Origin of the sequence: Paenibacillus sp. CFBP 13594 (assembly GCF_014842675.1) — a bacterium.
GTDB lineage: Bacteria > Bacillota > Bacilli > Paenibacillales > Paenibacillaceae > Paenibacillus > Paenibacillus amylolyticus_B.
In genome coordinates this window covers 1-57671 of the sequence record NZ_JACYVQ010000013.1, presented here as the reverse complement: position 1 = coordinate 57671, position 57671 = coordinate 1, and the positions used below count along the sequence as shown (strand labels likewise).

The window sequence follows — 57671 nt, the reverse complement described above, 5'->3', positions numbered from 1 at the left end:
AACCAACTTGGGGACTATACCTCACCACAGCCGAGAGAACAGATCGTCACGGTACTGGATGGCATTACGCGCAAGCTTGGCGTGGATTCGGGTCAGGTGCTGTACGCACCTGGCTGCCGGATTAAAGGCGATTCCAGAGAAGGTTTTGCGCAAGCGCTCGCCTGTGCGGAACAGGCGGATGTCATCGTGATGGTGATGGGTGGTTCCAGCGCCCGCGATTTTGGTGAAGGCACGATCGACTTGCGGACAGGAGCGTCTGTGGTAACCGATGACCCATGGAATGATATGGAGTGCGGCGAAGGCATTGACCGGGCTTCCCTGAATCTCATGGGTGTTCAATTGGAGCTGGTGCAGGAGGTTCATAAGCTGGGTAAACCCGTTATCGTGGTGTATATTAACGGCCGCCCCATTGCTGAACCTTGGATTGATGAGCATGTCCATGCCATTGTGGAAGCGTGGTACCCCGGGCAGGAAGGTGGTAACGCCATCGCAGATATTCTGTTTGGCGATGTGAATCCATCTGGCCGCCTTACCGTCTCCATTCCCAAGCATGTTGGGCAACTTCCGGTCTACTATCATGCCAAGCGCACGCGTGGCAAGCGGTATCTGGAGATGGACCTTGCACCGCAGTATCCGTTCGGCTATGGACTGAGCTACACCGAATTCACATATGAGAATGTTAGGGTAGTACCGGAAGTGATCGGGACAGAAGATGAAGCACAGGTGATGGTTGAAGTCACGAATACTGGAGCGGTTGCGGGAAGTGAAGTTGTGCAATTGTACATCACGGATGTATCGGCTTCGGTCACTCGGGCTGAAATGTCACTGAAAGGTTTTCGTAAAATCCATCTGGAGCCAGGACAGACTCATACCGTTACATTCCCTGTGCAAAAAGAACACCTCGTACTGATCGACGCCCGTCTCCAGTCTGTCGTAGAACCGGGTGAATTCAGACTCATGGTTGGCCGCAATTCTGCTGACTGGACCGCTTGCAGTCTGCACATTCAGAAGTTGGGGGTGGAGGTATGATTCGGATTCAACGATTCATTGAGGATATGAACCGGTCGCAGTGGCTGGATACGATCGAGCTTCCAGAATGGCATATGCAGAAGGCCCGGTACATTCGGCCAGGGGAATACGAGTATGAGCAGGGATATGAACATAAAGATGAGTGTCCAGACAAGGCTATGCAGAGCTTGAATCCGCTGAACAGCGTACACGGAACGACGTATTTTCTGAGTAAACGTGTGGAGATTCCGGACAGTTGGCAGGATCAAGCCATTGGGTTGATTTTTGAGACTGGAGGAGAAGGGCTGCTGAAGGTGAATGGCTTGCCTTATCACGGACTGGATCGGAATCACGGATTCGTACCGCTTCCGAGAAGTCGAGTAGGGAATACGCCGCAGTTGGAGATTGAACTCTACGACCCGATCCCGGAGCCGCATGATCCACTCAATCGACAAGCTGTGATTCAGCCGCCTATTCAGGGCATCCGTACAGCATTGGTTCATATCAATCAGCCCTTGCAGAGCCTGATGTATAGCGTGACGGTACTCGCCGAGTCGCTCCGGGCATATAACGAGAAGGAGCCCAAGCGGATGGCACTTGTTCAGGCCATTCACCAGGTGATGGATGAGATGTACAATAATCCGGACCGCTGGACTGATGCAGCATGGATACAGAATTTTGAACATGGACTGGTACAGTCGGTACAGCAGGAAGACCCGGAGGAATATCGAAGTGGCTTCATGCATCTGGTTGGACAATCCCACATTGATATTGCCTGGCTGTGGCCTGTGCGAGAGACGGTTCGCAAGTCCAGTCGCACGTTCTCGACCATGTGTACCTTGATGGACACGTATCCGGATTTTGTGTATTCCCAGAGCCAGCCGCAGCTGTATGCCTTCGTGAAAGAGCATTACCCGGAGCTGTACGAGCGAATTAAAGCACGCATTGCTGAAGGCCGCTGGGAGTTGGTCGGAGGCATGTGGGTGGAGCCGGATCTGAACATTCCGAGTGGCGAGTCGTTGGTCCGGCAGATTCTGTATGGACAGAACTTCTACCAGGCGGAGTTTGGCAGACGCTCCAACATTGAGTGGCTGCCCGATACTTTTGGCTACTGTGCTTCCTTGCCGCAGATGCTGAAGCTTGCGAATATTCCTTATTTTATGACCACCAAGCTGAATTGGAATGACACCAACGCGTTTCCTTATGACCTCTTCGACTGGGTAGGCATTGATGGAACTTCAGTGCTTGCCTATCTGAATCATGGGGTGAATGAGCATACGCGGCCCAAAGATGTGGATGAACATTGGCAATCGTACAAACAGAAGGATGTGCATCCCGAGCAGATGTTGCTCTACGGACATGGCGATGGTGGCGGCGGTGTGACGAATGAGATGGTGGAGTTTGCAGAGCGATCCCACTTGATGGTCGGGCAGCCAATCAGCAAATTCAGCACGGCAGGCGCTTTTTTTGAAGACATATCGTCCAATAATCCAACGTTGCCAAAGTGGCACGGGGACTTGTACCTGGAGTTACACCGGGGAACCTATACGACCCATGCGAGGAACAAACGTAGCAATCGAAAGGCAGAGGTATTGTACCGGGAAGCGGAGATTTGGGGGCAATTTGCCAAAGCTTGCGCTGTACACACGAAGAATGACCTGGATGAAGGCTGGAAGCTGATCATGCTCAACCAATTCCATGACATTATTCCGGGAACATCGATTCCTGAAGTATACGTAACGTCCACCGAGGAGTACACGAAGGTATTTACATTAGGTACATCCGCACTGCGAGAAACGCTGGATATCCTTGCGGAGAACATTGCAACCGATGAAGCTGATGGTCTTCCCTACATTATATTTAACAGCCTCGGCTGGGAACGTGGAGAAAACATCACCATCACAGGGGGTGCTCACCTCGCTGAGTTGGCTGCATTTGATCGTCAAGGAAACCGTCTGGCCTGTGATCTGGAGCAAAAGGAAGACAAGTATACGCTGCTCGTGCATGTTCCATCGATTCCTGCTTTTGGGTATACAACCATATGGCTGCGTGAGGCATCGGATGTTATCCTTCCAGTAAGGGAAGAAGAAACTTTCCCTTCCACATGGGAAACCGAATTTTACACGCTTGAGTTCAACGACTTGGGAGAGATCACCAAGTGGTATGACAAAACGGTAGGACGCGACTGGCTGAAGCCCGGTGATCGGGCGAATGAGTGGCAGTTTTTCCATGACAAACCGACGTACTGGGATGCCTGGGATATCGATCCACGGTTTGAATCGCAGCGGGCAGGTGTGGTGCAGTTGATCTCCAGAGAGGTTGTGCAGCGCGGAGCTACGCGAGATGTGCTGCGTTATGTGTGGAAGCTGAATCAATCGGAGATCAGCCAGGATATCATTTTGCATCACCACCAGCGGCGTGTTGATTTCCATACGAAAGTGAACTGGAATGAGAGTCATAAGCTGCTCAAGGTGGCATTTCCGGTGGATCTGGTGGCAGCCAAAGCAGCCTATGAAATCCCGTTTGGAGCGTTGGAGCGTCCAACCCATAACAACACCAGTTGGGAGCAGGCGCAGTTCGAGGTCTGCGGTCATCGCTGGGCGAATATCTCAGAGGGTAACAGTGGTGTGAGTTTGCTGAATGATTGCAAGTACGGATACGACATCAAGGATCGGACGATCCGCCTGTCCCTGCTTCGCGCCCCGAAATGGCCGGATGAACATGCCGATCAGGGAGAACATGAATTCACATATTCGTTCCTGCCACATCAGGGGGATTGGCGACAAGCTGCTGTCGTTCGCCGCGCAATGGAGCTTAATCATCCGGTGGAAGTTGTTGTAGCGAGCCCGTCTTCGGGTCACTTGCCATCTGAACATGCTTGGGTTCAGTTCCATAGTGAGCATGTCATTCTGGATGCAATCAAACCCGCAGAAGATGGATCGGGAACGGTGCTGCGTTTCTATGAGTCATCAGGAGGTAGAGAAACGGTACAGGTCGAATGGGTTAAAAGAGAAATTAAGGCGTCTGTCATTAATCTGCTGGAGGATGAGATCCATCCGTTGGCTTGTCCGAACGGCACATTCGAACTGACATTCAAACCGTATGAAATTAAGTCAGTGAAACTTGTTCCAGTGAATCCAAATACGTAATCTTCAGGAGGTATGACATGAAATTAACGAATAAGATCGGTGTCATCGTGGATAGCTTTGGCGTAGGTGTACGGGAAGGGCTGAACAAGGCCAAAGACGTAGGTGCAGAAGGTGTACAGATATACGCCGTCAAGGGAGAGATGGACCCTGAAAATTTGTCACCTGCGGCGCGCAAGGAACTGAAGAGTTACATCGATTCGCTGGGTCTCGAAATTTCAGCACTGGTTGGTGACCTCGGCGGACATGGTTTTCAGGTCAAGGAAGATAATCTGTGGAAAGTGGAGAAATCGAAGCGGATCGTGGATCTGGCCCTCGATCTGGGTACCAACATCGTCACAACACATATCGGCATTGTTCCACATGACCCTTCATCAGAGGTTTATGCCACGCTGCATGCTTCTTGTGAGGAACTGGGCCAATACGCCAAAAGTGTTGGCGCATACTTTGCCATTGAGACAGGGCCGGAAACGGCAGCTGACTTAAAAGGATTCCTGGATACACTGTCGACCAACGGGGTATCGGTGAATTTTGACCCGGCAAATATGGTGATGGTGACTGGAGATGATCCGGCGCAGGGCGTTCGTCTGCTTAAGGATTACATCGTACATACCCATGTGAAAGATGGTGTGCGGTTGAAGGAAGTCGATCCACGAGACGTATACGGAGCGGTCGGTTATGCGCCTATGGATCACGAAAAAATTGCCGAGATGGTCTCGTCCGGAACGTTCTTTCGTGAGGTGCCACTGGGCGAGGGTGGCGTTGATTTTGACGGATACTTTGCAGCGCTTCAGGAGATTGGTTACACCGGTTATCTGACGATTGAGCGCGAGGTAGGCCATCAGCCGGAGCAGGACATTCGTAAGGCGGTTCGATTCATCCAACAATATCGATAGGGAGCTGAGCAGATGAAAGTGGGCCTGAGCACGTACAGTTTGTTGAACGATTTGAATTCCGGTGAGATGACGGTGCTGGATGTGATCGACTGGATTGCGGCGAACGGTGGAGAGCATATGGAGATGGTACCTTACGGTTATACCGTGGAGGATAATCACGATCTGGCGGATGCGATTCGGGAACGGGCAGCGTCTGCAGGTATTGAACTGTCCAACTATTCGATGCCAGCCAATTTCGTGCAGGAGACGGAAGAGGCGTTTGAAGAAGAGATGGCCCGGGTCAAAAGGCATGTGGATGTGGTACACCGGATGGGTGTGAAACATATGCGTCATGACGTCACGGCGTTTACCCTGCCAAAGGAGAAGATGACCATCGCCTGGTTCGAGGACCATCTGCCGCTGATGGTGCGGGGAAGCCAGATCATTGCGGACTATGCTGCGCAGTTTGGTATCACCACAACCATTGAGAATCACGGCTTCAGCGTGCAGGCGAGTGACCGGGTGCAGCGTGTGCTGCATGCTGTGGACCGTCCGAACTTCAAAACAACACTCGATATTGGCAACTTCATGTGTGTGGATGAGAATCCGATCATCGGTGTCATGAAAAATCTGCCGTACGCTTCTCTGGTCCACTTCAAAGATTTTTACTTCCGTCCTTATGATGAGCATCCGGGTGAGGGTGAGTGGTTCACGACAGCCTATGGCAACTTCCTGCGTGGGGCCATCGTTGGACAAGGGGACATTCCGATTCGTAAAATTGTTAAGTTGATCAAAGACTCCGGCTATGATGGCAACATTACGGTGGAGTTCGAGGGTATGGAGGAATGCAAATCCGCATCCAAAATCGCCATGGACAACCTGCGACGCTTCTGGGAAGAGGCGTAACGAAGCATAAAGAGGGAATGGATCAAGGGCCACTTTTCGAAGTGGCTCTTATTGTTGATCATCAGGATTCTGGACTGCCCATCGATCCAGGGTCATTTCGATGTAACGCATGGTTTCCGTTGTCATACCATATACACGAGCTGACTGATCATCCTCTGGGGTGATATAATCCCAATATTTTTCTGCCAATTCTGCATTCCCTTGAAAAGTCCTTTCAGCATAATCAGAGATTCGGATGGCCAGTAATCGTGAGGCTTCGGAATCCGGAGGTTCCATCTTGCATGTATGAATATCTTTAAGAATATCGGCCCATTCCATGGATAGTGAATTGTTCTGATTATTCAGAGGTAACGATTCCATTTCTTCAGGTGTAAAAACATCTTGACGGAACCTGCTCGGAGGCTGATCCAGTTCACGGATGAAACCCAACATCTCATCCAGACTGATTGTACCGGAGGCTCTGATGGCATATATGGTTGAAAAAAGAAGATGCTCGACCTTGCTTAATCTCTCCTGCTGTTCCTTGACGACGGCCAGTTGTTGTTCCAACGTATTATTCCATAAAGTGAGGGTACTCTCTGGTTCGGAGCGAGCAGCATCCTGATCGAGGAATTCTCCAATCTCATTCAATTTAAAATGCATGCTCTTCAGAATGGTAATCTGCTGAAGCCGTAAAATATCCTTTTCACCATATAAACGATACTGATTGATCTCGTTACGGGCCGGTCGCAGTAAACCCAGCTTCTCATAATAATGCAGTGTTCGGATGGATACTCCGGTATGTTTGGATAGTTGTCCAACGGTATACAACAGGCAGAGCCCTCCCTCATGATTTATGTATTCTCCACCAGCGCCATGCATTGAGCACCGCCAGAATGATTCCACCGACGAAGATTATCATCATATACAAAATAAATATTTCGGCCAACCCATTATCTTGCGCAGTATAACTTAACAATGCCGGTCTATCACCTGGCACAACAACGAATCGGGCTACTTCCAGGTAAGCGATATGAAATCCGATGGATGCCCATAAAGATCCGGTCAAACTGCGCAGAAGCTGTAACGTAACACCATAGGTCAAGAGCAGGATCATATAATCCAAGGTTATCCGGTTTCCGGCATCCATACCGACGATCTCTTGCAATAGGCTGACACTCATCGGAACCAGCAGAAAGAGTATGATTTGAGTTACATAAGCGAAAAACACAGGAAGTCGGAGTCTGAAGCGTAATCCATCATAGACCATGCCTCGCATGGATAGTTCCTCTGGCAAAGCTTCATACAAGAAAGCAATACAACTATTAAGTATGACAACAAGCAAGAACTCGGCTGAAAAGTGCCACTCCGTAATCGTAATCCAGTTGTTCATACTAGCTATCGCTAACCCAATGAAGGCCAGAGAAGTGGCAAATAATGCGCCAGAGAGCAAGTGAATTATGCTTTTTCCTGTCAGAGGAAGAAGAACGGACTTCATATGGAAGTGTCTTCGAATGACGAATAGTACGGGCAAGACGATACTAATCATGACAACAGCTTGGGTGAGATGAACCATCCATTCAGTAGCACCAATAGTGCTGACAAACTCCCCTGCGAGTGTAGCAAAAAACAGACCCAATGTCATCATCAACCAACTCAATCCGATAATGGCTATTCCACTTCTGCGTCGTTTCTTGGTTACATGTTCAGGTGACATACTCATGCTAATCCCCTCCTGAAGCCAGTATAAACCCTCGAGTTAACGTCAGGGTCAAGCAGGGAATATGCCTATCAGAATATGGTTCTGCGCAAGGATTAAGTTACGAGCAGCACAAGTGTGGTATACTGGATATATTCAGCCTGATAATAACTGGCTATGGATAGGAGATGTCACTGATCTATGCAGGTATTCGAGGACTGGAATCAGAAAGTAAAGAGGACGTTTAATGCTACGAACCCCGAGGTAGTGTTGACGGTATCGGAAGCTGGAAGTTTGCTTGGTTTGACCAAAGACCAGATGAAACTGTACGTGGACAAGAACAAACTAACGAAGGTCCCGATCATGAGAAGTGTTCACCGATACCTCTTATTGAAAAGTGAAATAGATAACATCGTTCAAGCTCGATAACTTCATAGGATTGAACACAACCATTTTACCGATAGGATTCGGGAGAGTGGTCTTTTTTTTATCGGAAAGGGGACGGAATGTGCTGAATAAAGTGTCAAATTGGTTCTATCAGCGGGTGAATTGGAAATGGGTTGCAGCTGCAGTTGTTGTATTTGCTTGTTTTATTGTATTGATTCTGCCCTGGCAGGCGGCAAAGTCGGAGGAGGCCACAGGTGGTGGGCAGTCCCCGGATTCCTCTTTTTTGTACACTGCGGATGATCTTTATCAGATGGCTGAGCAGTATGGAGAAGCAGGGCGGAGCGCCTATATCTATGCACGGTTCACATTTGACCTCATATGGCCGTTGGCCTATCTGTTGTTATTGGTCGTTCTGTTATCAGTACTTTATCGCGTGCTTCCGGTGAAGAGTCGCTGGCGCTGGGTGAATCTGATTCCAGTCTTAGGTTGGGCTATGGATATGCTTGAAAATATAGGTGCGTCTCTGATCATGTATCGTTATCCCGAACGTACGACTGTGCTTGCTGAACTCACTCCGGTATTTACCTTGTTGAAATGGTGTCTGATCTATGCCAGTTTTGCAGCACTGGTTCCGGGTGTTCTGATCACGGTTCTCTGCTATATACGCAGGCGCAAGAAGTAATGGAGAGACGGATGGATTAAAAATATATTGGTAACCCTAATGGTGTAACGATCCAAAGAGTAAGTGAGGAAATATACGCTTGTCAAAGGACAACCTGTTCATATATACTCATGTCGCAAGTGGCGTGAATCGTATAATTACATGAGCCCAAGGAGATGAAGAACGCATGTCGATCAGCTTGAATGTGTATCTGATAACAGACGGTAATGGACGTGAAGCGGTAGATTTTTATCAAAAGGCATTTGGAGCGGAAGTGCTCGCACTTCAAACGTTTGGTGACGGTCCATCTGACCCGAATCATCCCATCCCGCCAGAAGCGAAAGACCGTATTATGCATGCTTCTTTGCAGATTGGCAGCTCGGTATTAATGTTATCCGACACATTTCCAGGCATGCCGTACACCATAGGTAATCATGTTAGTATTACTGTGAACACGGATACTGTGGATGAAGCCAAAGCTATTTTCAGCCAACTGGAAGATGGCGGCGTAGTGGAAATGGCGATACAAGAGACGTTCTGGAGTCCAGCCTACGGCACGGTTGTTGACAAATTCGGCGTACATTTTCAGGTCAGTGCTAAACCGGGACAAGCTTAAGAGCGTACTCTTCGCTAATATAGCCTACAAACGGCAAAACCTCCGCGATCTGCTTTGAGCAGTTCTGGAGGTTTTTTTGTTTTTCCCTATACGGCGTGGGATTACCCTTCCTTCTGAATCTTGGAAGGGTTGTTGATTTTATAAGGAACCGGGTTACGTGTCAGCTTCTTCTTGATGATTTTGGCTTCAAACGTGATAACGTCTCCCACTTCCAGTTCTTGTTTCTTAACGGTGGCACTGTGGCTCGACCAGGCTTCCCCAACGTCAATGACGTCTGGCTCCGTGATGGTAACTGCTTCATAGATGATGACTTCATCGTCATTGTCAGAGAAGTGATTCGGCACAGTGGTGAATTCTTTGACAACGGCACTCATCTTCACTTTGCCTTCGGGCAGATCAATCTTAACGCTCTTGGCTTTGCTCGCTGTTTTGGCTTTAGGTTTGGCTTCACTGGCTGCCCCAGACTGAGGTCCAACATACGCTTCTACTAGTCCATCCGGATCACCCTTCAGCCCAGAGGAGAATTCATCTGTGTCCGTGTCGTCCGAATCATCCAGATCCGCCGGAATTTCATCCGGATTAACCAGGGCATCTGGAGTTGACGTAACATCAGCAGAGACTGGTGCGACTGTATCCGAAGTTGTCGATTCTGTGCTTCGATCTGACCCGGCATTACTTATGCTTCTGGCGCTGTAACTGGACGCTTGCATTTCCTTCAGATACGACGGGTGAATGCAATGCTTTTGTCCATTATCCAGTTGAATTACGGCTGCCATGTGATCGACATATCCAATGATGGTACACGGCATGTTTAATCCGTTTCCTTTATAATAGAACGTTTTGAGTTTGGTCGCTTTACCGGAAAGCAGGCCCCACTCCTGACATTTCTCAATCAGCTCATCTTCGTTATCCAGCGCAATAAAATCCTGTGGTTCAATCATAAATGCGTATGTCATATGGAATCTCCGCCCTTCCAATCCATTCTTCATGTTCATCGTTTCCAAATTACAACCAGTGTATCACAAATGAGCATTTTGCATAAATCGAAACGCTGAAATCCGTACTCGGAGATGAAGATTATCAACGCCTGCTCACAGAGGCCTATGCTATAATTTGATCAGAATGTAAGGTGAGAAGTTATAGCCTTGATATACATATTTCGTGAAGGGAAGATCTGTATGGATAAAAAGGTGAATCATCAAGCCGTATGGCTTGCCATAGGAACGGCTATGGGAGTCAGCATTGGTACGGCTACACAGCAGCTTGGACTCGGGATTGCTTTTGGCTTGGCGCTTGGCATTGTGATTGGTTCGGTGGTTAGCAAACGTGCGGGGTCAGACTCGGAACATATGCTCAGCGAACATGTCCGGGAATTGCACAAACCAGGTGACTGGGAAGAGGCAATCCAGCGTTCGCAGGATCATCCGGTGCTTATCCTGAAACACAGCACAACTTGTCCGACCAGTGCGAGAGCGTACAGAGAGTTTATGGCGTTTGTAGGCACCAATGTGTCAGATCCCAAACATCCCATGGATTACCGCATCGTCAAAGTGATTGAAAATCGCTCTTTGTCCCGCCATATTGCGGAAGAGACAGAGGTTCACCACGAGTCACCACAGGTAATTCTGCTCGATCAGGGGCAAGTTGTGAAACATACATCTCATGGCAAAATCACGAAAAAGAGATTATTGCAGTGGGCGCAGAATCCGTTTGGATAAATAGATACCCTTCATAGACCCGTCCTTTTCAGCCCATAGCTGAGGAGAGCGGGTCTTTTTTACGCTTTTTTTACACCTGTGAAGGCATTTCTTTACCCCTTTTTTACAGCGTTTCATATTACGATTTTACATGTAGCAGGTGCAGAGAACGGTAGAGAGAGGGAGGAAGGGCGCATGGTGAATGATGCCACGATGATTGGATTGGTTGTGCTGCTGTTTGCGGTGTTTTGGGGATTTGTGAAATTCTGCGAAAAGGCTTGAGGGTAGAGAGGGGGAGCGGAATGATTGCCATCGGCATGATTGTACTCGCACTGGTGATTTATCTCGGTTATGTGCTGGTGAAGCCAGAGAAATTCTGATGCTGACACTGTACGTAAAGCGGAACAAGGGAACGTTGAATAGGGAGGAAATGCGGATATGGGTATCGGTGTAGTGCAAGTAGCAGTGACGCTGCTGATCATCCTGCTGCTGGTGAAACCGGTGGGAAAATATATAGTGAACGTCTTCGATGGACAGCGAACGGGGCTGGATCGGGTTTTTGGCGGGCCGGAGCGACTGCTCTATCGCGTGATGGGGGTACGGGAGAATGAGTCCATGGGGTGGAAAAAGTACCTCACGGCCGTTCTCCTCTCCAACTTTGTAATGTTGGTATTAATGTTTCTGGTGCTGCGACTGCAAAAATATTTACCGCTCAATCCGGATGGGATTGACAATATGCCAGCGGCGCAAGCATTTAATACGGCCGTTTCGTTCATGACCAATACGAACTGGCAGTCTTATACGGGCGAGAACGCCCTGTCGTACCTGTCACAGATGCTGGCCGTGACATTCCCGATGTTCACGTCGGCAGCAACGGGATTCGCGGTAGCCATTGCGTTCATTCGCGGACTGGTAGGACGCCGGGATGAACTGGGGAACTTTTACGTCGACCTTGTACGGTCGATTACACGTATTTTTTTACCGCTGAGCTTCATCGTGGCCTTGTTCCTCGTGTTCCAGGGGGTTCCACAGACGCTCGCTGGAGCGGTTAACGCAACCACGCTGGAAGGTGCGCAGCAGACCATATCACGTGGACTGGTCGCCTCACTGGAGTCAATCAAACATATTGGCACCAACGGTGGTGGCTGGTTTGGAACCAATGCTGCACATCCATTCGAGAATCCGACGGCCCTGAGCAATCTGGTGCATATCGTCTGCATGATGCTGCTGCCAACGGCACTGGTATACGCCTTCGGCTTGATGGTCAATAACCGGAAGCAGGGTTGGGCATTGTTCGCGGCGATGAGTTTTCTTTTCATTGTGATGTTGACCACGGTATTTGTCTCCGAATATCGCGGTGTACCTGCGCTGGATGCAGCAGGTCTTCAAGGCAATATGGAAGGGAAAGAGGTCAGGTTCGGCATACCCGAGTCTGCTTTATTCACAGCAGTCACGACGGCAGCCACAACAGGTTCAGTCAACAATATGCACGAGTCGCTCACTCCACTTGGAGGCATGGTATCACTGGCCCAGATGATGCTCAACAACGTGTTTGGCGGCAAAGGGGTAGGGCTGATCAACGGACTGTTGTATGTGATTCTGGCTGTGTTTATCTGTGGATTGATGGTGGGACGTACACCTGAGTTCCTGGGCAAAAAAATCGAGGGCAAAGAAGTGAAGCTCGCATCCATCGCCTTGCTCATTCATCCTTTGATTATTCTTGCGCCAACGGCACTCGCACTTATGCGGCCTGAAGCTGTTGCGTCCATCTCGAACGGGGGCATGCATGGCCTGACCGAAGTTCTCTATGCTTTTGCCTCGGGTGCAGCCAATAATGGATCGGCCTTTGCCGGACTGAATGCCAATACAGACTTTTACAACATCACGATTGGTATCGTTATGCTGCTCGGAAGGTACGTTTCCATGATCGCCATGCTGGCTATCGCGGGTTCACTTGCTACGAAACGGGTTGTACCTGTAACCACAGGCACATTGCGGACACACACGCCTCTCTTTGCTGGCATTCTGGTCATGATGATTGTTGTTGTCGGCGCACTCACATTTTTCCCTTCACTTGCCCTTGGACCGATCGCAGAACACTTGGCAATGATTCAATGAGGGATACGACAGGGACTCTACAGAGAAATTGGTGTATCGACGTAACGTATGGAGGTGGCAGTGCACGATGAATGCAGTCGAACGAAAGAAGGAGCAGACGATGCAACACATGGATACAGAAATGTTTAGAACGAAGGGCAATGAGCCGGATAACAATCACGGTCATATTCAACGTGATCCCGGATCGAAACGGTCGTTAAGCAAGGATATGATACTTCAGGCTTCACTGGATGCGTTCAAGAAGCTTAATCCAGTGGTCATGATCAAAAATCCGGTTATGTTTATTGTCGAGGTGGGTACATTCATTACGCTCTTGTTATGCATTAATCCCGATCTGTTCACCGCATCCGAGGCTGGGCGCGGGTACAATATCGCCGTATTTTTCATTTTGCTGTTCACGCTGCTGTTCGCTAACTTCGCGGAGGCACTTGCAGAAGGAAGAGGTAAGGCGCAGGCGGATACGTTACGCAAGACGAAGTCGGACACCATGGCCAATCTGGTACAGAAGGATGGAACCATCCGACACGTGTCTTCGACCCAATTGAAAAAAGGCGATATGGTCCGTGTGGAATCTGGTGAACTAATCCCGACGGACGGTGAGATTATAGAAGGCTTGGCCTCCATTGATGAATCGGCCATTACGGGAGAATCTGCCCCGGTTATCAAGGAAGCGGGAGGCGATTTTTCATCGGTTACCGGAGGTACCCGCGTCGTGTCTGATTACATCGTCATGCGTGTACAGACCGATCCGGGCGAGTCATTCCTTGATCGGATGATCTCTCTGGTTGAGGGCGCACAGCGCCAGAAAACACCCAATGAAATCGCGCTGACAACCCTGCTCGCCGTATTAACGCTGATCTTCCTGATCGTCATACTCACGATGGTTCCGATGGCGAATTACCTGGGTATTCGACTGGATCTAGCGACCCTGATCGCACTGCTCGTCTGCCTGATCCCAACCACCATTGGTGGATTACTGTCTGCCATTGGTATTGCCGGGATGGACCGTGTTACGCAGTTCAATGTGCTCGCCATGTCAGGTAAAGCGGTGGAAGCAGCCGGGGATATCGACACGTTGATTCTGGACAAAACAGGAACGATCACATACGGAAACCGCATGGCATCTGAGTTTATTCCCGTTCAGGGTATTACTTCGTCAGAGATGACGCAAGCTGCTTTACAGGCTTCTGTGCGAGATGAGACCCCGGAAGGACGTTCTGTTGTAGAACTGGCAGGCAGACAAGGCCAGAGCTGGCCGGAGACGGAATATGCACATGCGGAAAATGTGGAATTCACGGCAGAGACCCGGATGTCCGGTCTCAATCTGAGTAGCGGAATGAAGATCCGCAAAGGTGCGGTGGATGCGATCAAAAGATATATCACTTCCGAAGGAGGCCGTATACCGGAAGATCTGGATGAGATCGCAAATCGAATTGCAAAGGCCGGAGGTACGCCGCTTGCTGTAGCCATCGATGAACGCATTTACGGTGTGATCTATCTGAAAGACACTGTGAAGCCAGGGCTGAAAGAGAAGTTTGCTGAGATGCGCGCTATGGGCATCAAGACCATTATGTGTACAGGCGACAATCCGTTAACCGCAGCGACTATCGCGCTGGAAGCGGGCGTGGATGATTTTATTGCCGAAGCGAAGCCCGAGGATAAGATTGCGGCGATCAAAAAAGAGCAGCAGGAGGGCAAACTCGTCGCCATGACGGGCGACGGTACCAACGATGCTCCTGCTCTGGCCCAGGCTGATGTGGGCCTGGCAATGAATTCGGGCACCATGGCGGCCAAGGAAGCGGCCAATATGATTGACTTGGATTCCGATCCGACCAAGCTATTGTCGGTCGTCTCCATTGGCAAGCAGCTGCTGATTACACGCGGTGCGCTTACAACCTTTTCGATATCCAATGATATCGCGAAATATTTTGCCATCATCCCAGCCATGTTTATTCTCGCCATGCCGCAGCTTCAGGCGCTAAATATTATGAATCTGGCTTCACCGCAGTCTGCGATCCTGTCGGCGCTCATCTTCAACGCCATTATTATTCCGCTACTCATTCCTATCGCAATGAAAGGGGTCAAGTATCGGGCGATGTCAGCCGAACGACTGCTTGGTCGCAATGTGTTCATCTATGGCGTAGGTGGTGTGATTGTACCTTTTATCGGCATTAAGCTCATTGATATGGTTCTGTCAGGGATTCTATGAGAAAACGATGTGATCTCGAAATCTTGAACTAAAGCGTGATAGACTGCAACGTTTATCAAAATTGTCCTTTTATCCTAATGAACTCAGGAAGTGATCTGTATGAACATGTTCTTACCCGCTGTACGGCTGTCCGTCGTGCTTATGCTGATCTGCGGTCTAATCTACCCGCTTGTAACGACTGGCGTAGCCCAACTTCTCTTCCCTGCGCAGGCGAATGGCAGTCTGATTAACCAAAATGAGAAAATTATTGGCTCGTCACTGCTGGCGCAGGAAATCCAATCGCCGGGGCTGTTCCAGCCCCGGGCATCAAATGCCGGTTATGACCCAACGGCTTCAGCCGGTTCGAATCGTGCCGTAGCTTCGGATGAGTATATCAGTGAGATGAAGGAAAAGATTGCTCAGCTTAGGCAGGAAAACCCGGGATTGCAGCAGATCCCTGCTGATCTCGTGACGGGTTCAGGATCTGGACTTGACCCGGATCTCTCTCCCGAAGCCGCTGAGGCGCAGATCCCGCGCATCAGCGAAGCTACGGGACTTAGTGAACAGCAGCTTGTGCAACTTGTAAATGAGCATACGGAAGGTCGTCAAATGGGTATATTCGGGGAACCGCGTGTGAATGTAACGGCTCTGAATGTGGCGCTGACAACGGAACTGAATTAACGAATTAACATATTAGCCTGCTCACGACATATCGCGAGGGGCTTTCTCCATTTTTTCATTATATTTTTTATTTTTTAGAGGAAAGGGGGGAGAGGGACGGATGGAAGACAGTTTCAAACGCAAGTCTCCAGAAGAGATGCTGAAGATGATTACGAAGCTACAGCAGGGTACGCTCAAAATCTACATCGGCCCCGTCAGCGGATCGGGCAAAACGTATCACATGTTACGAGAAGGGAATACGTTGCGCGAGCAGGGCATTGATGTAGTCATCTGCGCCGTCTCCACAATGCGCAGACCGGAAACGGTGGAACAGCTTGGCGCACTCGAACGGATTCCAAGCATTCACTGGTTACGCCAGAGTGATGATGTAGAGATGAAGGATCTGAACTTGGATGCACTGCTGGAGCGTAATCCGGAGGTTGTGCTGGTGGATGGTTTGGCACATCGCAACAGAGATGGCGCTCGATATGCTACCAGGCTGGAGGACATTCAGTTCTTGCTCCGAAACAACATCAGTGTCATGACAACGGTGAATGTGTATGAGCTGGAAGGTTATACCGAGCTGGCACGACAACTTACAGGGATCGTAGCAGAACATACGGTACCCGCGGATACACTGGAACTTGCGGATGAAGTCAAGCTGATTGACGTCACGCCGGAAACGATACTGAGCCGTCTTGCAGAAGGTCATCTGAAGGGGCATGAGGGAGTAGCTGTATTTCGTCAAGGCAATCTGGGTATTCTGCGCGAACTGGCCCTGAGATTGGTTGCAGAAGGGGTCAATGAATCTCTGCGCGAGCATCGAGAGGAGATGGGAATTACCGTCACAACAGGCATCCTGGAACGGATTCTGGTGTCCACGCAATATCATTGGAACGGCTCGATCTATATCCGGCGCGGACAACAGATTGCCAAACGGCTGAATGGTGATCTGTCCGCGGTGGTTTTTCGGAATATGAAGCAGCCATTAACCAAGGAGGCAACCGTATTTCGGCGCAATATGATCAAACTGTTGGAGAAGTTTGGCGGCCATATGGAGGAACTGTCAATATTACACCGTCGTAACATCCCGTCTATGCTGGCGCGTTACGCCATGGAGCACCAGATTACCCGGATTGTGATGGGACACTCCCGGCGTACGCGCTGGCAGGAACTGTGGCAAGGGTCCGTTGTTAACTCACTGCTACGCAGATTACGTGGTGTGGATCTGTTTCTGGTTGCTGATCGAGCGGCCCGGGAGGGTGAACGTGTGGTCCCGGCCAAAGTAAACGAAGTGGAGTCACTGACATATCGCAGACTAAGTGAGCAGGAAATGAAGGAACAGATTGGCCAGATTCAGCGCGGCACATTCAAAATATATATTGGAGCCGCACCAGGTGTAGGCAAAACCTACATGATGCTGCGGGAAGGCAATGATTTGCTCCGTAAGGGCATCGATGTGCAAATCGGTTTGCTGGAGACACATGGACGGGCAGAAACCGTGGAGCAGATGGGTCATTTATCTGTAATCCCCCGCGTGCAGCGATTCTATCAGGAGACTCGACTGGAAGAGATGGACACGGAGGGGATTCTGCGTCTTTGCCCGGAAGTGGTGCTTGTGGATGAACTGGCGCATACGAATGTGCCCGGAAGTGTCCGGCAAAAGCGTTATGAAGATGTCCTTATCCTGCTGAATGCAGGCATCTCGGTCATTACCACAATGAATGTACAGCATCTCGAAAGTCTGAATGATGCCGTTGAACATATTACCGGTGTTCGTGTCCGCGAGACCGTACCCGATCGGATCATTCAGATGGCGGATGAGGTGCAGCTGATTGATGTGGCGCCCCAGGCCTTGCGGCAGCGCATGAGGGAGGGTAAAATCTATGCAACTGCCAAGGTCGAGCAAGCTCTTGCAAATTTCTTCAAAATCGGTAATCTGATTGCCTTGCGTGAACTTGCCCTGCGCGAACTGGCGGACGACGTGGATGAACGGCTTGAAGCACAGCAGGCCAAAATCACACTTCGAGGACCTTGGCGCAGACAGGAAGCGGTCTTTGTATGTGTAAGCAGTGATCGTCATGCCGAGCGGCTTATCCGGCGTGGATTCCGCATGGCTTTTCGTCTAAAAGCCATCTGGCATGTACATCATATCCACATCGGCGAGTCCATGAGTGACGAAGTGAAGTGCCATCTGGAAGCGTTGGAACAGCTGACGATTCGGCTTGGTGGTCAATTTCATATTCATCACAGTCCAAGGCTGCGCGATGTACCTGAGATTTTGGCAAGAAAGGCATCGGAGGCGAGAGCAACCCAATTGGTGGTCGGGCAGGCAAGGCGGGTGTGGTGGCTGAATGGCTACCGCGGCTCAGGTTCGGTGGTCAACCGACTTGTACGCTTGTCGCGGCATCTGGATGTATTGATCGTTGCAGATTACGATGAGGAACGGAGCGGGATGTGAATAAGATGTTGTCTGAACGAATAAAAAGAGAAACACGGGCATCCCATGGAAAACGGGTTCCGGCATATGTATGGGTGACCCTCGGGGTGACACTGCTAACTTTGCTGCTTCATGTTATCGGCATGAGTGGTGATCTGGTTAATGTAGCGCTTGTATACCTGTTTCCCGTTCTGGTGAGTGCTGTGTATTGGGGAATGGGGCCGGCTGTATATGCCGCGAGTTTTAGTGTTATTATGTTTGACTTCTTTTTTGTACCGCCATATCTGAGCTTTACGGTTGAGGATTTGAGATATCTCATCTCCTTTGTCGTGTATCTTGCTGTGGCGATCCTGACAGCAAGTCTTGCAGGTCGGTTGCGACAACAACTGGAGATGGTAAAAGCACGCGAAGCCACAACTAACTCCCTGTACGCATTGAGTCGTCAGATGACAGCCATTACGGATCTGAATACGTTGCTGGTTAACATTGCAACCCAGGTTTCGCTCACCCTGGGTAAGCCCGCGGCTATGTATCTTCCGGATGGTCAGGGGGATCTACTGGTTACTAGCTCATCTTCACCCGCATCTGAAGCAGAAAAGGGTGGCTGGGGAGATGGAGAGTCGGAGATTGCCATTGCCAAATGGGTATATCATCACGGACAGATCGCTGGTAAAGGATCATCTACTCTGCGGGAATCTCCCGGACTTTACGTGCCGCTACGCACAGAGGAGCAGATTCATGGCGTGCTCGCTGTGAGCATGGACGCTGATGAGGTTCATGAGCAGCAAGAACAGCTTCGTCTGTTGGAGGCATGCGGAGGACTGGCCGCAGGTGCCATTGCCCGAGTGAAACTGGCTGAAGAGGCCCGATTGGCGCAGATCACTGCCGAATCGGAGCGCATACGCACAGCGCTGCTGGACTCTGTCTCCCATGAATTGCGTACGCCCCTAACCGCCATTATCGGCTCGGCTACGGGATTGTTGGAGAATGATATTCTTTTTACACCCGAGGATCGGAGAGAATTAACAGTCAACATTCGGGATGGAGCCTTGCGCATGAATCGTCTCGTCACGAATCTGCTGGGTATGGTTCGGCTGGAGAGCGGCATGTTGCAACTGAATCGGAAATGGTGTGACGTGGGGGACATGATCAGCGTTGTACTGACACAGGTTCGGGAATTCAGTCCGCATCGTAACATTCAAGTTGAACTGCCTGATGATCCGGCCTTCATTAACGGAGATGAAGTATTGCTGGAGCAGGTACTGGTCAATATCGTCAGCAACGCCATCAAATATTCGCCTGATGAGAGCCAGATTGTCATCACTGTGACGAGTAATAAGAGTCCAAGTCAATTAACGATCTGGGTAGCGGATCAAGGTGTCGGTATACCGGAAGCGGAAAGAATACGTATATTTGATAAGTTCTATCGCTCAGAGTCTACTCAGCATGTCACAGGAACAGGGCTTGGTCTGGCGATCTGCAAAGGCATTGTGGAAGTCCACGGAGGTACCATTGTGGCAGAGCCGAATCTGGGCGGAGGAACGAGAATGCGCATAGAACTCCCCATGGAGGCTCACGAATCGCGGTTTCCCTATTCAGAACAAGGAGAGGTTGAAGAATAACATGAACGCACCACTAGGGGCTCGTATACTGGTGATCGATGATGAACCGCAGATTCGCAAATTGCTCAAGGTCACTCTTCAGGCACATCAATTCGAACTCCACGAGTGTGGGGAGGGCGAAGAGGGTGTTATTCAAGCCAGTATTGTACATCCGGATCTGATCATCCTTGATCTTGGTTTGCCAGGCATGTCTGGCATGGAGGTACTTCACCGGATTCGAGAATGGTCACAAGTGCCGATTATTGTGCTGACAGCGAAGGATCAGGAGGGAGACAAAATTGCCGCGTTGGATGGTGGTGCAGATGATTATGTGACCAAACCATTCGGTATGGGTGAGTTGGTCGCCCGTATTCGGGTTGCGTTACGTCATGTAGCCAAAACGACGGATGAGCCGATACTGCGCTTCGGATCACTCACGATTGATCTGGCCCAAAGGCAAGTCGAACTGGAGGGTACTTTGGTCAAATTAACCCCGACGGAATATGAGATGCTGAAGGTGCTTGCCTCCAATGCAGGGAAAATCATCACCCAGCGCCAGCTATTGCAGCAAGTATGGGGAGGGCATCATCATGAGTCTGATAGCCATTATCTTCGGGTATATGTGGGACATCTGCGTAAAAAATTAAATGAAGATCCAACGAATCCGCGATATATTCAGACGGAGCCTGGCATTGGTTATCGCTTTTTGCTCCCTGCCGAATAAGGTTTAAGGGAGCAAGACATTTCTTAACTATGATGTGATTCACCATTCAGCGGGTGAGCACTATGGAACGAACAAAGCACCGTCCCCTTTAACAGCAAAGGAAACGGTGCTTTTGTATTATGACGTGTATTTTGGCAACCAGTCGCCGTGAGCCTCAATCAACTCATCACACATCGCTACGATGTCATCGATAGACAGCTCGGCAGCCGTGTGTGGATCAAGCATTGCCGCGTGATAGATATGTTCTTTTTTGCCCGTGATTGCCGCTTCAATTGTCAGCAGTTGCGTGTTGATGTTTGTCCGGTTCAATGCCGCGAGTTGTGGAGGCAGATCCCCAATGTACGTAGGGCTGATCCCTGATCCATCGACCATACAAGGTACCTCGACACATGCCTCACGCGGCAGGTTCGTAATCAGTCCGTTGTTCATGACGTTGCCGCCAATCTTGTAAGGGGTATTCGTCTCCATCGCTTCAATAATATGCGATGCGTATTCACGGCTGCGGGTATGTTCAATATTTTCGCTGGCAAACAACTTGGTACGCATTTCTTTCCAGCCTTCAATCTGGTTCACACAGCGGCGTGGATACTCATCCAGTGGAATATTGAAGCGTTCAATCAGCTCCGGGTAATTCCGTTTGATGAAGTAAGGATGGTACTCGGCATTGTGCTCGGAGGATTCCGTTACATAATAGCCAAAACGCTGCATCAGCTCAAAACGAACCATGTCGTCATGCTGTTCCTTCTGTTTTTCCTTCGCCAGACGTTTAATCTCGGGGTACAGATCCTGCCCGTCTTTTGTAACTTCGAGCAGCCACGCCATGTGGTTGATCCCTGCAATCTTAGCCACGACACCTGTCTGATCGATCCCCAGTGCATCAAACAGATGTGGTACACATACCTGTACACTATGACACAATCCTACGGTTTTGATCCCACCATGTACGTTCATGACGTTGGTAAGCACAGCCATCGGGTTGGTGTAGTTCAGGAACCACGCATCCGGACATACTTCCTGCATATCTCGGGCGAAATCCAGCATAACAGGAATCGTACGCAGATTACGGAAAATTCCGCCGATGCCGAGTGTATCTGCAATGGTTTGACGCAATCCATATTTCTTCGGAATCTCGAAGTCTGTAATGGTACATGGATCATATCCACCGACTTGGATAGCGTTAATGACATATTTGGCCCCGCGCAGTGCTTCTTTTCGGTCATGATATACGTTCACGACGCAACGACTTCCGAGTGAACGTGCCAGACTGGTCAGCAAACGCTCGGAATCGTTCAAACGTTCAGCATCGATATCAAACAATGCCAGCTCAAAATCCTGCAGTGCTTCGGTCATCATGACATCACCCAATACGTTTTTGACAAAGACGGTGCTTCCCGCACCGAGAAACGTAATTTTGTTCATCTTAAGTTCAGCCTCCCTGAAAAATGTTGTACCCCAACTATAGGCCGATTCGGCACATATAACTATGGCTCAACCCCTCTCAAACATGGCATAATCCCATTTTTGTTTCCGTTTTCAACTAATAATGTTGTGCTTTAGCTGTTATAATTTAATTAGACATACAGATGGTGAACCTCGGAAGGAAACAAGGAGGGAGGGCATAAAATGAGAAAAATAGAGATGAATGTGGTTCCCGCAGGCTGGACACAGATGGAGCTGATGTTGTTGTTTTTTGGGTGGGAGGCATGTGACCCTGCGCATTATTGGGGACCGGGTGTACGTGATTCTTACATTGTGCACTACATCCATGAAGGACGGGGCACTGTGTACATGGGGGATCAGGAATACAAGCTTAGCGAGGGACAGGGTTTTATCATTTTCCCGGACACGCTTATTCATTATGAGGCAGATCCGCAGGAGCCCTGGACGTATTCGTGGTTTGGTTTTAAAGGCGTACAAGCCAAAGCATTCATGCAACGTGCCCAATTGAGCCCGGAGCGACCGGTGTATGATGCCCAGGATACAAATACGATGGGACAATTGTATACGGAGTTGGTCCAGGCTTCTACGCGTCCGGGAGGCGATGTGATGAATCAGAGTCTCTTGTACCGCTTGATGGCAGAACTAATCTCTTCTTCACCTGTGGAGGAAGAAATAGGGCAGCTCCTTTCGAACAAAGAAACGTACATCCGGCAGGCGGTGCAGTTTATGGAGAACAGGTACAGTCAGCGAACTTCCATTCTGGATATTGCCCAAGCTGTGGGGCTGGATCGCACGTATCTATCAGGATTGTTCAAAGAGCGATATGGCATGTCGCTACAGTCCTTTTTTCTGGAGTACCGTATGAATAGGGCAGCCGAACTTCTTCAGAATCCAGGGCTGTCGGTCAGTGAAGTGGCCCATTCTGTTGGTTATACGGACCCATTATTATTTTCCAAGATGTTTAAGCGTGTGACGGGCGTATCTCCGAAGGGGTCGAGAATTCGCGATTAGACGTACTTAGTGTTTCAAATTTGAAAGAAAATTTTTGATCATTAAACGTTGTCCCGCTATTCTGATACAGAAGTGTAATTGAATATGTGGAACTTGGTGCTTTGCCCGTCAGGGTGGAAAATTAATAGGGAAGTCCGGTGTAATACCGGCGCGGTCCCGCCACTGTAACAGAGGAGTCAGGTAGTGATAATCCACTGAAGCCGGGAAGGAGATGCAAGTGACGATGAGTCTGGAGCTAGGAGACCTGCCAGGTTTAACTAACACAGTAGTACCCTAAGGGAGATAGGAAGGTGTTTAGAGAGCATGATTTTTTCTACCCGTCTCCTGGAGAAAGTCTGTCAGGATAATACAATGTGCGGGTCTTCGTTATAGTCTAAGTAAGGTTATAAAAAGAGAATGATGCAAGAAGGGTTACCCCAGAAGTCCATAGATGACTTTCAGGATAACCCTTTTGTTGTTTAACAGGTATGTTGTGTGTAAGTTGGAACGTGATACAGCAATAGCTTCTGAATGCTTCATCTTATGTCGTTCAGTGCACCTATATCAATTCAGTACACCATAGTTTTGTGAAGGCTGCATAGTATTTTATCTGCCCTCATGTCTATTTCATCATATATTTATTGATTGCTTCATTGGGTGTTATCGCTATACAGACAGTTAGTCTTATTTTGGAGAGATACTCCGCATATAGACTCTTCTGTCCACATGTAGTTGGTTACATCTGCTTAGCCAGTCGTGCTGACATGAGAGATTCAAACTAGTGTGGTACTTGCGATTGGAAGTCGTTCCGGCTAGACTGATCAGCATGATAAAAGACAATGTCGCCATCCTTCAGCGGCCAGGTTCTGCCGTGACTGTCTGTTGGCGTTTTGTTGAAACCCTCCATCTGCCATTGATTCATCAGTGGTGCATGAATGTATTGCAGATGGGGCGCCTCTGTATTTCCATTCCGCAGGCTCTCCATGTTGAAGTTAACTACGATATAACCATTCTTTAGAAAAATCTTCGATTTCTCATCCAGCTGATTTTGTTGGGCAAGGGGTTCGAGATCCGTCCCTTTTGGTACGGCATATACATCGGCTGGCAAGCTGTACTCCCCGTACCAACGCTGGATTGCTGCATTGGCCCGGTCCACGTTGACCCCGGAAGGAATCTCCGTTTTGGGCCCGATGAGTGTCCGAATCGGAGCGGACAGGATCATCCAGTCATAACGACCTATCCATGTTTTTTGATGAGATGTCTGATCGACTAGTCGAACCATATGTTCTGCCAACGTACGCTGGCTGCGTTCTTCCGCTGTCAGTTCATAAGTATACTGATAACGCGCGGTATCGCCTAACTCTGTGCCGGGTACATTCCGAAGCCGCGAGTTCAGGACAACAAATCGTTTCTCCAGATCCTGTGCCGATCCGATGCGGATTAGGCGTTCCTGGCCTCGATGGTAGTACAGATCTACTTCTTTCCGGGAAGACCCGTCTTTACTCACAAAAGCAAAATTGGGTGTAATTCGAATACCATCCTGATTGCCAAACATATTGCCCTTGGTCTTCAGATCAAACTTGAAATGGTACCCTGTCTTCACAAGTGCGTTAGCAAATCCCTGTACCGGGTGGCTTCCCGGTCGAATGGGCAATACAAATGGAGCCAGGTTACCCCGAGGATCACCATCGATGCTATTGATTCCAGCCCAGTAGCTAAGGCCCGTTGGTTCGGGACTGCCCAGCCGCTTGCGAAATACATTTTCCCAGTTGTAATCAGAGATATCAGTGACGTGAAAATCATATAACCTTCCGATGACATCTACCGGTACGGTGTCTGCTGCAACATGATGTGCCAAATTGGTATTAGCATCCTTTTGCTCGGTAAAGTTTGCAGGTGCATTCTCTGCAATATTGCGGAATGTAATATGGTATTTTCCCTCGTCTACCCATACAGGAAGGTAGAATGTGGTATCCAGTTGATTGACCGGAATATCGACCCATGTCTTGGCAGGGATAAACTGACTCCGGTCTGCGTTGTAGACATCAAACGGGAATTGCACCTGTTTGATTCGAAAATATTTGGCATAGTCCCGATTCCCATATCCAGGATAACTTGCTGCGTCCAAGTGCTGTCCCGATGTGGGAATTCTCACAATGAACGGACGTTCCAGAATGAGTGCAGCGCTTGTTGGGTCCGGCACGGTTTTCTGATTATGCGGCTGATCATCCGATACCCAGGCGTAGTTGACGACAGGGGTATGTACGGTGACGGTGTTGATGCCGTTAATCGGTAATATTTTATTGGCGCCGCCATCCACGTTGCCTGGTAGCAAATCATAATAGATCTCACCAGAGCTTGTCGTGTTTGCTTTATTCAGCAGGGAATTGCTGATTATATTACCCGGTTTGTACAGCACATCGCGACTGATCGTCGTTGGATTAGGGATGTTGGATGGTGTTGGGCCATCTTTGGTTGCTTCTACATCATTCATAATGGTTGTGTTGTTGAATTTCACTAGATCATTATTCACTCTACTTTGAGGTGTGTTGGATTCAGCCATCCCTTTTAACCGTGATGTATCATCAGGCACACTGGGAGGTTGGTTCAAACCACCTGTTAATTTGGGTGGAGTATATGAGATTGAAGTGGTTTGCCCTGGTCGTACATGGCTTTCTACGGATTCATCATGTTTAGACTCCAGTGTTGGTGGTGTGTATCCTGATGGATTCATCGTAACGGTCTCACCGGGCAAAGCGTAATTGTTCATGGTTGCTTTAGCGATCTTATATACTTCCAGGTTATTAATTTTCCAGTAGGAGTAGTCTCTTGTGATTTGGAAGTTGTATGGCTTGGGTACCGTGTCGTTCGCAGGTACAGGTGTCCCTGATGTACAGCCATCATCATCACATTCCTCTGGTCCAGGTACTGTCCACTCTCTGTCGTACGAGATTGTGACATTACAGTTGTATGTAACTTTACCGCTCATTTTCGCCCAGGCTTGTTTAAACAGGTAATTGTCAGCAAAGGTATTTGTGTAGAGTGACTCGGAAGTAGGGATCCCTTTTAACACATTGAATGTCTCATTATCTCTGTTATCTGACTTAATAACACCGTTGGCATTTGGATCGAGATCACTCATGTTCATGATGGTTCCAGCAGAAGGTGGTCCAACCGTTGGCGTGCAACCTCCACCGCCTCCGTTACCGTCCTCACCACCAGGACCCGGATTTTCTTCAACGCCAATGTTTGTTGTGGTAGTTAGCTCAAAATCATCCTTTTCCCACAGTACTTTGATGGTTGTGGTTCCTCTGCTGACGGCTTGGACCACTCCAGAGTTACTCACGGTTGCGACACCAGGATTGGATGATTCCCATGTTGTTGTACCACCGCTACCGGTGTTTACATTGGTTTCTGCACCAAAGTTTCCATCACCATTTTTCGTTTTGACCGTTGCGTTTAATTGTTTGGACTGGTTCAAGCTAAGTTGCCCGCCAGCGGTTAGGTTAATCTCTTTGGTTATTTCGGCAACGGCCCGCCAATATATATCGGTATTAAATACATAGTCGGCGGAATATTTAGGTGGATTATAGGGTCTGTGACCTAATAGTTCAATAGCACCTCCGATTTGAGTTGTGAATTTTACCGTATCACCGTCAAATGATTCCACACTAACCAAGATTGGTTTGCCTGGTAAGTAATATTGTGTGTTATCCATATACATGGGCTTTAACGAGATTGAAGTTAATTCACTTCTAGTATATCTCTGACCTGAACGATCAAAGTACTCAGAGGGTTTGTAGCTTGGTGCATCTAGTGTAAGATTTACGCAAACTAATGATGAGTTTGGTTTGTTGGTATCGGGATTATTGCTTAATGTTTGGCCGTTGCATTCTCCATCTACACTCCATCTTAAATTATCTAGCTGGTAAACATAAACACCGATATTAGACATTCCACTACCCTCAACGGGTATTACTTTTTTCTGAGACTTTGAAGGGGATGAAGGCACTAAATGAGAGGCTTCTAAAACTGGCTTAGTTCCAGGCCCCCCTCCAGCAAAAACTACTGAAGGGGATGGGAACAATATGCATAATGTTATATATGCTATTAATAACCTCTTTAACAATTTATAGAAGTGCACATTGGAACACCCTTTTCATAGTTTAATTTGGTACTACAGTAAAGATTGTTCCATCTTTGAGCGTCAGACGTACTCCAGGATTTAGTGACTTGTCAAAATGTAAGAGACCGTGTGCCCAGTAAACAGGTTTTTTTTCAATAAAAACGCCTTTGGGTCCGAGTAAATCATTTATATGTTTAAGTCCATACTCGTTAAAGGCTTTAGTGCTTGGAGAAGTTAAAGCATTAATAGTTGGGGAATTGATAAGACTACCAGCTTGCAGTTGGTTCATAGAGTTTTTAATACTAATATCAAACTCTGTAAAAGAATAATAAGCGCCTCTCAGTAATCTATCTTTTTCATCAACGAAAACGGGATAATAGATACTTCTCTCAGTTTCTTTCACATATGGATTGACGATGATCCAGTTTTTTACCTTCAGATCTGCATAATTCGTTACTGTAACTAATTCTTGATTACGGACTTTCGCAAAATCGCCAGTTACTTTGCTGTAATCATAAGACTCAGAAAATTTTTCTGGTCCTGCTTTCTGATACGTTGGCGCAATAATACTCAAATTCGTTCCCGTCAAACCCACCGCTCGCAGCTCATTCAGCCCCTGAAAATCAGCAGGTTTTGTCTTGGCAACTGCTGCATAACGGGCGATCAATACAGCTACTTCAGCTCGTGTTGTTGTACGATCGACGCCAAATGTTTTATCGTTTGCTACACTCATCAGTCCCGTTCCCAGGGCAACAGCGACTGCATTTTTTTGAGCGCTTGCGAGTTTGCCTGTGAAATATTCCTTTGCAGGCACAACGGTGTTGGTCACATCAGAGAGTGCTTGTTTATACTCAGGATCAACCACGGTTAGCCCTTGCGTCAGCCAAGTAGCCATTTCTCCTCGTTGAAGAGCGCCTTGTGCATCCAATTTCCCCTTATAATTAGAAGGGCTGATAAAACCTTTTGCTATAGCAATAGAGACACCGCTTTTTGCCCACTCGGGTATGTCTGTGAAATTGTTTTGTTCTTGTGTTGATGCATTAGGCTGGTCGGATAAACGTCCCAGAATACTTGCCATTTCAGCTTTGGTGACCGGTGAGCTTGGTTTAAATGTCCCGTCGGCATACCCCTTGAAATAACCTTGTTCCACGGCCAAATTAATTTCTGAAGATGCCCAGTGTGTAGAAGGAACGTCCTTGAATTTAGTTGTAACTTGTGCGGCTTCTACAGAACTCCCAACACCTCCAAAACCTGCGATACCCCCTGTTAATAAAGCCAATGCCGCTACGCCGGAAATCATCATTTTTCTCATGAATTTTGCTCCTCTCAATTGTGAATTTCTCTCCTTGATATGTACTTTTCAGGCTACTAGATACTAAATTTGTAATAATAATCAATATTCTACCATGTATAACTAGGCTGTTGGTATGATTTATCAACAAAACTCCTCCTCTTCGCTCAACCCTTACTACTTCTCCAGACCTATATTCCATCAAAAAAACACAAAAAAAGGCCACGAATCCGCAGATTCATAGCCTTATGCTTTAAGGTCTCCAACATATGTAGTTCCATCAATAGTCAATTCAATAATCAATAAATCAAGAATACTCGATTTCCAAACATTTGAAAAGCCCATATTCTTCTTACTCAAAATAAAGTCAGGCTATCGGTGTTCCATTAGGTAATGGGCTATCCGGTGAGAGCAAGACAACATCGCCTTCACCAGGCAAGCCGCCAAGCACAAGTACTTCAGAGACAAAACCGGCAATCCGCCGAGGTGGGAAATTAACTACAGCAACGACCTGTTTGCCAATGATCATGTCAGGCGTGTATCGCTGAGTAATCTGAGCGCTGGAGCGTTTAAGACCAAGTGGTCCGAAGTCGATCGTCATTTTAATAGCGGGTATGCGAGCCTTGGGGAAGGGTTCGGCTTCCACCACGGTACCAACCCGGATGTCATGCTGCATGAACTCTTCAAAAGTAGCCATAGGGGTAGATCTCCTTTCAACTATTGGGGACTATTATAAATGAAAAATCAACAAAAAATCCAGATTACGCAGTATCGTAACCTGGATTTCTGTTGCGTTGCATTGCGCAAATTAAGCGCCGTTCCAATTTTCCCCGGTGAGGTATTTCTCAGTGAGGATGGATAACATCTGAATACCTACTTCATTATGTCCGCCTTCTGGAATAATGATATCGGCATACTTTTTGGATGGCTCGATAAAAGCATCGTGCATTGGTTTTACCGTTTCGAGATATTGTTTGTACACGGATTGGATCGTGCGTCCGCGCTCTTCAATATCCCGCAGGACTCTCCGTAGAATCCGAACATCGGAATCAGTATCAACAAATACTTTGATGTCCATCAGACTGCGAAGATGTTCATCAATCAGCACATGCAATCCTTCTACAATGACAATATGGTTCGGTGCCAGTTCAACCGTCTCATTGGCAGCACGATTATCTATGGTGAAGTCATATACGGGAGCATACGCCGCTTGGCCTTTTTTCAACAGGGTGAGATGCTCAATCAACAGATCATTATCGAATGCAAACGGGTGATCGTAATTGGTGAGTCGGCGTTGCTCAGGTGTGAGCTGCGACTGGTCTTTGTAATAATTGTCTTGGGATATAAACGTAACTTTAGCTGATCCCAGACGGTCTATGACGGAGCGAGCTACCGTCGTTTTACCGGAGCCGGTTCCTCCGGCGATACCAATAATGAGCATGGTTGTTCCATAAGCCTCCCTAAAATGGCAGCATGATGAATGGATAAAAGCGCATCAGAAATCCTTCGTTCATGGCCTTTATCCACATGTCTGTCTCTGAATACACAATTCTTTCATTGTACCATAGCAGACGGCTTTTTTCATCTTGGTGTATGGACCATGTTTTGCCTTCAGGGGCTTTATGCTTGTTAAAATTCATTTACTGCATGTCTTTGGATGATACTCCCCGCGGTGACTCCCATAGGGCCAGCAGGCGATGTCCGATGGAGCTTTTTGTGAACATATTCAGGATGACATAACCAAGGACACATCCTGTTGTATTGGCTATCAAATCGTTCAGATCAGTGCTGCGACCGTTGCCTAAGGTCGCTCGAAGCAGCAACTGTGTTATTTCAATGAGGAAACTTACGCTCAATCCTGCGAATGCTGCTGTTCGTATCGAGTGAATCCAAGGCTTGATGAAAGGAAGCATGAACCCCAGTGGCATAAACAGCACAATGTTGAGGAGAAAGCTTGGTGCATCCGCGGTCAGGAGCGGAATCCATTGAATGCTTTGATACCATGGAGTTTGATTGGCATAGATTCCGATGTTCACGTCGATAGGGAAAAATACAAAGTGCATAACGCCCAACATATATATGGCAAATGCGAGCATCGACACATACTGTCTGACCGTATACCTGGTTTTGCTCACCCTGGCGTGGATCATCAGGGCAAGCAGGACCAGAACGAATAATGGGCCAAGTACGATGGGAGATGAGATTGAATATTGGATGGACATGGAATGGCTCCTTCATAAGGAAATGAGATCAGGCTATTGAAGCTGAATCTTCATTTCCATTCCCTTGATGAATTGAGTGTCTTTAACCTCTTCCGTAAAATCATCCTTGATCTCGAAAGGTTTTACTATCAGATATTTTACATCCTTGGCAGTTGTGGCATATATGCGTTCCGATTTCAGTTGGTTACCCTCGTATAGGCCTTCGCCGCTGAGAGCGGTTAGCTGCCGCTCCTGATCATCATAGACGGCAAATCCGACGTGACTCAGCTGTTCCTGCTCTTTTGCCGTAAGAGTACTCTTATCGTTCAAACTGATAACAGTAGTTAGACGGGTAGTGACAGGGGTAACCACAGCTTCCGTAACAGCGGCAGTATACAAATTGTTGGTCATGGCTGTATTAGGCAGAACCTGATGAATGTTTTCTGTTGATTTGGCAAATGGAACCGTCAGCTCGAACTCATGATCGATGCCCTGCAACGTCAATTGAACCTTGGCGTCGAACTGATCCGGCAATTGTGCCGTTCCCTGATCGGAGGAAATGACCTGCTCAAAGAGCAGTGTATTTGGCTGCGTTTCTCCTACCGAACTATAGAACAGTCCGCTATTCGAAAGGGACCCGTCGACTTTGAAAAAGACATTCTCAATACCACTGCTCAGTTTCACGATGTCCTTGCCATTGTCATATTCACCCTGATTCAGATTAGGCGCAGTGAAATGAACCAGAAATGCAGCACGGGTACCATCATAAACTGTTTCAAGGACTTCCAGCTTCACATCCTGGTAAGCAACCTTGCTGTTAACAGGGGTAGTCAAGCCGTCGTTGCCCGCCGTTCGCAGACCCATATCGGCTTCGATTGAGCTGAAGAGGCTGCCCACGAGTGGGATATTGCGCAAGGAGGCAGCCATGGCCGGTGATACAAAGCCGGATGCAAATACGGTCACGCCCAATACTCCGGCTGCGATCGTCGCAGCTACAGCCTTGTGCCATCGCTTGTGCCGCCGACTGGAGCGCAAAGTTTGTTCCGTTTTCAATGTGTTTGGGGACGCCGGCAGAGAATCCAGTGTGGCATCAATCCGGTTACGCACGAGTTCAGACATCAGAGGACGCTCCTTCGCTTGGTTCTTTAATTCCTGATCGATATTAAACGGGTTTGACATGTAAGTTTACCTCCCGAAAATTTTTGAATTTCTGATATAACTCCTGCCTTGCCCGAGTAAGTCTCATTTTCACTGCACTTTCGGAAATATTGAGGGCATCGGCGACTTGACGCAGGGACAGGTCCTCAAAATAATGCAAAACGACAACAATTCGTTTCGATTCCTCCAGACGGTCTACCGCTTCTCGCATATCGACCTCATCGTAGGGACTGGAATGCTCCTGCTTATCTGAAGGTACTTCCGCATAAGCGGTGGAGAGAGAGCGGCGGGACAGCATCGTGTTACATTCATTGATGAGGATGCGAAACAGCCAGGTTTTGAAATACCGGGGTTCCCGGAGTGTATGCACCGATTTGTATGCGTTCAGGATTGTCTCCTGAATGGCATCGGCCACGTCCTCCTCTTTTCTCAGCATGGATTTTGCCGTATTGTACAAAGAGTTTTCAATGTCTCGAATAAGCCGGATAAAGGCTTCACGATCTCCTTGGATGGCCTGGTTAACGAGATCGGTTGAACCCATGGATAACAGCTCCTTTCGTATTGGAGGGATGAAGCCAGCACTTGGCTGGTTTTTCCCTAAGATTGGATGATTGACTTTTTCAAAAACAGCACTATAATAAACTTATATTCATAACACGGACTGTTACTGGGGAAACCAGGCATGACCGAATTCGATTGCTTTACTGTAATCGCTTTCGGTCTTTTTTTATTTTTGTTGGGGGGTGAGAACATTGAAGGTTATCAAGAAAGTAAACAATAACGTAGCCATCGCTATTAATGAACATAACGAAGAGGTTTTTGTCGTAGGTAAAGGGGTCGGATTTCTGAAAACTCCCTATGAGCTGACGGAGACGGACTTGGTGGAAAAAATATTCGTAGCACCAAAGAACATCCGGATGTATGATCTGCTGAACAGTATTCCGATTGAGGATATTTATCTCGCGGAGGAAGTCATTAAGCTGGGCAGTCAGATCCTGAATAAAACATTTAACCCGAATCTGCTTCTCACCCTGTCCGACCATATCAGTTTTGCATTAACCCGAACGAGAGAAGGTATCCGTATCAAAAATCCGCTGGAATGGGAAGTGCGGACACTCTATCCGGACGAGACCCGGGTGGGGGAGGATGCGCTGAAGCTGATTCAGGAAAAAACGGATATCGCTCTGCCAACAGCCGAAACAACACTGATTGCTCTGCATTTTGTTAATGCACAGGTGGGCTCTGGAGAGATGACGGATACCACGAAGGTAACCACAGTTACGGGCGAGATCCTGTCCGTGATCAAATATGCTCTCAAAATTGACTTTCAGGAGGATTCCATCCATTTCATGCGTTTTGCCACACATATCCGGTATTTCATTCTGAGGCAGATGAGCGGTAAATCGCTCAAAGACGAGAATGAATCTCTGTTCCTGATGGTGAAGGAGAAGTTTCCGAAAGAACTGGCTTGTGTGGAGAAGATTGCTGATTTCCTGAAAAATAATTACGGCTGGACCTGTTCGGATGATGAAAAATTATATCTGATCTTGCATATTCAACGATTGATCTCAAATGAACCAACGGAATGAACTAGTGAAGGAACTAACCGAATAATCCATATTGGACTGTTACTGATTCGATCAGGCATGACCAAGCGTAGGGAATGACGATTCCCCGGCTTGGTCATTTTTTATATATCCAATTTATTCATGTAGAGGAGAAGGGTCATGAACAACAAAGACTTGGCTAAAAACGTACTTGATCTCGTTGGCGGCGAGCAAAATATATCGGGTCTGACACACTGTGCAACCCGTTTGAGATTCGTATTAAAGGATGATAACAAAGCAGACCTCAAGGCGCTGGATCAGCTCGAAGGCGTGCTCAAGGCACAAAATTCCGGTGGACAGGTTCAGGTTGTTATCGGTGCCAAGGTAGATGCAGTCTATAGTGAAGTGAGAAATCTAACCTCTGACAAGATTGGCGAGCTTACGGAGTCTACAGACAGTGGACCGAAAAAGAGACGTAACCCCGTCAATGTAGTGCTTGAAACCATCGCAGGTATATTCACACCTGTTCTGCCAGCACTTGTTGGTTGCGGGATGATCAAGTGTTTGGCTACGGTTATAACTGCCATGGGTTACCTGGAAGGCTCCGGTTTCCTGACGATCATTAACATGATTGGGGACTGCATTTTCTACTTTATGCCATTCTTCCTGGCTGTTAGTGCAGCAAATCGTTTCAAAACCAATCCCTACTTGGCGGTAGCTCTTGCTGCGGGATTAATGCATCCAACCATTTTGAACGCTGCGGCTCAGATTGCTGAGACGGGTGTAAATAGTATCGATTTTCTCGGCATGCCGATTCTGCTTATGAAATATTCCTCTTCCGTCATTCCAATCATTTTGGCGGTATGGATTATGAGTTATGTGTATCCGATCGTCAATCGAGTGATTCCCAAGTTTCTGCAGGTCCTGCTTACCCCAATGATTGTTTTGTTTATTATGATTCCAGTGGAACTAATCGTGCTTGGCCCAGTAGGTTCATATATCGGTGACTGGTTGACCAATGGTATCAACTCATTGTTCTCAACCGCAGGTGTTCTTGCTGGTGCCATCCTTGGATTTTTCAAACCAATTATGGTCATGTTCGGTATGCACTATGCGATCATGCCGATTCAGGTTCAACAAGTGGCTACACTTGGTGCAACAGTGCTGTTACCAACAGCACTGGCAGCGAATTTGGCTCAGGCTGGAGCAGCCTTCGGTGTGTTTGTACTGACGAAGAGTAAAACGATGAAATCAGCAGCTGCTTCGAGTGGATTTACCGCTTTGTTCGGGATTACTGAGCCAGCGATCTATGGTGTTACGCTCAAATATAAACGTCCCTTTTTCGCAGGTTGCCTGGCAGGTGGATTAGTCGGTGGATTCTACAGCTTGGTGCATACAACAGCGAATGCAATTTCACTGCCAGGTGTATTGGCAATTGGCACGTATACATCAGATCGTTACATGTATGTCGTTATTGGTTGTATTGCCGCAGTTGTACTCGGGTTTGTGTTCACGCTGTTGGCGGGCATCAAGGAAGATACAGATGGAAATAAATCGCAGCAACAAGCTACGAATAAAGTAAATAGCAATCAAACAGCCGTTGCCACAGAGGCAACTACAGCGTCCGTATCATCACTGACATCCACGTCTTCTGACATGCTTATCGTTAGTCCAATGACAGGGGAGATCAAACCGATCTCTGAAGTGGAGGATCAAGCGTTTGCCCAAGAATTGATGGGTAAAGGCATTGCAATCGTTCCGACAGATGGCAAGGTATATGCTCCATTTGACGGGGTAGTCGAAGCGCTTTATCGCACCAAACATGCCATCGGATTGAAAGCTGCGAATGGTGTCGAGATCCTGATTCATATCGGAGTGGATACCGTCAGTCTGAAAGGGAAATATTTTAACGCCCATATCGAACAGGGACAGACAATCAAGGCAGGGGATTTATTGGTGGAGTTTGATCCGGAGGGCATTACGTCAGCAGGATATAACACGATTACATCGATTGTGGTAACCAACATGCAACAGTACGGAGATGTGCTGACTACAGCGACCAGCGGCCCGATCCGGGAGAGTGAACCTTTGATCAAGCTAATCCCCTAGAACCTTAGATAAGACCATTTAAATAACACGTATCTAACAGGAGGAAACTAAAATGACTCATTCTAATTTTCCAAAAGATTTTTTGTGGGGCGGGGCGCTTTCTGCCTGTCAGGCTGAAGGTGCTTATAATGTGGACGGCAAGAGTCTGACCATTCCCGAAGTGATGAAGTTTAACGAGAAGAACGACCGCAAGGTGACCAAACAGATCAGAGTGAATTGGGAGATGATAGAAGAGGCCCGGAACGACCCGGATACGGTTAAATATCCAAAGCGCCGGGGGATCGATTTCTATCATAACTTCCGTGAGGATATCGCATTATTCGCCGAGATGGGCTTCAAAGTGTTCCGTTATTCCATTTCTTGGGCCAGAGTATTTCCAGGTGGCGACGATGCCGCTCCGAACGAAAAGGCACTAGAGTTCTATGATCAGGTTATTGATGAATGTCTGAAACAGGGCATGGAGCCCCTGATCACCATTAGCCACTTTGATACACCGATTGTACTGATGGACAAGTTCGGAGGATGGTACAACCGCAAGCTGATCGATCTGTATGTGAACTATTGTGATGTGCTGTTCAATCGCTACAAGGGCAAAGTGAAATATTGGGTGACGTTCAACGAGATCAACATGAGCGTGAAGGCATCTGCCAAGACGCTGGGAATCATTGATTATGATGCACCGAATTATGAGGAAATGCTGTTTCAGGGATTGCATCATCAATTTGTAGCTGCGTCCAGAGCAACCAAGATGGCCCATGAGATTGATCCGAATAACCAGATCGGAAGCATGGTGGCATATTTTACAACGTACCCATACACATGCAAGCCGGAGGATGCACTTCAGATGCAGCAGGATGATCAGATGAAAAATCAATTCTATCTGGATGTGCTCAATAAAGGCGAGTACCCTTATTATAGTAAAACGTATTTCAAAAACAAGGAGATCCGGTTGAACATCGAGGACGGCGATCTGGATAACATTCGCGCACATACGGCTGACTTCGTGGGGATGTCGTATTACAACTCCATGATTTCCAGCAGTGATACCGAACAACTTGAATTAACAGCCGGGAACGTACACAGTGTCTACAAAAACCCGCATTTGCCTGCAAACGAGTGGGGTTGGCAGATTGATCCCATTGGCCTGCGGTATACGCTAAATCTCGTCTATGATCGGTATCAAAAACCGGTCTTCATCCTGGAGAACAGCTCAGGCTTCTACGACAAGCTGAATGAGGACGGAACGATCAACGATCCCTACCGGATTGATTTCCTGAGCAAACATATCGAACAGATGGGACTCGCCATTGCGGATGGCGTCGAAGTGTTGGGTTACACGATGTGGGGGCCGATCGACATGATCAGTTCAGGGACTTCCGAGATGAGCAAACGGTACGGATTTATCTACGTGGATCAGGATGACTATGGCAATGGTACGCTGAAAAGATATCGGAAGGATTCGTTCTTCTGGTATCAGAATGTGATCCGTACCAACGGAGCAGAACTGTAACAGGTCATGAATATTCTGGGCCGAATCAAAAAAATCCCTGGCGGCTTGCTGATTGTTCCTATGCTTGCCGCCGCGGTTATCAACACGATTTTCCCGTCGTTCTTTCAGATCGGAGATCCAACAACAGCGCTGTTCACATCGAAAGGTACCATGGTGCTGATTGGCATGATTTTGCTCGTGTCTGGCACACAGCTCAATCTGTCACAGCTTCTGATGACCTTGAAGAGAGCAGGAGTACTCTGTATTTCACGTATTCTCATCAGCTGCCTGTTCGGCTGGGCATTTGTACACTTTTTTGGCATTAGTGGGGTTGGAGGCGTGTCTGCAGTAGCTTTCATCGCCGTTCTGACCAGTTGTAATCCAGGGTTATATCTGGCCTTGATGAACACGTACGGAGATGATGTGGATCGTGCTGCGTTTGGCATTCTGAATCTGATTGCCGTACCGGTTATTCCGGTCATGATATTGAATTCGGCAAGCGGTGTTGGTATGGATTACCTTAGTGTTCTTGCTACGCTAGTACCTTTTTTTATCGGCATACTTCTTGGTAACCTGGATCGCAACATACAGAAGATGTTCGCTCCGGGAACACTGATTCTGCTGCCTTTCCTGGGTACAAGCTTTGGGTCGAATATTGATCTGCGTATTGCATTTCAATCCAGTCTATCCGGCTTATTGGTCACGGTGTTATTTTTACTGATCTGCATGCTGCCGCTCATTGGAATTGATCGCACGATATTAAGACGGCCCGGTTACGCAGCGGCTGCGACATGTTCGGTTGCTGGATTGTCCATGGTGGTACCATCGATGGCTGCCGGGTTCAATCCGGCGTATGCGCCTTATGTGGACACCGCTATCGCTCAGATTGCGTTTGCCGTGATCCTGACGTCGGTGACCGTGCCTTATATCGTGAAGCGTCTGGCTGGAGGAACAACGACGGAAGTTTCTGCATCAACAAATCACTAGAAAAAACAGCATGTGTTCTGTCAGGTCATGACGGATCACATGCTGTTTTGCTTTGTACATCTATATGTTACAGACCAAGCAATTGTTTAACACTTTCAGCTACCGCTTTGCTGGATTGCGGATTCTGTCCTGTGACTACGCGGCCATCAGTTGTGACATAGGAACTGAATGCAGCAGCTTTATCGTATTGTGCAGCGCGTTCTCTCAAAGCATCTTCCAACAGGAAAGGAACATACTCGGTTTGTTGAGCCAATGCTTCCTCTTCATTCGTGAAGCCGGAAACCGTTTTGTCGTTGATCAAAAGCAGGCCGTTGGACAGCTTCACGTTCAGCAGGGCTGTAACCCCGTGGCACACGCCGGATACAACGCCACCTTTTTCATAGATTTCACGAGAAAGCTCTTGAAGTTCCGCATTGTCCGGGAAATCCCACATCGTACCGTGACCGCCTGTGAAGTAGATTGCATCGTAGTCGCTCGCGTTTACTTCGCCAGGTTTCAACGTGTTCTTCAATTGGTTCATGAATGTTTCGTTCTCAAAATAGGTTTTGGTGCTCTCATCCAGGGAGTCACCGAGACTTTTCGGATCAAGAGGTACGTTACCCCCTTTAGGGCTAACCAGATCGATCTGAACATTGTCATTACGGTCAAACTCTTCAATAAAGTGAGTTGCTTCGCTCAGCCACAAGCCGGTAGGTTCGTCCTTCGTTGCGTATTTATCTACATTTGTTAGAACAACCAGTATCTTTTTCATATAAAAACCTCCCGTAAAGTGTATAACATCAATTTATATTAAATATCACAAAATTAAATTGTGTAAAATCTATTATTTAATATAACATAACCATTTTCTAAAGTAAAATCATGAACGTATCTTCGATCTCTATTGTTACTTTCAAGCGTAGGCGTAAAGAACAATCTAGTAGTAGTAAATATGCCCTTAAGAATGCACGTTTACTTATAATTTTCTTTTTAATTTACTCAATTTGTAAGCGAAGGTAGGCATGTGTAAGGGTTATCAAAATTAATTCAAATTTGATGTTAATTTGATTGTACATCTAGGTCTTTTGATATAAGATGTCGAAAGAAACTACATTATAATGGTACATATTACATATCTAATCGGGGGAAATTGAACAATGAAACGTACAGGAAAATTCGTCACTTCAACGATGGTTGCTGCTATTGCAGCTGTGTCAATCGTGTCTTCAGCCTCGGCAAGCACAATCTCTAATTCGAATATCTCTAGTATTTCTATGGCTAATATTCAAAGTATGGATATCGAAACTGCTTTGATGTTGGTTCAACAAGAACGCACCAAATTATTGGATGCCCAATTGCAGACACAAATTCAGGAAGTACAGAACCGTAACAATTATATTGCAGATTTGAATGCACAATTGTCGATAGCTCAACAAAACGGGGATGAAGCAGCTGTTCAGAAGCTGAAAGGTCAAATTGATGCTGCGAGCAATTCCCAGCAGATGGACATGCTTCGTCTGCAGTCCATGTCCAACAAGCGCAATGAAGCGTTTGATGTCATGACGAACTTTGTCAAAAAAATGCAGGATTCAAGATCATCCATCATCGGTAACATGCGTTAAGAACGGATGATTAACTGCAACAACACAAAAAGAGCGAAGCCGGAATTTAAATTCCGAAACTTCGCTCTTTTTGTATTTCTCTTTTTCTATGATATATCTCATCTAATCCCAAGTTAGCCCGACCAGTCACGACGCCGAGTGAACAGATCCTGCAACTCATCCGTCGACAATTCGGTAATCCAGTTCTCGGAGCTTGTGATGATGTTATCGCTGAGCTGCTGTTTGCTCTCCAACATCTCGTCGATCCGCTCCTCCAATGTACCAAGAGAGATGAACTTATGCACCTGAACATCCTTCGTCTGACCCATCCGATAAGCCCGGTCGGTAGCTTGATTCTCAACAGCCGGGTTCCACCAGCGGTCAAAATGGAACACATGATTGGCTGCGGTCAGATTCAATCCCACACCGCCAGCCTTGATGGACAGAATGAAGACGGATGGTTGCTTATCCTCAGGCAATGTACGGGACTGGAATTCCTCAATCATGCGATCTCGCGCCGTTTTGGACGTACCCCCGTGCAGGTACAATACAGGCTCCTGCAACTCCTGACGCAGTACTTGTTGCAGCATCTGTCCCATACCAATGTATTGGGTGAAAATCAGGCATCGCTCGCCTTCGTCCCTTAATTCCCGGACAAGCTCCATCAGTCGTTCCAGCTTTGCGGAGCGGCTGATCAGCATCGCCATATCTTGCGGGCTGTACACGTCATAAGCAGATTTCAGTGCACCGTCTTCGGGCAGTTCCTCCGGCAAAGCTTCTTTTGTCAGCAGCAGAGGGTGATCACACAACTGTTTAAGCTGGGTTAACGCCGATAGAATGGCACCTTTGCGCTTAATGCCTTCCAGCTCTTTCATTTTATCCATCAGGGCCTGTACGGACTGGTCATACAATGCACTTTGTTCGCCCGTAAGATGAATGTAAGTCTTCATCTCGTTTTTGTCCGGCAGATCAAGCTGGATATTAGGATCTTTTTTCTTACGGCGTAGCATGAATGGTTTCACCAATTGCTGCAGATCCTGCATCCGTTGCTCGTCCTTGTCTTTCTCTATGGCACTGATGAAGCGAGTCTGGAATGCCCGGGCGTTGCCCAGATATCCTGGATTGATAAAGTCATAGATCGACCACAGCTCGGACAACCGATTCTCGATCGGCGTACCTGTCATGGCAATGCGGTGTTTCGCCGGGAAACTGCGAACAGCCAGGGACTGTTTGGTCTGGGCGTTTTTGATATTCTGTGCTTCATCGAGACAGATGCATGACCAGGTATAGGTTTGTAACATCTCCTGATCCAGTGTAGCCGTAGCAAAGGACGTGATAATAATATCCACCTGCTCGGTCTGCTCCCGGAATTCTTCTCCACTTAATCGGCGTGCGCCATAATGCAGACTGACATTAATGGAGGGTGCGAAGCGGCTAATTTCCTTTTGCCAGTTGCCCAGTACGGAGGTTGGGCAGATCAGAAGTACCGGGGCTTGTCCCGGCTTACGTGGTTCATGATCCTTGATGTGTAACAGATACGTGATGAACTGAATGGTTTTCCCGAGACCCATATCATCGGCAAGACATGCCCCAAGTCCGAATCTGCGCAGGAAACCAAGCCATGCAAAACCTTCCTTCTGATACGATCGCAGCTCGGCATGAAGCCCTGTCGGAATGGGCAGGGAAGGTGCGCCGCCTTGTCCGCCCCCGAGTTGTGCAATAACCCGGTTCAGGTGCTCATTCAGTTCTACTTCCAGCCGAATGTTCTGATCATCCTGTGGTTGCTGGTCTTCCTCGGTTTGTTGTCCTTCCTTCCATTTCTGGTTGCGATATTCTCGTTGCTCATTATGCAGCAGATGCAGGTGTAGAATATCCTGGAATGAGAGTCCCTGTTCCCGATCTACACCGCCCATGGCACGACGTATCTGTTCTAGCAGGTCGGGGTCGAGAGGAACCCATTCTCCACGGAAGCGAACCAGTCGTTCATTACGGGCAACAAGGTCGGCGAATTCATCTTCGCTAAGATCCGTGTCACCAATCGCAATGCGCCAGTCAAAATGAATAATCGAGTCCAGTCCAAAGAACGACTGTCCCCGTTCACTGCCTTCCTCCGGCTGCACCTTAGCACGCAGCTTTGGTTTCTTCTTACGGGCTGCTTCCCACCAACCAGGCAGCAGAACTTGCCAGCCCGCTGCGAGCAACCTGCCGCTATCCTGCGTCAGGAACTGCCAGGCTTCCTGATCTCCCAAAGGATCACTCAGCACATCCCGACTACCACTAATGGAGCTTCCAAGACGGGGCAGATGTGCACGCAGCTGATCCAGCCATCCGGCGGAGCGATCCAGAATGAACGGTGTCCATACCTCTGGCCATTCGCCTTCAAGTCTGCCGCGTGAATCCAGCATGACGGGCACCAATACAGCGGCATCCAGCTTGTTCTGCAACACCAATCGCAGCCGCCAAGATGGCTCATCCTCGTCCGGCTCCTGCAATTGCAGCATGGGTCTGAATGGTGCGGCATCTGCTTTCCAGCCAATGGATACGAGCCAGGACTGAGCATCCATCCCGGCTGTCTTGGGTAGAGTGCCGCGCTCTGGGAACAACTGCGGGAATTCACGCCGCAGATCGGTTGCCGCTTCCTCCGAACTGTACCAGCGCTGGAACACAAAGGCGGAGTAGGCCGCCCCGAGTCCCTCGGCATAACTCTCGTCGGTCTGTTGAATCGCCTTGGTAAGCGATGCCCGCTCCTGCTTTTTCAAGCTATCCGGGTCCCAGGTCCACTGAAGCTGTCCTGCACGGTAGGCCTCGAAGCTAGGTACGTATTTGCGTTTTTCGATAGATGCCGCGAGCGCGGGAGCCAGTCGAATCAGATGTTCCGCTTGTTCGCCCCACTTCCATTCAATATGAAGCAGCGTATGCATCTCGGCAAAAAAGGGAATCACTTCTTCCGCAGGCAGAACAACCAACTCAATCTCCTCAATCTGCCGAACTTCCAGTTCGGTCCCGTAGAAGGAAGGCGCATGCCAAGCGAACAATCGCTGCTTAAGCGACTGTCCCGGTACAAAGTGGTGTGTGTTGAGTGCTCCGTAAAACAAAGCATCGCCATATCCGGTTAAAGCGACGTGAACCTCAATCGTTTCAGTGTAAGGATGAATTAAGCTCATGAGATCAGTTTACCTTTCCGAAGCTCTTCCTGCAGGGCGCGCAGCCGACTGTTACGAACGGCGAGTGTGGTGATGAATTGCTCCCAGTGCGCTTCTTGCTTCATTTTTTTATAGATTTTGGACAGACGTTTCAACAGCTTCACCGCTGCTTTGTATCCGTCCCTGTTTTTGTGTCCGATATAACGCTCCACTGCCTGATGATAGAAGGGAAGCAGCAGCTCAGGTGCATCTTTTTCGATTGGTTGCAGCATCGCTACGCGGAATTCGAGAGGTTCCGTTCCCGTACTCAGCTGAAAATCAATCCATCTGCGCCACTGTCCACGCGAATGCATAGCATCCTCGTAGGCGGGGCGGGAGTGGGGAAGCATACTGACAAGCGTGTCCCACATACGGTTCTCTGCATCGGGCAGATGTTGAATGGCCGTATCCCATAGATGCATGTAATCATTCAAAGGTGTATTACGCCGATTCGCCAGAAGGGGGCCAAGTTGTACCAACCAATCCCCAAGTCGCTTCCATTCAGCCGAATCTGCGAGTACATGGAGAAAATGCAACAGTTGTTCTGGGGGGAAGCCGTAGGCCGAGCTTCCATGGATGAGTCGCTGCCATGCCTGATCATCTTGCCCCAGATGGAAGTGCATCCAGCTCTGCGCGAGTATGAGTGGTAAAGGCAGTGTTACGGCTTTGCCTGGTCTATCACTACTACTTCCATTATTTTGAGCGCTACCCAAGACACTCCCACCTGACTGGGAAGGTGACGAAGCGGCGGTTATATTGCGTTCTATATCATCTAAGATGGCCTGTTCCGACACTAACATGTCCCGCGACCCTTGAAGCTCAGGTACAATCCAGTTCAACCAAAGTTGTCGATAGATCGGGGTGAAGAACATCATGCTGGCTGTCTCAGGCATCATCTGTTTGCGTAAATAAGCTGAGGTTTCGGCCAGTCTGCTCCAAAGTTGTTCAAGCTTGTTTCCCTTTAGACCCGAGAGGTCTAGTGGATGGTTAAAGATCCGCTCAATGTCTTTCAGAAGTGCATCCACCGCGAGCTGGGCAGGGTAACTCAAGTACACGGGGGTATGCGTGATGGAGTTACGGGCTGGCGGCACGCAGAATCGGATGAGGTGCAGCTGTACATGTAGTTCAAAAAGTTGGTCCATTGCAGCGTTCAGTCTTGGCTTAATGGCATATAGCTCGTCCGTTGCTTCCTGTACGTAGGACGTGCTTGCTGTGCCAGTACCCAGCCGTCTCAGACAGGAGTGGAATAGCACGTGCCATTCCGAGATTTCGAGATCAGCAAGCTCTGTTGCACGTTCCTTGATCTGGCTGTATTGGTTGTCCGGAATGTCCGTATCCTGCTGTTCATCGGCATCTGTATAGCTGGATAGTCCTGCGGACATGGCACCGACGGGTTTGGTCGTTTGTTTGAGCGCAGTACTGGAGTGCGCATTCACAATCGCATGCACAGGTCGCTCCAGTTGCTCGGCATAACTCATTAATACAGCCGTCATATGTTTGCATACGGAACTCACCGGGCAGGTACAATGACTTGTAGTCAGGGACTGCATGCTTAGTGTGACCTCGTACTCTTCCGATCCTTGTACAACGGCCGAGATCCCTTGTTGTTCGGAATAGGTTAATGGTCCGACACGTTTCTGTTTATAATATTGGAATCCGCGCATGATCGTCAGGTTATTAAAATGCTCCGCAACCTGCCTGATCAACTGTTGCCACTGCGCATCATCCATCCTCATGTTATTCGGTATGTTCATCATTCCATCTCCTGGGGTAAACATAGGTTCAGTAATCACCACGTCTATGACGTGATGTTGTAAATTTGTTGTATCCATCATATCAGTTATGAGCCAATCCGTGCATGGGTTATGAAGAATTTGAAGTTATTTTAGACCAACTGGAATCAGGATGAACACGTCGGTTCTGCTGGCGGGCGACATGCAAGAATGCACCATATTGTGTATGCTTATGGTATGTATTCCTATCAGGAACGATGCAGGCCGGGGAAATGGCCATATTACACACAACAGGAGAGAGCATATGAAAATACTTACGTTAAACACACACGCCTGGGCGGAAGAGGATCAACTGAACAAGATCAGTCAACTGGCTGATTTTATTAATACACATCAATTCGATGTGATCTCCATGCAGGAGGTCAACCAATCCATGCAGGAAGCAGCGCTTTCTGAAGAAGAACTGAAGATGTATTATGCAACTGAATCCGACGCTGTGATTAAAAAAGACAACTATGCCTACGTCCTGCTTCAGCAGCTGACAGAGCAGTATTACTGGACGTGGATTCCCGCTCATGTTGGGTTCCAAAAGTACGACGAAGGACTGGCGATCCTTAGCCGGACGCCGATTAAGGAGGCTTTTGGGGAATACGTGTCTCACATGCGGGATTATAACAACTATCGTACACGCAAGATTGTGGGAATTCAGACGGTCGTCCAAGGTGAAGCAACCTGGTTTGTGAACGGACATTATAACTGGTGGGATGATGCGCAGGAACCTTTCAAGGGACAGTGGGAGTTGACGGAGAGCAAGCTTGCCCCCTACATGGACCAGCCGTTATATATAATGGGTGATTTCAATAATGTCGCGGAAGTGCGTGGTGAAGGCTATGATTATATGATGAGCAAAGGCTGGAATGACCTGCACACCTCAGCATTGCAAAAGGATGAAGGAGCAACCGTGGTGAAGGCCATTGCCGGCTGGGCAGATAACAAACGCGATCTTCGGATCGACTATATTTTCTCCAATCGTCCGATTCAGGCTAAATCTTCTACTGTGGTCTTGAACGGTAAAAACGGGCCGGTCGTGTCCGACCATTTTGGTGTCGCTGTAGAGATATAACAGCCGTGTGACCATAAACTATAAAGGTGATATCACCGCAAATACGAAACAAAGCCTCCGCTGACTTCCTGTTAAGGGAAGTTGCCGGAGGCTTTTCACATTCTAAATCATTTTCTGTGTCTATGTACATTTCATATCATTCATTCATTCTTTCTGCTGTGGAACTGGACTGTTACTCGAGCGCCAGCATCTGATGTACAAACTTTTTCAGATTCGCGCTTGTCTTACTAAGCTGTTCGATACTTTCCATGAACTCGGTAACAAGCTTGGCCTGATCCACTGTTGCGGTTGTAATCTGACCGATCTCTTGTTCCATATGCTTCATGGAATCTTGTACACTACCGAGGGATGTTTCGATATCAGCCGCTGCTTGTTTCGTATGATCGGACAGCTTGCGTACTTCACTGGCAACTACACCGAAGCCGGCTCCCTGATCGCCCACACGAGCTGCCTCTATCATGGCGTTGAGTCCAAGCAGGTTGGTTTGTTCCGATACTTCACGAATGACGTTTGTTACTTTACTTACACTGACCGAGTTCTCTGAAGCTTTTTTGGAGTTGCGAAGAATCTCTTCCGAGGTTGCGGAGAGTTCTTCGGAATGTGCAGCAATCTGCTGAATGCCACCAACGAGAGCATTGATGGTTGTTTCATTTTCACGAATCAGATTTTCCAGTGTCATATGACTATCCAACGCGTAGTTTACACCCAATATACCCACAACCTGATCGTTCTCTTTAATAGGGATTAGAATGGCATCAAAAGGTCTACCCTGCAGATCACCAGGCATACGTGCCACGGTACGGGAATCTCTGTTAGTCAGCATTTTGAAATGTTTATAATCATCATGCAGCTCATCCCCAACCTTCACGCCAATCTCCAGACTTTTTGCCTCGGAAAAATACAATACTTTCTCATGATCATTAATGGATATGGATATGTCGTCACGGAACATTTGGCTAACAAAAGGCATAGCATTTACCAGAGATTCAAGAGTATTCAATGTGCATCTTTCCTTCCCGATACAAAAAGTGGAATTCTCAATCTATATAAGTTGAACTAAAGATATATTCACACGTACACTCCGATGACAGAATAACCTTCCAATCGCTGTTATCCCCAGATTTTTTGATTCCCTTTTCTCAAGGGAAAAATCCGGTGATAAAGGCGAACGCTTCGCTTTTTCAGGTTTTTTCTGTCCTCTACGTTTCTGTGTAAATGATTAGTTCAACTTATATAGTCTCTATATCGGTAACTTTTTCCGTTTTTTTGAATTAATGTCCAATGAAGGTGTAATTGGCGAAGGGAAAACCGAATTTTCTGATTTTTTGTAAGCGTAATCAAAAATCTGTAGCCACCACAGAACATGTCAGTTATACTGGGATTATTATTCGGCTATTCAGAAGATAACCAAGGGACATACCTATTTCCCGGTAAGGGGATTACCCACCTAGGTTAAGCGCTATACTTTATCGGTTAGGTGCTCCAGTGTGGAGGGTATGAATGCAATGATATAAGACTTTATTTCAACGGGAGAAGGATGTGTGCCATCGATGACGACCTATTTCAGTGAACCACAGAGCATGTATTACCGATTTGGAGAAGATCAGGATCAGGTGTTGAAGGTACTGGCCGAGAGGTATATTGGAGCCAATGCGCAGGCTGATTTTGTATATCGGGTATTCCAGAAGTCTGGTATTTTGCAAAATGAAAAAGGGCTTTATGATCTGAATTTAGGTAAACGCTTTCCTGATGCACCTAAAGACCATATATCCTACGCAGCTGCACTAGTTTGGGGGGACGAGGACCGAAACCTGGATGTACTGGTCAGCTGTTATGGGCCTGTTCGTTTCTATTTCAATGAGCAGTTGGTCTATCGCTCTACCGTAATGGATGAGATTAGTCCAGACGCAACGGTTAAGCTCAGCATCGATATCAAGCCTGGTTGGAACACCATTTGGCTGGAAATGAAAAACACCCCTGCCGGATTTGGCTGCCAATTTGGGTCAGATGAAGGAAAAGTGCGCATTTTGAATGTATTTGCTCCATTTCAGGAGAGACAGGGGCAAGCGGGGTGGGTGTTCTCCCAACCGAACCCAGCCACGAGTAAACAACCGGACCTGCTTGGAAAAGAATCAGACTACAGCTTGAACTGGCTGCCTGAGACAGGCTGGTCTGATGAAGATAAAACCAAGCCAGCTTTCGAACGAATATACGGAAATCTTCCTGGAAAGCATGCTTATGCCTGGACCCATCTGAACAATAATGATTCAACCGGGAGTCCGGTGCGATTGTCAGGACAATCTTCGGGTTCTCTGAGTATTTGGATTGGCGGCAAGCCTGTGGCGCAAGTGAAGGAGCCGGGTTCGTTCGAAGCGGATATACCAGTCTCCTTTGGACGGAGTAACCTGATTGTCCGAAGTGAATGCAATGATACGGCGGCGGGACCGTGGCATTTTAATTTGAACGCAACCGTGTCGGGCAAGCCGATCTCACTGGAACTTCCTCAGCGTGTGCACGGTGCTAATGGAGAGTCTTGGTTATATGTCGGCCCTTTTGAATCGGGGGTTGAACCGGAATTGCAGGATCTGACCCGAACGGACCGAGTGTATCTAACGGGGCAAGGACAGACATATTGGCGCTTGGATCGACCGGATGCCTGGATCAGACCCTATTATGAAAATGCCATGTTAAGCAACAAATGGACAGTGGGCAGTGTGACTAATTATGGTCGCTGGGACTATCCATTGGGTGTCACTGTATATGGTCTATTACGGACTGGGCGTTATTTGCAGAGACCAGACATTACACGTTATGCGGCTGAGCATGTGCAGGCATGTACCCAGATGTATGAGTACTCTTTGTGGGATCGGGAGCAGTATGGTTTCCCGGCAGTTAATCAACAATTGGTCATGCTGAAAATGCTGGATAACTGCGGTTCTTTTGGTTCAGCCATGCTGGAAGCGTATTCAGAGTGTCATGAACCAACGTTTCTTCCGATTGCTGAACGGATTGCGGATTTCATGCTTTCCCGTTTGGAACGACAGGAGGATGGGGCATTTTATCGCACATGTGTAGGGGAGTATGCCGAGAATACCATGTGGGCAGATGATCTTTATATGAGCACGCCGTTTCTCGTTCGTTATGCACGGGTGACAGGCAACTCAACCGCATTGGATGAAGCCGCTAGACAATTTTCACTGTATCGGAAGTATCTGTTTATGCCTGAGTTCAAGATCATGTCCCATGTGTATGATTTCAAATACGGACAGGCAACGCAGATTCCATGGGGACGGGGAAATGGCTGGACACTGTTTTCCTTGACGGAGGTATTGGAAGCTTTGCCAGCAGAGCATCCTGAGCGCCCAGCCTTAATAGATTTCTTCAATGAACTGTGTGAAGGGTACGTAGCACTTCAAGGGGAAAACGGCTTATGGCATCAGGTGTTGAATGTTCCACAGACGTATGAAGAAGCCTCCTGCACGGCGATGTTTGCCTATGGTTTTGCGAGAGGTGTGCGTTTTGGCTGGTTCAAAGACCCTGAAGTTTATGTCACAGCTGCCGAGCGGGCTTGGAAAGGACTCATCTGCAAAGCCATTGATCGTCAAGGGAATGTGCATGGCGTGTGCAGCGGTTCGAGATATGCGTTTACGGCAGAGTATTATGATCAGGACTTGCGTACCGTCACCAATGACAATCACGGAATAGGCATTATGATGCTGGCAGGAACCGAAGTGGCAAAAATGAAGAAACATCTGGCTGAACACAGGGTGTCTTCACCTGCCGTCTCACATTCCTGACAGACCACTGAGGTCTGATGTTCATACTTTCGTTCCATATCAACCCGCTATCTTCTTCTCACGTATCATGCATGTATACCCGTAATCATAACGATACGGGAACGGAACCGCCGGGAATATCATTCCTGGTGGTTTTTGATTCCTGTAACTCCTTACTTTTTTGACAGGAAAGCTTACTTTTGTTTATGTCATGCGCAGCAATGGACCGATACAATAGGTTTTGTAAGCGATTCCATAAATGCAAGAAGGGGAGGAAATTCATTTATGATGATTACAAAAAAGTGGGTAACCCTGTTCTGCCTGTCCCTGTTATTGTTCGCTACAGCCTGTTCTGGAGGGGCCACCGATACACCATCTTCTTCTGGAGAAGCAAGTGGAAATGAAGGAGATTCATCAGGCAAGATTGAATTGCGCATGACCTGGTGGGGATCACAGACTAGACATGATCTGACGATCAAAGTCATCCAACTATTTGAAGAGAAACATCCGGGAATCACCATTAAACCTGAATATTCCGGTTGGGACGGTTACTTTGACAAGTTGACTACACAGGTAGCCGGTTCGAATGCACCTGATATCATCCAGATGGATTACGCCTTTCTGACTGACTTTGCCCGGCGTGGGGCCTTGCTTGACCTGACCACGTTTGCAGAGAGCAAAGAGCTGCGGACAGAGGACCATGATCAGAGCATGATTACAGCCGGATCAATTGACGATAAATTATATGCGATTACCCTCGGAGTTAACGCACCGGGTGTCATCTATGATGCCACCGTATTCCAGGAATTAGGAATCGAAGAACCACAAGAGAGCTGGACATGGAAGGATTTTGGGGATATTGCGACCAAGATCGCCGCAGCCAAAGGTGAGGGGTTCTATGGATCAGCAGACATTTCCGGTACAACGAACATGTTTGAAGTGTTTATCCGGCAATCCGGAAAAGGATTGTTCGACGGTGGCACAATGACAGCTACCAGCGAGGAGCTTCAGCAGTGGTTCGATATGTGGAGCGCACTACGCGAGAATGGTGGAGTGACCACAGCGGAGATAACGGCATCTACAACCAATGCGCTGGAGACACGCCCGATCTCGCTGGGTACAGCTGCGATGGATTTTGCATGGTCTAATCAATTGCTGACATTCCAGCAGGTGAACAAAAACCAGGATCATAAGCTTGGCATCCAAGTGCTTCCGCATGGTGTAGGTGAAAAGCAAATCGGTGAATATCTGAAACCAGGCCAGTTCCTCTCCGGTTATGGCAAAACCAAACATCCAAAGGAAGTTGCCATGTTCATCGATTTCATGGTCAATGATCCAGAAGCAACCGCTATTCTTGGTTCTGAACGTGGGGTGCCAGTCAATTCCAGCATTCGTGAACAGATGCAACCTACGCTGCCGGAAGCGGAGCAAACCATTTTCAAATTTATCGATACTGTGTCGAAGAACTCCAGCGAGATTGACCCGCCATACCCGCAAGGATTTGCTGAAGTGGACACAAGTTTCAAGAGCGCAAGCGAGCAGATCGCCTTCGGTCAAGGCAGTACTCCGGATGTGATTGCCCAGTTTATTGAAGGAGCCAAGGCTACGCTTGGATCGAGTCAATAATGATTGAAACTGTCTCACACTTCTAATTCTGCGGGGAGGTTGCGAAGATGACGACATCACAGGTCAGTCAAGCCCGAATCGAGCGTGTAACTACCCGGCGGGTAAAACGGAGATATGCGCATAATGGAGCCGCACTTCTGTTTCTCGCCCCATGGCTTGTCGGATTGTTATTCCTTACCCTAGGTCCAATGTTGGTATCGTTATACATTTCGTTCACCGATTACAGTATCCTGGCCGCCCCTTCCTGGGTCGGTCTGGACAACTACACCACGATGTTTACATCGGATAAACTGTTCACCCAGTCGCTCAAAGTCACCTTCACGTATGTCGCTGTATCCGTACCGGTCAAATTGATTTTCGCGCTGCTTGTAGCGATGTTGCTGAACAAAGGGATTCGAGGACTCGGTATTTACCGTACGGTGTATTACATCCCGACATTGCTTGGAGGTAGCGTGGCGATTGCAATGTTGTGGCGTAAAATGCTGGGTGGGGACGGGCTACTCAATAGTGTGCTTGCCATGGTAGGCATTAAAGCTCCCGATTGGGTTGCGAATCCGAAGTATGCCCTGTACTCCATCGTCCTGTTATCCGTATGGCAGTTCGGATCGTCGATGATTATTTTTCTGGCTGGCCTGAAGCAGATTCCACCCGAGTATGATGAAGCCTCAGCGGTAGATGGTGCAGGTCCTTTACGGAGATTCTTCTATATAACGTTGCCGATTCTGTCACCTGTCATCTTCTTCAATCTCGTGATGCAGCTGATTACGTCGTTTCAATCGTTCACGCAGGCTTTTGTTATCAGTAACGGTAGCGGAGGGCCAGTGAATTCAACCTTAATGTACTCTCTGTATCTGTACAAAAAAGGATTTTCATTCTTTCAGATGGGCTACGCTTCCGCGATGGCCTGGGTGCTGGTCATCCTGATTGGCGTATTTACATTGCTCGTATTCCGCAGCAGCAAGCTGTGGGTGCACTATGAGGATGGTGGGAAATCATGATTGGACAACGGAACTCTACAGCATGGGTCGTCGGCAAACATGTGTTGATCTCAGGCATCGCCTTTATCATGCTCTACCCGATCCTCTGGATGCTGGGCAGCTCATTCAAACCGGGACATATGATCTTTACAGAGACCTGGTTCTGGCCACAGGAATGGAATTGGCAAAATTACATGAATGGCTGGTCGGGTATTCAGGGCAATCCATTCTCCCGCTTCCTGACCAACTCTGTCATCCTGTCGCTTGGAGCTGTGCTGGGCAATGTGATTTCCTGCTCTATGGCGGCGTATGCGTTCGCTCGGCTGAATTTTCGTTTCAAAGCTATCTGTTTCGGCCTGATGCTTATGACAATCATGCTGCCCCATCATGTGACGCTGATCCCGCAGTATATCCTTTTCAACCACCTGGAGTGGGTGAATACGTATCTGCCGCTTGTCGTGCCAAAATGGTTGGCGACTGACGCCTTCTTCATTTTCCTCATGGTACAGTTCTTCCGGGGATTGCCCAAAGAGTTGGATGAGGCGGCCACCATCGATGGATGCGGTCCTGTGAAAATATACACCAAAATCATCATTCCACTTGCTTTCCCAGCGCTGGTTACCACGATGATCTTTACGTTCTTGTGGACATGGGACGACTTCTTCAGTCAGTTGATCTACCTGAGTGACGTGAGCAAATACACCGTGCCGCTGGGTCTGCGTTTGTTCCTTGATTCCAGCTCTCAATCCGATTGGGGTCCGATGTTTGCCATGTCGGTGTTGTCACTGGTGCCATGTTTTATCGTATTTATCGTGTGTCAAAAGTACTTCGTGGAAGGAATCGCGACCTCTGGGCTCAAAGGGTAATTCCAAGACGAAACGAGTTGATTTTTCCATGGGGAAAGGAAGATGGTCTTCATTCATTAATCAAAAGCTGCAACAAAGCAAGCTCTCCACGTTGATGGTGACTTGCTTTATTGCGTTTAACCTCCTGCTCGTCTCGGTTGTGGTCTGGCTGGCATATCAGTCTTTCTCCACGGTCACATTTGCCGAGATTAGCAAAGCACGTCTGGCTCTTCTGAACGAAAGCACACGTCGGGGATTTGATTTTATCACAGGGGTAACTGGAACCGCTTATGCCTTGGCAAGCAATCGGGAACTGTCCAGTCTGCTCGAAACGGCTGATACGGGCAGGCTTGCACAGATTCACCAGCGGAGAGAGGTCTCTCGAATTCTGGAACATACCATGGTCGTGAGTGAAGGCATCACTTCCATTGAACTGTATACGGATGCCTTTAATGAAGTGACAGTGACTATGGCTGATCGCATATTTCCGGTGGACACCATCGCACATGACTCTTGGTTTGCTACGCTGGAAAAGGCTGATGCGGCTTGGGTTCCGCTGCGTGAGAACGAATCAGGCCAATCCCTGGTCGGATACGCCCAACGGATTTTCGACAGTCGTGGAGGGACGGTTGCCTATGTGCTCATTCGACTGAGCAGAGCGGACATCGTACGCAGGTTTGCCGATGTACCCATGGTGCTTGATGGAAAAGTCCTGTTGGTAGATACCGCTGGTAATGTCGTAATGCAGATGGGGAGAGTTGATCCAGCAGGGGAGAAGGAACGAGCGGATAGAAGAAATGAAGCGAGTACAGTACAGGAACCGGGTGGAGCTGTAAATTCATCTTCTTCTATTATAGATAGTGCATGGATTCAGGAACATGTCCAACCTGGTGCAGACGGATACGAAGTGGTTTCCGGCCAACCCGGAGGTGCTCAATTGGTGCTGTACTCCAGGCCAGCCATGCTTCAGTGGCGCCTTGTACAGACTATTCCGGTATATACACTGTTATCTCCGCTCAGACAAGCGGGCTGGCAGATCCTTGGCATCGCCGTACTTGGACTATTATGCTCGGCTGTGCTGGCGTACCTGTTTGTAAGGCAGATCATCCGGCCTTTACGACAATTGATCAAGCGAATGAGACAACTGGAGAAAGGGGACTTCGATACCCGGGTCCAACTCTCATTTACGGAGGAATATGCCCACTTGGCTTATGGCTTTAATCATATGGCTTCACAGCTCACGACGCTGATGGAACAGGTGAAGGATGAGAGCCGGGCCAAGCGTGAAGCCCAGACGGGCTTGCTTGAGGCCCAGATCAAACCCCATTTTTTATACAATACCCTCGACATGATCCACTGGCGCGCACTTGATTACGAAGCCAAGGATATCAGTCGCATGATTGTACAACTCAGTAAGCTGTTACGGATCGGACTGAGTGGAGGGAGATTGTTTATACGGGTTCGTGATGAGTTGGAACATGCCCGTTGCTACGTTAACATCCAGTCAGAGCGGCTACCGTTCTCCATTCAATATCAGGAGCAGATCGATCCGCATATTCGCGGTTGTTACATTCCCAAAATCATTTTGCAGCCCTTCATCGAAAATGCCGTTATGCACGGGCACCCTGAAGAAGGCACACTTCGAATTCAGGTGTATATGCACGAAGAGGTTGGCCCGCATGAGGATATCGTCATTCGTATCACGGATAATGGGCGGGGTTTGCCGGAGGGGTGGAAACTCGAAGAGACGTGTGGCATCGGCGTACGGAATGTACATCAGCGCATTCAGCTTTATTGTGGGAAGAGATATGGTGTTCAACTGAGCGATAGAGCGTCAGGTGGCGTGGAAGTGACCATTACGCTGCCGCGTATTGAGACCGACGAGCAACTAAATCTATGGCTGGACGGTGAAAAATGATGAAGACCATTATGCTTGTTGATGACGATCCTCATATTGTAAAGGCATTAACAGATCATATCGATTGGCCTTCTCTAGGCCTCAGCATTGCAGGCACTGCTTCCAATGGCTTGGATGCGCTGGAGCTGTTTCACCGCATGCATCCAGATGTCGTTATGACTGACGTCTACCTGCCGGGGATGACCGGGCTTGAGATCACACAGACGTTGCGCCGTGATCATCCCCACTTGCCGATCATCATTCTTAGTGGATATGACGAATTCGAGAACGCCCGGGCAGCCATGCGTTGGGGTGTGAATCACTTTTTGCTGAAGCCGGCAGAGGTTGAGGAGATTGAATCTGTGCTGCGGGAGGTGCTACTGGAACAAGATGTGAGAGAGCGGCATGAGCGGCTGGAGCAGACATACAAGCAGGAGGTCGGACGGGTACTTCCGTATTTGCGCAAACAATTTCTTCACGAACTGCTGACTACGCGATATCGGGCAGACGAGCTGCCCAAAGAACGCATGGACTATATAGGCATTCATATGTCCTCACAGACACGCGCCATTAGTCTGCAACTGAATCGCCCCGTATTTTTGACACGAATGAAAGAACGGGATTGGCAGCTTCTCCGATATGGGGCGGCCGATATTATTCAGGAAACGGTGAAGGAGCAAGCAGCGCGCATGAATGGTCAGGTAGAGATTGTTGATTATTCGGATCAGGTATTTGTGTTGCTTCTATTAGGAGATAAAGATCATCTGGAAGAATGCCTGCCACTCGTGGAGAGGATGATCGATCAGATCTTTACGTATCTGAAAATAGAAGTGAGTGCTGGAATCGGAAGACCCAAGAGTCACCCATGTGAGGTGATAGATTCCTATCTCGAGAGTAGGGAAGCGGTGGAAACAGCAGAGTTTCAAGGTGGAAGTCGTATCTACCACTATGAAACATCGAAGGAAACAGAACCAAGTGTGACCGATTATTCATTATTGCTTCGTCAATGGAATGAGGCTTGGGCGGATATTCGACCTGACCTGGCGGAAGAGGTATGGCATCATATTTACCTTTTGCTGAAAGAGGGGAAATGTGTTGGGATACAGGATGTACAGGTTGTAGCCGTCAGTTTGTTTGACACGTTGATTCATAGCTGGAACCGACTTCATCCCATGTTAACGCCGCCTCTGGCGATGAGTGATTTTCTGCGTGAAATTCAATCGAAATATGCGTTGCATGATCTGGTAAACTGGATGGATCGTATTATCTGCGACTGGCTGGAACAGATACGCAAAGAGATGGGTGAGAAGAAAAGCAATAAACTGATAGAGCAGGTGAAACAGTATGTAGAGCTTCATTACGCCGAAGAGATTAGTTTTGAAGCGATAGCCAAGGGGCTGTTCGTACATCCGAAGTATCTGAGTCAACTTTTCAAAAGGGTGACCGGTGAGAATTTCGTGAGTTATTTGAACGGGTACCGGATTCAGAGGGCGTTGGAACTGTTGCAGTCGGGACATTACATGGTATATGAGGTGAGCGAGATGACGGGGTTCCGTAATGCGACGTATTTCAGCCAAGTGTTCAAAATGCTTACGGGCAAGAGTCCGTCTGAGGTGGGGTAGAGCGATACAGGTATAGTAATTATACAAAGCAGAAGAGGAGGTACGGTTCTTATGATGATCGATCAGCAGGAATATTACATTAAAGGCTTATCTTACTCCATTAGATCGGCAGAGGAAAAGGATGCTGTGGCCTTGTCTTCACTTCGTGTACAAATCGATGGGGAAACCGAGAACATGGATCGTGAAGAGGGCGAGGCGTATATCGATGCAGCCGGGTTCAGGCGGATCATCCATTTGGACACTGAGAAGTCACGGAATCTGTTCCTTGTTGCTGTAGTAGCGGGTGAAATTGTGGGGTATTCCCGATGTGAAGGCAGAGAGTTGAAGCGCTTTTGGCATAAGGTTGAGTTCGGCTTGTGTGTAGCCAGAGCGTATTGGGGATATGGGATTGGCAAGAACTTGTTAGTGCATTCGATTGAATGGGCAGACCAGACTGGTGTAGAGAAGATGACGCTGAATGTACTGGCATCCAATGAAAAGGCAATCGAGTTATACCAAAAGAGTGGCTTCGAGATCGAAGGTATTTTGAAAAAGGATCGGCGACACATGGAAGGACAGTATCACGACACGATAGTGATGGGGAGGTTCAAAGACTAATAGTAAAAAAAGTAAAAACACAATCTATCTAGTCCACAGCCTATGGAGTTCAATTATTAGATTCGAAATCCACATAACAGATAGCAACGTTATTGAGTAGAGGTATGATGTTTCTTATTTTATAGAACGATTTTATTGATGTTGAATGGGCCTGTTCACAACCTATATTGAGATAGATTAGACCGGTGAGTATATATAGGATATAGTAAGAAGATATTGCCATCAGAAAAAGAGCTTAAGAAAAGATGGAATCAAGTTAAACCATTCGTTTGCTGATGGGATATTTTACAAGTAGTAATTGTATTGTGTATATGATATATTCTATTTCCGGCCAAAAAAAACGAGAAACAAAGTGCAGTAGGCGAAACAAATAAGCTTCGAAAAGAAACTTAAAAAAAGAGCTTGCTAAGTTGGTACGGAAGTGTTATGATATAAAAGTTGCTGAGGGGAACGACACTCGGTAGAAAAAACAAGTTTGATCTTTGAAAACTGAACAACGAGTGAGTAAACATTCTGCTTGCAGAATGAATGCGAAAGTTTGAGACAAGCCTTGGCTTGAATCGACTGGAGCACAAGTGAGATTTTTAATCTCGTCAGATTCAAAATGAGCTTATCGCTCTTTTCAATACTTTATTGGAGAGTTTGATCCTGGCTCAGGACGAACGCTGGC

Annotated in this window: 44 protein-coding genes and 1 riboswitch (1 of these 45 running past the window's edge); of the genes, 29 read left to right on the top strand and 15 right to left on the bottom strand. The window is 47.9% G+C overall.

Annotation, left to right across the window (positions count from 1 at the left end; translation table 11 throughout):
• The 4 genes in view from IFU39_RS28530 to IFU39_RS28515 are tightly spaced (at most 17 nt apart) and all read left to right on the top strand, a layout consistent with a single transcriptional unit that may run on beyond the window.
• Nucleotides 1–1029: the final stretch of a glycoside hydrolase family 3 N-terminal domain-containing protein gene (locus IFU39_RS28530; protein ID WP_192136187.1), read on the top strand. It extends 1284 nt beyond the left edge of the window; only the last 1029 of its 2313 coding nucleotides appear in the window; its start codon lies off the left edge, out of view; the stop codon is at nucleotides 1027–1029.
• Nucleotides 1026–4157: an alpha-mannosidase gene (locus tag IFU39_RS28525; RefSeq protein ID WP_192136186.1), complete on the top strand. Its 3132-nt coding sequence runs from the start codon at nucleotides 1026–1028 to the stop codon at nucleotides 4155–4157. The genes IFU39_RS28530 and IFU39_RS28525 overlap by 4 nt, the downstream gene beginning before the upstream one ends.
• Before the next feature lie 17 nt (nucleotides 4158–4174).
• Complete coding sequence (locus tag IFU39_RS28520) at nucleotides 4175–5050, top strand: sugar phosphate isomerase/epimerase family protein (RefSeq protein WP_192136184.1); 876 nt, start codon at nucleotides 4175–4177, stop codon at nucleotides 5048–5050.
• A 12-nt stretch (nucleotides 5051–5062) separates the two neighbouring features.
• Nucleotides 5063–5935, top strand: a complete 873-nt coding sequence (locus IFU39_RS28515) for a sugar phosphate isomerase/epimerase family protein (RefSeq protein WP_091012111.1) — start codon at nucleotides 5063–5065, stop codon at nucleotides 5933–5935.
• Nucleotides 5936–5983: 48 nt separating this feature from the next.
• Here IFU39_RS28515 and IFU39_RS28510 read toward each other — a convergent pair whose 3' ends face one another.
• Together IFU39_RS28510 and IFU39_RS28505 are read right to left on the bottom strand one after the other, a co-directional pair.
• The gene (locus IFU39_RS28510; protein ID WP_192136182.1) at nucleotides 5984–6745 is read right to left on the bottom strand and encodes a MerR family transcriptional regulator; all 762 of its coding nucleotides are present in this window, start codon (nucleotides 6743–6745) and stop codon (nucleotides 5984–5986) included.
• Between the two features lie 16 nt (nucleotides 6746–6761).
• Nucleotides 6762–7637 carry a CPBP family glutamic-type intramembrane protease gene (locus tag IFU39_RS28505; protein ID WP_192136179.1) on the bottom strand — a complete coding sequence of 292 codons (876 nt, stop codon included), beginning with the start codon at nucleotides 7635–7637 and terminating at the stop codon, nucleotides 6762–6764.
• Between the two features lie 177 nt (nucleotides 7638–7814).
• Between IFU39_RS28505 and IFU39_RS28500 the strand changes: the two genes are divergently transcribed.
• The 3 genes from IFU39_RS28500 to IFU39_RS28490 all read left to right on the top strand — a co-directional run bounded on the left by IFU39_RS28500 (nucleotide 7815) and on the right by IFU39_RS28490 (nucleotide 9277).
• Nucleotides 7815–8042, top strand: a complete 228-nt coding sequence (locus IFU39_RS28500) for a hypothetical protein (RefSeq protein ID WP_017691180.1) — start codon at nucleotides 7815–7817, stop codon at nucleotides 8040–8042.
• A 79-nt stretch (nucleotides 8043–8121) separates the two neighbouring features.
• A complete protein-coding gene (locus IFU39_RS28495; protein WP_206759602.1) occupies nucleotides 8122–8682 on the top strand; it encodes a hypothetical protein in 561 nt (186 codons plus the stop codon).
• A 166-nt stretch (nucleotides 8683–8848) separates the two neighbouring features.
• The gene (locus tag IFU39_RS28490; protein ID WP_192136176.1) at nucleotides 8849–9277 is read left to right on the top strand and encodes a VOC family protein; all 429 of its coding nucleotides are present in this window, start codon (nucleotides 8849–8851) and stop codon (nucleotides 9275–9277) included.
• Nucleotides 9278–9378: 101 nt separating this feature from the next.
• On the opposite strand, the gene IFU39_RS28485 is transcribed toward IFU39_RS28490, so the two are convergent.
• On the bottom strand, nucleotides 9379–10233 hold the full coding sequence (locus IFU39_RS28485) for a hypothetical protein (protein ID WP_192136174.1): 855 nt from the start codon (nucleotides 10231–10233) through the stop codon (nucleotides 9379–9381).
• A gap of 222 nt (nucleotides 10234–10455) precedes the next feature.
• On the opposite strand from IFU39_RS28485, the gene ytxJ reads away from it, so the two are divergent.
• The 8 genes from ytxJ (at nucleotide 10456) to IFU39_RS28440 (ending at nucleotide 20705) form a co-directional block, all read left to right on the top strand.
• Complete coding sequence (ytxJ, locus tag IFU39_RS28480) at nucleotides 10456–10995, top strand: bacillithiol system redox-active protein YtxJ (protein ID WP_244661151.1); 540 nt, start codon at nucleotides 10456–10458, stop codon at nucleotides 10993–10995.
• Between the two features lie 227 nt (nucleotides 10996–11222).
• Nucleotides 11223–11354, top strand: a complete 132-nt coding sequence (locus IFU39_RS28470; protein ID WP_206759601.1) for a potassium-transporting ATPase subunit F — start codon at nucleotides 11223–11225, stop codon at nucleotides 11352–11354.
• A 58-nt stretch (nucleotides 11355–11412) separates the two neighbouring features.
• A complete protein-coding gene (gene kdpA, locus IFU39_RS28465; RefSeq protein ID WP_197997952.1) occupies nucleotides 11413–13092 on the top strand; it encodes a potassium-transporting ATPase subunit KdpA in 1680 nt (559 codons plus the stop codon).
• Nucleotides 13093–13300: 208 nt separating this feature from the next.
• Nucleotides 13301–15301 carry a potassium-transporting ATPase subunit KdpB gene (gene kdpB / locus IFU39_RS28460; RefSeq protein ID WP_213016944.1) on the top strand — a complete coding sequence of 667 codons (2001 nt, stop codon included), beginning with the start codon at nucleotides 13301–13303 and terminating at the stop codon, nucleotides 15299–15301.
• A 99-nt stretch (nucleotides 15302–15400) separates the two neighbouring features.
• Entirely contained in the window at nucleotides 15401–15961 is a 561-nt protein-coding gene (gene kdpC, locus IFU39_RS28455) for a potassium-transporting ATPase subunit KdpC (protein ID WP_192136166.1), read from the top strand.
• 100 nt (nucleotides 15962–16061) lie between these two features.
• On the top strand, nucleotides 16062–18401 hold the full coding sequence (locus tag IFU39_RS28450; RefSeq protein ID WP_091012126.1) for a histidine kinase: 2340 nt from the start codon (nucleotides 16062–16064) through the stop codon (nucleotides 18399–18401).
• A gap of 5 nt (nucleotides 18402–18406) precedes the next feature.
• Nucleotides 18407–20002 (top strand): ATP-binding protein, encoded by a 1596-nt coding sequence (locus IFU39_RS28445; RefSeq protein WP_192136164.1) that lies wholly within the window; start codon nucleotides 18407–18409, stop codon nucleotides 20000–20002.
• A 1-nt stretch (nucleotide 20003) separates the two neighbouring features.
• Nucleotides 20004–20705 (top strand): response regulator, encoded by a 702-nt coding sequence (locus tag IFU39_RS28440; protein WP_192136162.1) that lies wholly within the window; start codon nucleotides 20004–20006, stop codon nucleotides 20703–20705.
• Nucleotides 20706–20822: 117 nt separating this feature from the next.
• Here the strand turns inward: IFU39_RS28440 and melA are convergent, their stop codons facing one another.
• Nucleotides 20823–22124, bottom strand: coding sequence for an alpha-glucosidase/alpha-galactosidase (melA, locus tag IFU39_RS28435; RefSeq protein WP_192136160.1), 1302 nt, complete (start codon nucleotides 22122–22124; stop codon nucleotides 20823–20825).
• 204 nt (nucleotides 22125–22328) lie between these two features.
• Between melA and IFU39_RS28430 the strand changes: the two genes are divergently transcribed.
• On the top strand, nucleotides 22329–23156 hold the full coding sequence (locus IFU39_RS28430) for an AraC family transcriptional regulator (RefSeq protein ID WP_192136158.1): 828 nt from the start codon (nucleotides 22329–22331) through the stop codon (nucleotides 23154–23156).
• Between the two features lie 77 nt (nucleotides 23157–23233).
• A riboswitch (cobalamin riboswitch) is annotated at nucleotides 23234–23422 on the top strand.
• Between the two features lie 491 nt (nucleotides 23423–23913).
• Here the strand turns inward: IFU39_RS28430 and IFU39_RS28425 are convergent.
• From IFU39_RS28425 to IFU39_RS28395, 7 genes are all read right to left on the bottom strand, one after another.
• Nucleotides 23914–26853, bottom strand: a complete 2940-nt coding sequence (locus tag IFU39_RS28425) for a DUF5704 domain-containing protein (protein ID WP_244661150.1) — start codon at nucleotides 26851–26853, stop codon at nucleotides 23914–23916.
• Between the two features lie 448 nt (nucleotides 26854–27301).
• The gene (locus IFU39_RS28420; protein ID WP_192136156.1) at nucleotides 27302–28573 is read right to left on the bottom strand and encodes an S-layer homology domain-containing protein; all 1272 of its coding nucleotides are present in this window, start codon (nucleotides 28571–28573) and stop codon (nucleotides 27302–27304) included.
• 346 nt (nucleotides 28574–28919) lie between these two features.
• Nucleotides 28920–29249, bottom strand: a complete 330-nt coding sequence (gene csaA, locus IFU39_RS28415; protein WP_192136154.1) for a chaperone CsaA — start codon at nucleotides 29247–29249, stop codon at nucleotides 28920–28922.
• Nucleotides 29250–29360: 111 nt separating this feature from the next.
• The gene (udk, locus tag IFU39_RS28410; protein ID WP_036616377.1) at nucleotides 29361–29993 is read right to left on the bottom strand and encodes a uridine kinase; all 633 of its coding nucleotides are present in this window, start codon (nucleotides 29991–29993) and stop codon (nucleotides 29361–29363) included.
• Nucleotides 29994–30192: 199 nt separating this feature from the next.
• Nucleotides 30193–30774 (bottom strand): VanZ family protein, encoded by a 582-nt coding sequence (locus IFU39_RS28405; protein WP_192136152.1) that lies wholly within the window; start codon nucleotides 30772–30774, stop codon nucleotides 30193–30195.
• 33 nt (nucleotides 30775–30807) lie between these two features.
• Entirely contained in the window at nucleotides 30808–31932 is a 1125-nt protein-coding gene (locus IFU39_RS28400; RefSeq protein WP_192136150.1) for a DUF4179 domain-containing protein, read from the bottom strand.
• Entirely contained in the window at nucleotides 31916–32452 is a 537-nt protein-coding gene (locus IFU39_RS28395; RefSeq protein ID WP_192136148.1) for an RNA polymerase sigma factor, read from the bottom strand. Before IFU39_RS28395 ends, IFU39_RS28400 begins: the two co-directional genes overlap by 17 nt.
• 211 nt (nucleotides 32453–32663) lie before the next feature.
• On the opposite strand from IFU39_RS28395, the gene IFU39_RS28390 reads away from it, so the two are divergent.
• From IFU39_RS28390 to IFU39_RS28375, 4 genes are all read left to right on the top strand, one after another.
• Nucleotides 32664–33500 (top strand): PRD domain-containing protein, encoded by an 837-nt coding sequence (locus IFU39_RS28390; protein WP_192136146.1) that lies wholly within the window; start codon nucleotides 32664–32666, stop codon nucleotides 33498–33500.
• Nucleotides 33501–33638: 138 nt separating this feature from the next.
• Nucleotides 33639–35567, top strand: coding sequence for a beta-glucoside-specific PTS transporter subunit IIABC (locus IFU39_RS28385; RefSeq protein WP_192136144.1), 1929 nt, complete (start codon nucleotides 33639–33641; stop codon nucleotides 35565–35567).
• 52 nt (nucleotides 35568–35619) lie between these two features.
• Nucleotides 35620–37077: a glycoside hydrolase family 1 protein gene (locus IFU39_RS28380; RefSeq protein WP_105602212.1), complete on the top strand. Its 1458-nt coding sequence runs from the start codon at nucleotides 35620–35622 to the stop codon at nucleotides 37075–37077.
• A gap of 6 nt (nucleotides 37078–37083) precedes the next feature.
• Entirely contained in the window at nucleotides 37084–38043 is a 960-nt protein-coding gene (locus IFU39_RS28375) for a 2-keto-3-deoxygluconate permease (RefSeq protein WP_192136142.1), read from the top strand.
• A 67-nt stretch (nucleotides 38044–38110) separates the two neighbouring features.
• Here the strand turns inward: IFU39_RS28375 and IFU39_RS28370 are convergent, their stop codons facing one another.
• On the bottom strand, nucleotides 38111–38794 hold the full coding sequence (locus IFU39_RS28370) for a type 1 glutamine amidotransferase domain-containing protein (protein WP_192136140.1): 684 nt from the start codon (nucleotides 38792–38794) through the stop codon (nucleotides 38111–38113).
• 385 nt (nucleotides 38795–39179) lie between these two features.
• Here IFU39_RS28370 and IFU39_RS28365 point away from each other — a divergent pair, with 385 nt between their 5' ends.
• Complete coding sequence (locus IFU39_RS28365) at nucleotides 39180–39644, top strand: hypothetical protein (protein ID WP_274599304.1); 465 nt, start codon at nucleotides 39180–39182, stop codon at nucleotides 39642–39644.
• 113 nt (nucleotides 39645–39757) lie between these two features.
• Here the strand turns inward: IFU39_RS28365 and IFU39_RS28360 are convergent, their stop codons facing one another.
• A complete protein-coding gene (locus tag IFU39_RS28360; protein ID WP_192136236.1) occupies nucleotides 39758–42778 on the bottom strand; it encodes an SNF2-related protein in 3021 nt (1006 codons plus the stop codon).
• A gap of 5 nt (nucleotides 42779–42783) precedes the next feature.
• Nucleotides 42784–44559: an SWIM zinc finger family protein gene (locus IFU39_RS28355; protein ID WP_192136138.1), complete on the bottom strand. Its 1776-nt coding sequence runs from the start codon at nucleotides 44557–44559 to the stop codon at nucleotides 42784–42786.
• Nucleotides 44560–44842: 283 nt separating this feature from the next.
• Here IFU39_RS28355 and IFU39_RS28350 point away from each other — a divergent pair, with 283 nt between their 5' ends.
• A complete protein-coding gene (locus tag IFU39_RS28350; protein ID WP_192136136.1) occupies nucleotides 44843–45661 on the top strand; it encodes an endonuclease/exonuclease/phosphatase family protein in 819 nt (272 codons plus the stop codon).
• 172 nt (nucleotides 45662–45833) lie between these two features.
• Here the strand turns inward: IFU39_RS28350 and IFU39_RS28345 are convergent, their stop codons facing one another.
• A complete protein-coding gene (locus tag IFU39_RS28345; RefSeq protein ID WP_192136134.1) occupies nucleotides 45834–46661 on the bottom strand; it encodes a methyl-accepting chemotaxis protein in 828 nt (275 codons plus the stop codon).
• 550 nt (nucleotides 46662–47211) lie between these two features.
• Between IFU39_RS28345 and IFU39_RS28340 the strand changes: the two genes are divergently transcribed.
• The 7 genes from IFU39_RS28340 (at nucleotide 47212) to IFU39_RS28310 (ending at nucleotide 57001) form a co-directional block, all read left to right on the top strand.
• On the top strand, nucleotides 47212–49458 hold the full coding sequence (locus tag IFU39_RS28340) for a glycoside hydrolase family 88/105 protein (protein ID WP_192136235.1): 2247 nt from the start codon (nucleotides 47212–47214) through the stop codon (nucleotides 49456–49458).
• A gap of 264 nt (nucleotides 49459–49722) precedes the next feature.
• Entirely contained in the window at nucleotides 49723–51063 is a 1341-nt protein-coding gene (locus IFU39_RS28335) for an ABC transporter substrate-binding protein (protein ID WP_192136132.1), read from the top strand.
• A 47-nt stretch (nucleotides 51064–51110) separates the two neighbouring features.
• Complete coding sequence (locus IFU39_RS28330; protein ID WP_036616398.1) at nucleotides 51111–52061, top strand: carbohydrate ABC transporter permease; 951 nt, start codon at nucleotides 51111–51113, stop codon at nucleotides 52059–52061.
• Nucleotides 52058–52906: a carbohydrate ABC transporter permease gene (locus tag IFU39_RS28325; protein WP_192136130.1), complete on the top strand. Its 849-nt coding sequence runs from the start codon at nucleotides 52058–52060 to the stop codon at nucleotides 52904–52906. Before IFU39_RS28330 ends, IFU39_RS28325 begins: the two co-directional genes overlap by 4 nt.
• A gap of 28 nt (nucleotides 52907–52934) precedes the next feature.
• Complete coding sequence (locus tag IFU39_RS28320) at nucleotides 52935–54803, top strand: cache domain-containing sensor histidine kinase (protein ID WP_192136128.1); 1869 nt, start codon at nucleotides 52935–52937, stop codon at nucleotides 54801–54803.
• Nucleotides 54800–56404 (top strand): response regulator, encoded by a 1605-nt coding sequence (locus IFU39_RS28315; protein ID WP_192136126.1) that lies wholly within the window; start codon nucleotides 54800–54802, stop codon nucleotides 56402–56404. The genes IFU39_RS28320 and IFU39_RS28315 overlap by 4 nt, the downstream gene beginning before the upstream one ends.
• A 51-nt stretch (nucleotides 56405–56455) precedes the next feature.
• The gene (locus tag IFU39_RS28310; protein ID WP_192136124.1) at nucleotides 56456–57001 is read left to right on the top strand and encodes a GNAT family N-acetyltransferase; all 546 of its coding nucleotides are present in this window, start codon (nucleotides 56456–56458) and stop codon (nucleotides 56999–57001) included.
• Nucleotides 57002–57671 lie beyond the last annotated feature (670 nt).

Coding starts and splice junctions, on each gene's coding strand:
- IFU39_RS28490 (WP_192136176.1), top strand. CDS start 8,849: ATGTCGATCAGCTTGAATGTGTATCTGATAACAGACGGTAATGGACGT.
- IFU39_RS28385 (WP_192136144.1), top strand. CDS start 33,639: ATGAACAACAAAGACTTGGCTAAAAACGTACTTGATCTCGTTGGCGGC.
- IFU39_RS28315 (WP_192136126.1), top strand. CDS start 54,800: ATGATGAAGACCATTATGCTTGTTGATGACGATCCTCATATTGTAAAG.
- IFU39_RS28350 (WP_192136136.1), top strand. CDS start 44,843: ATGAAAATACTTACGTTAAACACACACGCCTGGGCGGAAGAGGATCAA.
- udk (WP_036616377.1), bottom strand. CDS start 29,993: ATGCTCATTATTGGTATCGCCGGAGGAACCGGCTCCGGTAAAACGACG.
- IFU39_RS28340 (WP_192136235.1), top strand. CDS start 47,212: ATGACGACCTATTTCAGTGAACCACAGAGCATGTATTACCGATTTGGA.
- melA (WP_192136160.1), bottom strand. CDS start 22,124: ATGAACAAAATTACGTTTCTCGGTGCGGGAAGCACCGTCTTTGTCAAA.
- IFU39_RS28355 (WP_192136138.1), bottom strand. CDS start 44,559: ATGAACATACCGAATAACATGAGGATGGATGATGCGCAGTGGCAACAG.
- csaA (WP_192136154.1), bottom strand. CDS start 29,249: ATGGCTACTTTTGAAGAGTTCATGCAGCATGACATCCGGGTTGGTACC.
- IFU39_RS28485 (WP_192136174.1), bottom strand. CDS start 10,233: ATGACATACGCATTTATGATTGAACCACAGGATTTTATTGCGCTGGAT.
- IFU39_RS28450 (WP_091012126.1), top strand. CDS start 16,062: ATGGAAGACAGTTTCAAACGCAAGTCTCCAGAAGAGATGCTGAAGATG.
- IFU39_RS28380 (WP_105602212.1), top strand. CDS start 35,620: ATGACTCATTCTAATTTTCCAAAAGATTTTTTGTGGGGCGGGGCGCTT.
- kdpC (WP_192136166.1), top strand. CDS start 15,401: ATGAACATGTTCTTACCCGCTGTACGGCTGTCCGTCGTGCTTATGCTG.
- IFU39_RS28330 (WP_036616398.1), top strand. CDS start 51,111: ATGACGACATCACAGGTCAGTCAAGCCCGAATCGAGCGTGTAACTACC.
- ytxJ (WP_244661151.1), top strand. CDS start 10,456: ATGGATAAAAAGGTGAATCATCAAGCCGTATGGCTTGCCATAGGAACG.
- IFU39_RS28520 (WP_192136184.1), top strand. CDS start 4,175: ATGAAATTAACGAATAAGATCGGTGTCATCGTGGATAGCTTTGGCGTA.
- IFU39_RS28375 (WP_192136142.1), top strand. CDS start 37,084: ATGAATATTCTGGGCCGAATCAAAAAAATCCCTGGCGGCTTGCTGATT.
- IFU39_RS28515 (WP_091012111.1), top strand. CDS start 5,063: ATGAAAGTGGGCCTGAGCACGTACAGTTTGTTGAACGATTTGAATTCC.
- IFU39_RS28420 (WP_192136156.1), bottom strand. CDS start 28,573: ATGAGAAAAATGATGATTTCCGGCGTAGCGGCATTGGCTTTATTAACA.
- IFU39_RS28320 (WP_192136128.1), top strand. CDS start 52,935: ATGGGGAAAGGAAGATGGTCTTCATTCATTAATCAAAAGCTGCAACAA.
- kdpA (WP_197997952.1), top strand. CDS start 11,413: ATGGGTATCGGTGTAGTGCAAGTAGCAGTGACGCTGCTGATCATCCTG.
- IFU39_RS28430 (WP_192136158.1), top strand. CDS start 22,329: ATGAGAAAAATAGAGATGAATGTGGTTCCCGCAGGCTGGACACAGATG.
- IFU39_RS28395 (WP_192136148.1), bottom strand. CDS start 32,452: ATGGGTTCAACCGATCTCGTTAACCAGGCCATCCAAGGAGATCGTGAA.
- IFU39_RS28370 (WP_192136140.1), bottom strand. CDS start 38,794: ATGAAAAAGATACTGGTTGTTCTAACAAATGTAGATAAATACGCAACG.
- IFU39_RS28405 (WP_192136152.1), bottom strand. CDS start 30,774: ATGTCCATCCAATATTCAATCTCATCTCCCATCGTACTTGGCCCATTA.
- IFU39_RS28505 (WP_192136179.1), bottom strand. CDS start 7,637: ATGAGTATGTCACCTGAACATGTAACCAAGAAACGACGCAGAAGTGGA.
- IFU39_RS28440 (WP_192136162.1), top strand. CDS start 20,004: ATGAACGCACCACTAGGGGCTCGTATACTGGTGATCGATGATGAACCG.
- IFU39_RS28335 (WP_192136132.1), top strand. CDS start 49,723: ATGATGATTACAAAAAAGTGGGTAACCCTGTTCTGCCTGTCCCTGTTA.
- IFU39_RS28400 (WP_192136150.1), bottom strand. CDS start 31,932: ATGTCAAACCCGTTTAATATCGATCAGGAATTAAAGAACCAAGCGAAG.
- IFU39_RS28365 (WP_274599304.1), top strand. CDS start 39,180: ATGAAACGTACAGGAAAATTCGTCACTTCAACGATGGTTGCTGCTATT.
- IFU39_RS28310 (WP_192136124.1), top strand. CDS start 56,456: ATGATGATCGATCAGCAGGAATATTACATTAAAGGCTTATCTTACTCC.
- IFU39_RS28500 (WP_017691180.1), top strand. CDS start 7,815: ATGCAGGTATTCGAGGACTGGAATCAGAAAGTAAAGAGGACGTTTAAT.
- kdpB (WP_213016944.1), top strand. CDS start 13,301: ATGATACTTCAGGCTTCACTGGATGCGTTCAAGAAGCTTAATCCAGTG.
- IFU39_RS28445 (WP_192136164.1), top strand. CDS start 18,407: ATGTTGTCTGAACGAATAAAAAGAGAAACACGGGCATCCCATGGAAAA.
- IFU39_RS28325 (WP_192136130.1), top strand. CDS start 52,058: ATGATTGGACAACGGAACTCTACAGCATGGGTCGTCGGCAAACATGTG.
- IFU39_RS28525 (WP_192136186.1), top strand. CDS start 1,026: ATGATTCGGATTCAACGATTCATTGAGGATATGAACCGGTCGCAGTGG.
- IFU39_RS28425 (WP_244661150.1), bottom strand. CDS start 26,853: ATGGATAACACACAATATTACTTACCAGGCAAACCAATCTTGGTTAGT.